Raw genomic sequence first — 57,671 nt, forward strand, 5'->3', positions numbered from 1 at the left:
GAAAATTTTTAAACACCCAATTTTGCAATGTAATGAGTTTGCAAAATGGGCACTTATAGGCACTTTCAAATGATTTGGATCATCTTAATCAAAAAGCGAGAAATCAACAAACTTTCCGCGTCGTCTGCGATCTTCAATCAATCGATGCAATTCTTGCTTTCTTGAGAATGCAATCCATCGTCGCGCAAATATATTAGGGATAGCAACTCCAATTGAAAGGCACAACACTATCAACGCTGCATTCAAGAGATTACTAAAAGCTCCCATGAACTCTTGCACATCGTTTCCTAGATGAACAAAACCAAAAATACCGCGATACATCAGAATACCAGGAACCATCGGTATTACGCCCGGTATAGAGATGACGTGGTTAGGAGTTCTAGTATGATGTACCAGACGAACAGCCACCAAAGAAATAAGTGATGCTCCAGCGAGAGATCCTAATATTAAGCCCACGTTTAAGTCAAAAGCTAGTACATTTCGAAGCAACATCCCTAAAATCCCCAAAATAGCGACAGCAGGAAGAGAGTGACGAGGCACATTGAAGTTCATACCAAAACCCATTGCAGAAATTGCAGTTACGATAGCAGCCTCTCCATAGGATATATTGGGAGCCATCGACAAATCCTTAAGGAAGTTATCCACACTACAAACGCTTACTGCAAGGATAATTCCAAAAGCCATGGATGCAATCTGAAGCACCCCATTAGCAAAACGGGCTAACCCAACATGCAGATAATTATCGAGCATATCATCCAAGAAGTTGATCAATGCAACCCCTGGCACAAGATAAAGACAGCAACACAAAAATGAATGATAAGGATAGTCAGTAAAATTCGTTGGTAAGGCGAGGAATAACAACCAAGCCGTCAACGTGGCCACAAAAGAAGTCATGGCAGTAACCATGTAGAAGTTGAAGCCACGTTTCAGCATAAAGAATCTCACCACATAAGCTACTGCTCCCGCAATCGTGGCAGGTACAAAGGAAGCCCAATCCCCACCAAAGAGAACCGAGAATCCTCCACAACCAAGTGAAGTGCCCAAGGTCACTGCCCAAGCAGGATACTGAGGTTTCATTTTACGAATCTTGTTGAGTTCTCGCTCAAACTGCTTTATACTATAATCTTCTCTAATCGCTCTCCAAGAAAGTCTGCTCACTGCAGAGAGTACATTCATGTTAATCGTGTACTTATCTGAGTGCATAAAGCGACTAAAGGAATGCGTTTCATCACTATAATTTACCTTAATAGTACCATATAAGACATCAATATGGAGATAGCGCTCTTCTAACCCAAGAAAAGCTGCAACACGCTGCATATTACGGACTATACGGTTAGTATCTGCAGCACTCTCCATCAAAACCATACCTGTACGAAGAAGTATGTTTAGTTTGCGATGTAAACTCTTAGTGTTTTTAGTAACTATGTCGTTGTTCATTTAGATAAAGTCAATGAAAAGATTAAACCAACCTATATCATAAGCACTTCCTAACTCAGATATACTGCAAAGATACAAATAAGGCATAATACTATACCTTCTTACATAAAGAAAAATAGCACTCAACAAAACAGTCACAGTAAAAAGTATTTCATTTGCTGGTCAACAAACAAAGCTCATATACTATCACTAAAATACACGAAAGCACCACACAAATATTCTGCGCAGTGCTTTCTACAAAGAGACTCAAACTAACGTTTATTTTCTCTTCTTTATTTTTTTATAAGCGTCATAGCGCCGATTAAGTGAGTCTCTTTGCTCAAAAGTAGAGATTGGTGCCTCCAAGCGTTCAGAATCTGTGAGGATAAGACACCATTTTCCACTATAAAACACTGGAGTAAAAAACATTTTAGTTGTTGCATCTGGCATACCTTGTTCGCCTTTACGCAAGATGACAGTACAACTTACTTCGTTTTCAGTTTCAGTAAGAAACTTCACATAGTCTAAGGTATAGCCTTCGAAAGGAAGTTGACGCTGAACATTTACAAACTTGTCCATCTCCTCGTTGGAGAGTTGTCGAATCTCAGCATTCTTCACCTTGCGCGTGTAGAGCATTGCAGCAGCATCATAGTATTTCTTATCCTTGATATTGCCGTAAAACTGAGCTACCACCTTTTCTACATCAGCCGTATCCTTAGAGGTAAGTGACTGTTCAAACTCCGTCATTTGATTAGCTGAGTCCTTGTCAGACTTACATCCTGTGCAGGCTACGAAAGCTGTAGAAATTGCAATCAATAGGAAAGGAAGAAAGCGTTTAATCATCATAGTTATAAAAGAAAAAAGGAAGAGCAGGCAGGAGTCTGCCTGCTCTTCGCAGTGGATGTATTTACTTGTCAGTAAGAAAGAAATAATTACTTACGACGAGCGTTACCTTGGTTCAAAGTCTTACCAACCTTAACGTCGATGTGAGACTTGATTTCACCCCAGTAGTACTTCACGTAAACAGGAATACGGATGGTGAACTGCTTGAGGTTAGCAGTGTTTGTTGTGTATTGGAGCTTAGGATAAGTTCCAAACGCATACTCCTTGTAGCCTGCGAAATCTGCAACAGTTGAAGGAGTACCTGCAGGAGTAGCAGCAACGCTTACACCAAAGTTATTGTTGAATGTAGCAATAAGCTTTTGAGTGTTGATGTCACCATTATTAAGGTCTGTTGTCCATTCAGCTTCAGGTGCGAAACCTACAGAAAGAGCACCATAAGCAGCAGTAAGTTGACCCATGTTGCTAACATTACGCCAGTCAGAAGTAGCGTTGTCAAACTTGATTTCTGCTTCTTGATATGCTTGGTTAGCATCACCGAATACAACGTTGCCAGTGTAGTTAACATTGAGAGGACGGAGGAACTTCACGTCAAACTCAGCGTACTTCTTAGTAGCATCAGTAACCTTAAGCATCTTCTTACCACCGCAAGTTGTAGTAACATAACCTACACGAGCAGTGAGAGTTTGGCCATCCTTAAGCTCATTGTAACCAGCGTGGTTGAGGAGCTTCTTAGATACAGGATTATTCTCATAAGTGATAACGCCAGCAGCGGTGATAGATGCAATATCAGCTACAGGAGCACCTGCAAGCACCTTACCATCCTTCATTTCCTGAGCCTGGAACTTCATACCATCATTAGAGACAGAAAGCATGTAAGTCTTACCATCAGTACCTTCAGCTTGCTTAACGCGAGGTGCAACAAACTTCCATCCAGAATTAAGGTTCTTAATGTCTGTAGGATACTTAGTAGCATCGAGAGTAGGAGCTGTAACTACACCTCCAACGAAGGCCTGAAGCAAATCATGGGTAAAGGTATTGTGCCCATCGATGGAAACGTGCATGCGTTGTTCTTGCTCATCAGCCTTGTTTTGGTTATCGAACCAAAGATTAGAGATTGGTTTAGCAGAGAAAGCAACTTCAGGCATCGTTTGAACACTCTTAGGCTTCCACTCTACAGTAAAGTAGAGAACAACCTTAGGATCATCCTTCTTGATAACTTGAAGCACAGTAGAAAGAACTTGACCTTCCTTACGGAGGTTAGCTACATTCTTTTCCTTCAGTTCACTCCAAGTTACAATGTTCTTAGTACCGTTAACAGAACGCATCAACTTACCCACACGATTAGCATAAGGTGCAGCTGTTGCAACATTGTCCTTAATCGTAAATTGATCGTGAGCACCAGCAGGTGTCTTAATAGTGAAGTTGTTAGTAAGAACGTGATTCCAAACGTTAGCTTCTGTCATACCAAAGTTCTTAGCCAAGTACTTGGTAACAGGCTCAAGATCGAATACTACGTCAGGTTGTGCGCTATTGTCATCGCAAGCCAACTTCACTTCGTTATCTGCAGTTACAGTTGCAAATGACTTAGCAGGAGTAGCAACACGAACATAATAATAACCTACAGCTGCAACATCTCCCTTATCGCTAACCAAAGTTACACGAACAGCAGCAGTCTTGCTAAGATGTTGGTAGGGTTTATCTGCATCAAAAGCCACCTTTACAGCACCAGTCTCAGCATTGATAGTGAAGACATCTGTAGACTTGTCAGCAGCATTCTCCTTAACTAGAGCATACTCATAGTGGAAGCCTGCATCCTTCAAGAGACTTTCAGCAGCTGCATTATCATCAAGTTCTTGCTCAGCACCGGGAGTTGAAGCATCGTAAGTGCGAACAAGTTCAGACAACAGAGTTTCAGTACCATCGTTCAAGACAGTAAACTCTTGAGCATCTCTCGCAGCACCAGCCAAGTTCTTCAAAGCAACAATACCACCATCATTGGTCTTGAAACGAGTGGTAGCAAGATCAACAGTAGAAATAGCCTTACCAATGCGAAGACCCTCAAAATGATCCTTGGCAACGCGTGCGTAGTCAGAAACTACCATACGAACAGTCTCGCCTTCCTTTTGAGCATAGTTCAACGCAACAACGTTAATTTCACCAGCAACTTCTGCAGGAAGGTTATCATGGAAGTCTACAGAAAGAACGCCTGTCTTTTCGTCAAACTCAACGTTTTCTACAGTTACCTTCTCTTCACCTGCACGAGTTTGAGAACGAAGATCTACGAACTTAAAGTTCTTAACATCAGTATCAACCTTAGCATTGCTAGGATTAACGTGATAGTTAGCAGTTGCGAAGTTAAGAGATTTAACTCCTGCACCTGCATCTGTGCCTTCTTCAGCAAAAGTTACAACACCTTGCTCATTTGCCTTACCGAGCTTACCAATAGGTTTGAAGTTATATTGAGCACTGAAAATACTCTCCACACCCTGAACGTAATAACCAGGGATAAAGTTCAGAGAAGTAACCTTTGCTATCTTAAGTTGGTTAAGAGCTGTTTGAAGCTCATCAACTTTTTTAGATACAGGTGCAATCTTTGCGTCTACTTGTGCTTCTGTCTGATAACCAGCATCTTGAAGAGCCTTAACATCCTTCTTCAAAGCTGCGACTTCATCTGCAACTGTTTTCTTAAGAGCATCGAGTTGCTTTTGAACCTCAACATCCTTAGACTCAAGAGCAGCAATCTTTTGATTGTACTTATCAAGAGTCTTTTGCTGATTTTCAACTTTTTCGTTTAAAGCAGCCAAAGTTTTCTCCAAAGAGTTAGCCTTTTCAGTTGCAAGCTTCACGCCAGATTCAGCAGCGGTCAAACGAGCTTCAATCTCAGCAACCTTCTTATCATAAGCAGCTTGATCAACCTTAGCATTCACCAAAGCAGTCAATTCAGCCTTAGCTTTCTCAAGAGCTTCAATACGAGTTTCAAGTTTTGCTACTTCAGCAATCTTAGCATTAAGATTAGCTACTGCAGCATCAAGGGCAGTTTTATCAGCCTTTTCAGCAAGCTTAGCTTCAAGAGCAGTAGCTTTCTCGTTCGCCTTTTGCAATTCAGACTTCAAAGAAGTGATTTCAGTATTGATTTGGTTCTTTGCAGCTTCCAAACCATCAAGGCGGTTGTTCACCTTGTTGAAATCATCATCGTAGTCTTTGCAAGAAACGAATGTGCACGCAGGGGCTGCAACAACCAGCAGACCGAGCAATGCGGCATTAATCAAATTCTTTTTCATTACGTAATGAATTAGTTTATAATAGTTGATATCTTTATCAATGAAACCAGAGACTAGCACTGGTGTTTGATTGAGTGACTGAGAGATGAACCACAAAATATAGTTACGAAACCTTTTGAGATACGCATACTACAGTTGAAAGCTCGGTGCAAATTTAATAAGAAAAGTCGACCCACCAAACTTTTTTGCAAAAAAAATAGGCAGATTAGACCTTAGCCATTAGACTTTAGACACGAAAACAGTTTTTTCCTTCATATTTAATCGCACTGGGCCAAATAAAGGCTTAGACTATAAGCTACAATAACTATTCAAACAGAAGAGTCAGAAAAATAAGCTACGAAAGAAATACCAGGAAACAACTAAGAATAAATTATTGCTACTCTAATCAGTATTTATAGCTTACATTTATAAGTCCCTCTACTTAAACAATTTTAATCTTAACTATTCTGCAAATACTTACGAAATATTCAAATTAAAGAAAGTGGAAATCTCACAGACGAACTAAGGAGAAAAGCTGCTAAAATTCTAAAAAAAACGAGACAAGACTTTGAAGTAGCCTCCTAAACTTGGGAGATTCCTGCTAAAAATTTATGGACTACGACTCTCTATTCTACATTTTCTGAACCCAATTATGAAAAGAGTGGGCTTTTTTTCTGTCTTCCCTATTTGCATTAGTCTTTGTATTTCTAGAAAACAAAAGAGTTTCAAGAATAACTTTTGCCTTGCTTATGGCCGCTTTTCTCCCTTGAACATTGGCTTACGGCCAAAATACCAACCGAAGAAGAGCTGGATATAATGAATCGTATTATTTAGCGAAAATCCAGGATGCCGGTAATCATAAAGATAATTGACAGTAGAAATGCCCAAATAGCGGCGGCCATTGGTGTGAACTAAAGCACCACGGAAGATGAAGTCCATGTGGAAGTTCTCGATATTCTTCCACAACACACTAGCCGTAAGGCTTTCTCCTTGCTGATATTTATATCCAACGGAAGGAGCAAGACTGGCTGAAAGCAACCAGCCTCGTGCAGGCACCCAGTTGTAAGCGTAACCAAAAGACACCCCCCATTGACGATAGGCAATGCTACTCACGCGTAATGCATCATTGATTTTTGCATTAGGAGCAATAATACGCAAGAAAGACTCGGTGCGTTCTGCATCGAAAGTCATGAATTGTCGATCAAATCGCACCCCCATGAGCCACGAACCAGCACTGCGCAACTGCACAGTGCTCATGGCGAAAGCAGCTGGATAGGAGAAGTGGCGGTAATTAAAAACGTAGTATAGGTTTAACGCAAGCGTATTGGTACGCATGGCTGGAAATCTCTGCTGAGAGATATTGTAAATCTGCAGAGAGTCAAAACCAGAAATATCAATCAGATTGAAATTGCCACGGCTATATATATAATTGAGATCAAAACCAAGTTTGGAATTGTAAGAAGCGATATTAAACTCCGAAGCCCTGCTACCGTAGCGATCAGGGACAACTCCAAATGAATAACCAAAGCTCAATGCTTTCCATGCTAAGAAAGGGCCTATTTTGACTTCATGAGCAGGAGCAAAAGTAAGACTTTGTACTTTCCCATTAGCATCTGCACCAGAAAGTCGAATAAGCTGGAGAAAGTGCGTATTGTAGAGTTTAACTTGAAAATCGTAGCGAGTGCGCTCTATATAAGTGGTATCAAAGGTATTAAAAAAGGTGGCAATGTCATTCCCCAGGTCGATTATAAAATTCTTGCGATGGCGACGCCAATCAATACGACAATCCGGGGGGATATTGCGCCAACGATCCTCTGTTTTTCTCTTGTTAGGGAAGAGGATAGGCAGTAAACCATAGGATTGATGGGAAAGCGCGCGAAAGTCGAGGTGAAGGATATCGGTGGCAATGGGAGGCAAATACTTTCTACTGAGAGAATCTAGTCCCATCCAAGTCTGAGAGAGAGGTATTCTACCCTCATTGTTGGGCTGATTCACTAAAAAATCAAGAGAGCGCAATGTAGTAGGAATAGCAGGTAGCCTCAAAGTGTCTAATTTGGTAGGTAGGATAACATAAGGCATACGTTGCAAAGTGTCGCCTGTCTCGCGAGCAAAAGCCACGAGACAGGCGAAAAATAGACATATAATAAGGAGCGATGAGCGGAATAATGGCTGCATGCGACTAATTTATGTTGGGAAGCGTGCGAAGATAAGCTATGAAAGCATCAGTGGAAGCAGGCACATTCACCTTGATTTCCGCTGTTGCAGGGAATTGGCTAGGAAGATAGCCATCACCTCCTGTAGTCATGTATTCATCGGCAACAACCACCAACTGAGTATTGGAGCGAATAGGCACTATCTTTCCACTAGGAAGAGTGAGGGTTAGAGATTTCACATGACCTTTAGCATCGAGCGTTGGATTGACTCCTGAAGTTTGGAGGTGTCCCAATTGGCAGACATTAAACCCATGCTCCACAAGGTCCAGTAATTGTTTACCCGTGTAACGATATACACGCAAAGGATTAGCAAAGGGAAGAGCTTCTCCAACGGAAAGAATCGTAACCTCACCTTGGGGAAAACCTGCACGTATGCTACCGAAGTGACTGACACCTACGATGAGGGCATTATCATCGAGCTTTGCAGCCTTACGATAGGCTTCTGCATAACTTTGGCACACGAGAGACCCCAACTTCGTTTGACGTTTGCTTTGCGTGCGATCATGCTCGATAGCCTGACTGGCATAAGTCAACTTTTGACTGAGGGGGACACCTCGGAAAAGCATATTATGGTATTGCTCTTCCACCTGTGCTTGCAAGCGTGCGGCTTTATAATCTAACTTCGCATCGGGATTCACTCGAACTAGTTCAGGCGTTATATTGAGAAGTTGGCCAGAGATGGTGTCTACTTCACATTTGAGCATGGACACATAGCGACCATGCCAACGACCTTGGACAATGGGCACAGACTTCTTACTATCTGACATGCCAATGACACGGGTATGAGAGTGCCCAGAAAGGACAGCCTGAACGTCTGGTGAGTCTATCTTCTTCAAGTTTTCCTCATCACGATCAGACCATAGCACTTTATCCCCACGCATTTCGGCACCTATGTGACAGAGAAGCAAACGCACATTGGCATTGTGCACAGCTTCGTAGCCAGGAAGATGAGAGATACTATCGAGAACGGCAGGATAGTTGCCATCGAAAGTCAGTCCTTTCAAGCGTTTAGCCGCAGCCTGCCATGGGGTGTTGCTGGTGAGCAAACCAATAAATGAGACATGGAGCGTCTTAGTTGGAGACACTTTTACAGGCACTACTGCCCACGGTTGCACATATTCTGGCAACTTTCCTTCAGCATTGCGCACATTAGCTCCGAGATACGTGATTTCCCATGATTTAGGTTTGCAATCTACATCACTCCACTTACGAGAGAGCGCTTCTTGTCCTTCATCAAACTCATGGTTACCTAATACACTAATGTCTACCCCCATATCCTTAAACATCTGTGGCATGAGGCTATGCGAACGCGTGGCATTGTAGAAAAAGCTCCCTCCAAAATTGTCGCCTGCAGCCACAGTGACGTGGTAAGGATAAACCTTTTTGAGAGAATCTAAAGTTTGCACCACATAAGCTGCCCCAGGCGTGCCTTGGCTTCGATCAGGAAGTAGCCCGGCATGAAAGTCATTGAGCGAGAACACAGCAACAGTGACCGCATGTTTGTTTTGAGCAGTAGAGGTTTGATGCGCTGCTTTTGCAGCATCTGTAGCTACGACAAAGGCACTAGCCATGAGCGCAGCAGAAAGGAGTGAGTGTTTCATTGTAGATGATGTATGGTTTAAGCTGTAGCTAATTTAATCCAAATAGCGTTTGGTAAGAGGAGCAAACTCTTCGATGCGACGATCGCGAAGGAAGGGCCACCATCGACGCACGTTCTCACTGCGTTCGAGGTTGATATCGACTATTGCCACTACTTCTTCGTCTGTGTCAGCACGGAACAGGAATTCACCTTGTGGCCCTGCAACAAATGAACTACCCCAAAACTGGATGCCTCGTGTTTGTCCGCTAGGATCGGGTTCATGACCAGTCCGATTCACCGCTATGACAGGCAAGCCATTAGCCACTGCATGGCCACGCTGCACCGTGATCCAAGCCTCACGCTGGCGCGCTTGTTCTTCGGGTGCATCACTGCTTTCGTAACCAATAGCTGTGGGGTAAATGAGAAGGTCGGCTCCACGGAGTGCCATGAGACGTGCGCCTTCGGGATACCACTGATCCCAGCATACTTGCACACCTAAGCGCCCCACGCTCGTGTCGATGGGTTCAAAACCTAAATCACCAGGAGTGAAATAAAACTTCTCGTAATAAGCAGGATCATCAGGAATGTGCATCTTACGATATTTTCCTGCGATTGACCCATCTTTCTCTATCACCACCGCTGTGTTATGATAAAGCCCCGCAGCGCGACGCTCAAACAGACTTGTGACAATCACGACTCCAAACTGACGAGCAAGTGTGCCGAAGAAGTCAGTAGAAGGACCTGGGATAGGCTCTGCCAAGTCGAAGATATCAGTGTTCTCCGTCTGGCAGAAATAAGGCGTATTGTGGAGTTCTTGCAACACCACGAGTTCTGCTCCACGCTGGGCAGCTTGTGCTATCCCTTTGGCAAGTTTCTGAAGATTAAACTCTACATTGGGAGTGCAAGACATTTGAATGAGGGCAACTTTCATGAGAAATGAATGGTATTTGGGAGTATCAACTGGAAAAGACCAAGCCTTATTCTATGAAATGATAGCAGGCCTGCTCCATAGGAAAATATTTATTTAATCAGTGCACGAAACACTTCGCGTGGAAATTGCATGGTAGCACAGTGCAGCGAACCATGTTGGCGAATCAAAGCCCGACAATCTACACCAACAATTTCATGTTCAGGGAAAGCTGTTTGGATGGTTTTGAGAGCCAAGGCGTCTTTCTCGGACTGAGCATAAATAGGGACAAGTACCGCCTTGTTCATAATCAAGAAATTAGCATAAGTAGCAGGCAAACGCTCCCCTTCATCATAGCACGCATCGGGTAGCGGCACTGGCACCAAGCGATAAGGCTTATCCTCAAGAGTTCGAAAGGCTTGAAGTTCACGCTCCATAGCTGCGAGTGCTTCGTAATGCTCATCTTCAGTATCCGTGCATTGCACATAAACAATGGTGTCATTGGGACACAAACGAGCAAGGGTGTCGATGTGCGAATCGGTGTCATCACCCGCCAAATAGCCATGGTGCAACCAAAGCACACGCTCCACGCCTAAGCGTTCTTTGAGCAAGTCTTCCACTTGCGCCTTATTTGGCGTTGGCACTGCATCGCCTTGACGGCGTCGATTGGAGTTGAGCAAACATTCTGCCGTTGTGAGCAACGTGTCACGACCATCACTCTCTATGCCACCGCCTTCGAGTTCAAAATCTAGCGCATCTACATAGTGTCCGCGCATGAGATTCGTGGCAAACAACAGCTTATTCGCAGCATTATCATGGTCTGCGTGGAACTTTCCGCCCCATCCATTGAAACGGAAATCCATCAATTCAGCCCCTCCCGTACTTTGCACGGTAAGAAAACCATAATCACGCACCCACGTATCATTGGTAGTAGGTACAATGACAAAGTGGATATTCTGCATCACAGCTTGCGGAAGTTGCTTCGAGAGATAAGCTTCAAGTTCCAATCCTTCGACTGTGAGGATAACGAGTGGCTGTCGCACAGCAATCTCATAAGCAAGCCTCACATAGCATTCAGTCACTTCATCGAGGATGTCTGCCCAGTCCGTGGCAGCGTGTGGCCACGCGATGAGAATCGCGCTCTGTGGTGCCCACTCCGCTGGAAGTGTGCGCAATGGACGTGGCTCTTGTTGCTCCACATCAATGGATTGGTGGAGATTCTCTAAATTAAACTCTGCGGTCATTCCGTGACCAGGACGGGGGGGAAGGGCTTCGAGAGGCATTGAAACTTTGATGTTTATAGAAATTCTTCCTAATATCTAGTGAGGCTTATAAATACCACACTGCACATATATCAGACTAGTACAGAGAAAGGTGTACGACAAAAGAGGGACATCGTTACACTACTCCACTCGGAGCTCACTATCGGGACGATAACCACGGAGAAAATCCGTAATAGCCATGCGCTTTTTTCCTGCAAGCTGGAGCATAGTGAGACACAGATAGCCATCCGAGAGTGCAATCTTCAAGTAGGTCTTACCATCGCTTACCACACAACCTAAAGGTTCTGCAGGAGTGCAACATTCTTTCTCGGTAGCGAACAGCTTAACTACAGTACGCTTTCCTGCCCCATCTACAAACTCAGTCCACGCAGCGGGATAAGGCGACATGCCACGCACAAAATCATAAGCAGCTTTCACTCCTTTATCGAAAGGTAAACGGCAGGTGTCTTTGAAAATCTTAGGTGCGTGATGTATTTCCGCATCGGGAGCAAGTTCAATCTGAGGAATAGGACGGACGTTGCCTTGCATGATGTCGTCTACCGTGCGGCAAACGAGGGGTGCACCCAAATTCATCAATTTGTCGTGAACATCTTCAGCATTATCGGTGTCGAGAATCTCCACTTCTTCGCGATGTAACACTAACCCAGTGTCGATTTCATGATCCAACAAGAAGGTGGTCACCCCTGTTTTCGTCTCTCCGTTGATAATCGCCCAGTTGATGGGGGCCGCACCTCGATACTGTGGCAGGAGAGAAGCATGGAGATTGAAGGTGCCATGCGGCGGCATATTCCACACCACCTCAGGAAGCATGCGGAAAGCCACTACCACTTGCACGTCGGCACGAAAATTGCTGAGCTGTTGCAAGAACGTTTCGTCTTTCAACTTCTCGGGTTGGAGCACAGGAAGACCCTGACTCACGGCATATTGCTTGACAGCACTTTGGGAAAGTTCCGTTTGATGACGCCCCATAGGCTTATCGGGCATTGTCACCACAGCCACCACATTATACCCGCCTTCGACAAGAGCGCGCAAAGAAGCCACAGCAAAGTCGGGAGTGCCCATAAAGACGATTCTAAAATCGGATTTCTGCATAAGAAACACTATATTTTTCTGCGAAGTTACGGCTTTTTCGGGAAAAAAGCACTAACTTTGCTCCGCTAAATGTATAGCTTCATCGCTAAATCTCATCAAAATCCCTGACTAGACTAGGGATTTGTTGTTGATTTCACCCTACATTTCAGCGTGCGGCAACACCGCAACAATTCAGAATCATCAACTAAAAAAATAAAGTTACTCCCACCATGAACATTACTCTCGAACAAAATGGTGTAAGTGCCCTCGTAACGGTTAAGTTGGAACAGGGCGACTACCAGGATGCAGTAAAGAAAGAACTCAAGAATATCTCAGCGAAAGCTGAAATGCCTGGTTTCCGTCCTGGCAAGGTTCCTGCTGGTTTGATCAACAAACGCTTCGGTGCTCAGGTGAAAGCTGACACTATCAACCGTGTGTTGGGCGAAGGTTTGATGAACTACATCAATGAGAACAAGGTGAACATCCTTGGCGAGCCTATGATGTCTGAAAAGCAACAGCCACAAGACATTGAGAACCAAAACGAATTTGAGTTCCTCTTCGACATCGCTCTCGCTCCTGAATTCTCTTATGAGCTTTCTAACGCTGACAAACTCCCTTACTACGACATCGAAGTAAGCGACGAGCAAATCGATGCGCAAGTGAAGAACTTCGCTCAACAAGCTGGTCACCCTGAAAGTGTAGAAGAATATGCTGATCGCGACATTCTCCGTGGTGCACTCGCACAACAAGACGAGAAGGGCAACGTGCTCGAAGGTGGTCTCGCCCTCGACAAGGCTAGCTTGATGCCTGCCTACTTCGTAAACGACGACCAAAAGAAAATTTTTGAAGGTGCTAAGGTGGGTGATGTCATCACTTTCAACCCCTCTGTTGCTCACAGCCAAAACGAACTCGCTGCTCTCCTCAAGGTGAGCAAGGAAGAGGCTGCACAATACAACAGCAACTTCACATTCCAAGTAGAAGAAATCAGCCGCTTCGTACCTGCTACTCTCGATCAAGAGCTCTTCGATCGCGTGTTTGAACCTGGTACTGTGAAGTCTGAAGAAGAGATGCGCGCTAAGATTAAGGAGCTCATCCAAAACCAATACAACGAAGACGCTGACTACAAGTTCCTCCTCGACGTGCGCAAGTACGCTGATGAGAAGGTGGGCAAGCTCGAATTCCCCGAAGAGCTCCTCAAGCGTTTCATGAAGGAACAGAATGCTGAAAAGGGCGAAGAGTTTGTTGAAAACAACTTCGCACAGAGCCTTGAAGAACTCAAGTGGCACCTCATCAAGGAAAAGCTCGTTGCTAAGGCAGAAATCAAGATTGACGATGCTGATGTGCGCGCTGCTGCAGTTAAGACAGCTCGCTTCCAGTTTGCTCAATACGGCATGAACAATGTGCCCGAGGAATATCTCGAGAACTATGCTGCTGAACTCCTCAAGGATCGCAACCAAGTGAACGGATTCGTAGAGCGTAGCATTAACGAGAAGTTGGCCAAGGCTCTCAAGGAAGTGGTAACTCTCGAGCATAAGGCTGTGAGCGTGGAAGACTTCCAGAAGCTTTTCCAAGACGAAACTGCTGAGTAATCAGTTCCGCTGCTTCCCCGAAACCTAAAAGGTTCTACGGTGTCTACTTAGGTTGGTAGCAGTGTCTTATGATTCCATCTCGACAACGGGGAATGACGATGCGCGCTGGCGCAGTGTCACTCTCCGTTGTTTTCATTTGTCTCCCTAATATAGAGAGAAGAATGGTTCTGTTACACATTTCCTGTTTGGCAACCTTTTGAGTAGTTTGGTCATTTTATTCGATAGATACCTCCCCCTACTCTTTCCTTGTTCAAGCTTTTGTCAAGCATGAATGGAAATGTTGCTAAAAAGTATTTTGCCCCATTACTTCCCTCTCAATCTTTAGAGATTATGCACCAAGATTTTCGCAAGTTTGCCACCAAACACATGGGCATTAACTCCCTCGTCCTCGACGATGTAGTGGCAGCACAAAACCAATATCTCAACCCTTACATCCTCGAAGAACGTCAACTCAATGTTACTCAGATGGATGTATTTAGCCGTTTGATGATGGATCGCATCATCTTCCTAGGCACAGCCATTGACGACTATACCGCCAATACGCTCCAAGCTCAATTGCTCTATCTCGACTCAGCCGATCCTGGAAAAGATATCTCCATCTACATCAATTCTCCTGGGGGTAGCGTCTATGCTGGACTTGGCATCTACGACACCATGCAATTCGTGCAAAGCGATGTTGCCACCACCTGCACTGGCATGGCAGCCTCTATGGCAGCCGTTCTTCTCGTGGCAGGACAAGAAGGCAAGCGCGCTGCCCTCCCCCATAGCCGTGTGATGATTCACCAACCTTTGGGTGGTGCGCAAGGTCAAGCCTCTGACATAGAAATCACTGCACGCGAAATCATGAAGCTCAAAAAGGAACTTTACACCATCATCTCTGAGCACAGCCACACCGAGTTTGACAAGGTATGGGCCGATAGCGACCGCGACTACTGGATGACCGCCAGCGAAGCCAAGGACTATGGTATGGTAGACAGAATTCTTTCGCGCAAAGGCTGAGTATCTCCCACTCGCTGATTGTTTCTAGCACTCCTGATTGGCTTTCAGTCTGATTTTGTTTTTACAAGCTGGTTATTTATCTTAGCAAGCATGAAAAAAGACTGTTAGAGCAGACGATGAGGGAAGAATCAACAAACTCTCATAACTCAAGGACTATCCCTAGATTTAAGCTACATACTCCTTTCAGCGAGCAATATCACACCAGAAAAAATGGCAAAAAAAGACAATAACCAAAGACACTGTTCCTTTTGCGGTCGTGGCGAAGATGAAGTAGAATTGTTGCTCACCGGCATCGACGGACACATCTGCAACGATTGTGCACAACGCGCTAAAGAGATGGTGGACATCGCCATCCCCACGCACACTTCTTCTGAGCACATTGCAGAGGAATTTGGAGCACTTCCCACTCCCAAGGAGATCAAGACGTATCTCGATGAGTATATCATCGGACAAGACGCTGCTAAGAAATATCTCTCAGTGGCTGTGTACAACCACTACAAGCGCATTCTCAACAAAAACAAGGCTTCTGACGATGACCAGGTGGAGATTGAGAAGAGCAACATTGTGATGGTGGGCTCCACGGGTACGGGTAAAACTCTACTCGCACGCACCATTGCCAAGCTCCTCAAGGTTCCTTTCACCATCGTTGATGCTACGGTCTTCACCGAAGCTGGTTATGTAGGTGAAGACGTAGAGAGCATCCTCTCTCGTTTGCTCCAAGTGGCAGACTTCGATGTGGAGAAAGCAGAACGCGGCATCGTGTTTATCGATGAGATCGACAAGATAGCCCGCAAGAGCGACAACCCTTCGATTACTCGAGATGTGAGTGGCGAAGGTGTGCAACAAGGCATGCTTAAGCTCTTGGAAGGCAGCATTGTAAACGTCCCCCCCAAGGGTGGTCGTAAACATCCTGACCAAGACTACATCCACGTAGACACCCACAACATTCTTTTCATCTGTGGTGGAGCTTTTGACGGCATTGAGAAAAAAATTGCTCAACGTCTCAACACGCACACAGTGGGCTACGATTCTGTGCAAAACCTCAAGAAGATCGATGCCTCCGATCTCATGCAGTATGTAGAGCCTCAAGATTTGAAATCCTTTGGTCTCATTCCCGAAATCATTGGTCGTCTGCCTGTGCTCACCTACTTGAAACCGCTGGATCGCACGGCATTGCGCAATATCCTCACCGAACCGAAGAACTCGATCATCAAACAATACATCAAGCTCTTTGCACTCGACGACATTGCGCTGACCTTTGAAGATGCCGTTCTCGACTACATCGTCGACCAAGCAGTAGAATACAAGCTCGGTGCACGTGGACTTCGCTCCATTGTAGAAACCATCATGATGGACGCTATGTACGAAGCACCTTCGAGCGACACGAAGTCACTCACCATCACTTTGGACTACGCTCGTCAGCAGTTTGAGAAGACCAACATCCCCGCCATGTAATTGGCTATAACTGCTCACATCTTCCCGTAGCTCCTCTTCAACAAGGAACCTATACTCAGCAAAGCTAGCGAAAGTTTCCCACTTTCTTCGCTAGCTTTGTTTTGTTTTTGCCCTTCACTTAGCAGTGCCATTTTAACCTTAGAACGAAGGGGGATGATTTCTATCACAAACCATCAGCAGGTGTCCAGAATAGAGAAAGAGTTTCATCACGTACGCGCGTACGCGTGCACGCGCACCCTGAGTTTTACACTTTTTACTTTCACAACCTTCACAGAAAACAACATAACAAACAGAATTTCAAAGAGATACATACTACAAACTCCCTATTTTTTAATCAAGACCTACCACAAGAGTACAAGAAGCCAGGAAAGCCCATGGAGTTCTCTACTGAAATGTCAGAGTTTTCTCAAAAGAAGTCGGACTTTCTCCACAAAAATATCGGAGATTTTCCGAACAATGTCGGAGGTTTTCTGAGAAATATCGGAGAGAATTACGGAAGACTCTGAACCCCGTTCCTAATACACCGATAACCTATATGAAATTCAAGAAGATACAAAGAAAACTGTGAAGGTTGTGAAAGCAAAAAACACCAAATTACTGTAACGCGCACACACGTGCGCGCGCGACAGTTGGCTATCAACCAACAATAACTCGCGCCAAAGGCAAAAAACACAACACAATAAATGAGACATGAAAAAGGCTACATCAGAATAAGAATTCCAATGTAGCCTAAATCGCTATAATCTACTTAAGTCTAGGGAAGCACTTCCATTTGTGCAGGGAAGCCTTGAACTCGGAGTGCAAGCCCCGTAATTTTCTTGGCAGCAAGATCGTAAGCATAGAAACCGTTGTCGTCAGCATTGCTGACTCCGAAATAGATTTTGCCATTAGCTTCTGAAACCGCGACAGCATGACCATTGGAAGGTTTAACCCCAGAAATATAAGCCACAGAACGGTTTTCTAAATCAATACACACAGGCACCATCACTTTAGCTAGGTAAGGATTTCCTGAGGCATCGAGTTCGTAGGAAGCAGCCATAGCATATACCTTGCCATCAGAAGCAAGTCGCACAGTACCGAGATAGTTGAGAGCGTGATTGAAGTTAGGCACTTTAGCTTGAGAGATATTTAGTACGTAGTCTCCATCAAACTCAGTTTCTCCTTTTTTGATGCGTAGGATACCACTATCAAATCCAGGCTTAAAACCAAAGGATCCCATACAATTCAGATAGATAGCACCGTCTTTGGGATTCACAAAGATGGAATGTGCATCAATGGGGCGAGTAGCAAAAGACAGTTCATGCTTGGTATCCACAATACGCTTGAGGAATTTATTAGCTTTTGTGTCTATGATAGCTACTTCAGCTTGCTTCAAATGGGGCATCCACTGACTATCAAATTGATTGAGTCCGACAAAGAGCAAACCATCGCGCAGCACCATCGCACCAGGAGCTACACGCACCTCTGGCTGTGCCAAGGAATTGAGATCAAAATCCCGCACTTTTTGCATGGTCGTGGGGTTAAACTCCATGACTATGCCAAGATTCTGCATACTCAAATAGGCTTTTTCTTCCGTGGCTAGTACAATATTGCTTGCCCCAGAGTTGGTAGGAATGGCAAGTGTGCCACGCTCAACGATGTTACCTTGTTGATCTTTGACATAGTGAGTTATCACAGACTTAGTGCTACCCATGTAGTCAGGAAGCACAAATATATGTTTACCAATGACAAGGGGAGGAACTCCCATGCCAGCAGGACGCGCTTGAGAGTTGTCGATAGAGCCTTCCATTTTTGCCACAGATTGGAAATAACTCACGCCACTAGCTCCATCTGCATTGACTACATTGGTGGTGATGAGAAAACTACCAGCAGCAGAAGGAGTAGGATTGTTGGGAGTGTCATTGTCACAGCTAGACATTGCCACGAGAGCGAGGGCCAATGTCAGCCCAGAAAATAAGTGTTTGAACATAGGATACTATATTATTTAGAGAAATGATTATTCACTGACTTACAAGCACTACCGAAAGAGATAGCGCAATTTTATAGAGAAGTTTCGCCCTGGAAGAGGTCTATTGAACTCAGAAACGACCTCGCGGTTTGTCAAGTTTTTAACTTTGAGCGTAAGCGTCCAACGACGATTAGCAAAACTGTGTTCGATAGCAGCATCACACGTGAGGGAAGTTGGGATTCTACGATCTTGATACCTACTCAACTCAAAGTCATAGAAGTATTGATGGATATAAGAGGCATCAACGAGCACACGCGTGTTTTGCCCTTTGCCACCTAGCCAGTTTTGACCATGCAGTTCCAGCCCACAATTAGCCATAAGATAAGGCACATTGGGAATACGCTTATTGAAGGACGGATTGTCAACAGACGTTTCAGGGATAAACTTACGAACATCGCGAAGATCCTGCCAGGTGGCATTGACATAAGCATACAACCACTGAGTTAAATCACCCTTCACCTCTCCTTCTATACCACGCGAGTTTACCGCACCAAAGTTGGCGTAATGGGCTGTAGAAGGAATCATGCCTGGAGTGAAACGAATCATATCAGTAAGCTGACTGGCGAATACATTTAATTCAGCTTCCAACATACCTCCTCTCTCCAAGTTCTTGTGATAGAGCATCCCTAGATTGATGCTGTTATTACGCTCAGGCTTAAGATCTGGTGAAGGCATAATGGTGTAGCCATTACCAATGAGTTCTTCGCTGGATGGAATGCGCACCTCAGAACTTACGGCTGCTTTGAAGAGCCATTCTGGAAGGGGACGATATGCTAGAGCAAAGTTAGCTCCCCACTCCATCCTATCTATGTAGATGGGTTTAAGTACATTAAGAAAATAGTTTTCTAATCGTGTGCCTCGCGAATTGATGTAGAAGTTTTTAAGGGTTAAGGCTGTTTGCAAACGGCGATTAAACAAAAACGCATCGTAGGAAAGCCCTGTAGTAATACTATTGAGATGAGAATCATAGCCCACTCTATACCCCATGGCCTTATCCATCAAGTCATTTTTAGGATTCAGGGCCGTACCTGCTCCATAGAGATTGAGATTGATAAGGTGATTTTCTCTGAGTGCATAGTTTAGATTGAGTTTTGACACCCAACCTAAAGAGGTATTTTTAGAATCGGAGGGGAAATTCATGGTTTCTCCTCCATAAGGCGATTGCGAGCGACGTGTAGTTCCATCCCAATTATGCACCACATGCGCAGTGTCTACTTGGCCATAGTTGCCCACATTAATGGCTGCTGATAGGTCGAAATCCAAGCCTTTGACCAAGAAGTTCTCCCGTTTGGCCGTGATTGACCCAAGAAGTGAACGTGCATGATTGAAGGCGTGCTGATAGTTCAACTCGATGCCCTGCATTTCTTGCCGTGTGAGCGTGGCAATGGCTTCAAGCTTGAGTTCATCAAACCACCATTTTGTAGCTTTCAACGAACCTCCTGCTACAGCCTTGCTAAAAGCATCGTGACTGCGACGTACACGAATGTCCCCCTGATGGTGAAGGGTCATTTCATAGTCATTATCGGAATGTATGTAAAGACCGCCCATTCCCCACTCTATGCCAGATTTTTCATGGTGTCGTTTGAAGACCGTGTTAAATCGGTGGGTATTGAAAGAGCCATATTCATAGGAGGCATCTAGATAACGTGGAGGATAATCCTTTACCACAACATTGACTGCCCCACCTAAAGCATCTCCTCCCAGACGATAAGGTACGATGCCTTTATAAATTTCCACACGCTCTATCATATCCGTTGGCACATCGTCAAGGTTCACAAAGTTGCTGAACTGACCTATGGCAGCCTCATCTATAAACAGTCCCATGCGCTTCCCTTCCAATCCTCGCACAGAAATGCGCGAAGGGCTTCCTACTCCGCCTGTAGTTCTAATGGTGACACCCGCCACACGATTAAGCACCTCATTAAGAGAAGATGCAGTGCCTTGCAACTGACGTTCTCCCACTAAACTGACAATCTGAGGAGCATATTTCAACTGATGGACAACAGAATGCCCCACCACATGGGCTGTGCCTAAATGATGCTTACGTGAGGAAGTAGAAGCCGAAGAAGACTCTTTAGAAGTGTAATTTTCTTTTTTCTGAATATTCACTGTATCAGCCACACCATTATCTCGAAATGTGCTAGAGATATAAGGAGATAAGCTAGCAGAATCGCTAGCAGCCATAGCGGGTAAAAAAGGAGGAAAAGTAGCAAAAACTAAAGCTACTAAATTTGCATTTCGCATAACAAACTTTTTGATTGCAAAATTGAGGAGAAAATACAAACTGCACAATACTCAAACCTAGGTAAATAAAACAGAATATATCATGCATATTTAGAGATATTATACCTAAAAATGATGACACCATACATAGTATTCCCAGGTAAAGACATTCGATGGTAAAGAAAAGCTGAAGGTTGCTTCATAGGTAAAAAAGGAAAGAAAAGGCTAAAGCAAAAGAGGAATCAAAAGATGAGAGTAATATGAACATAATAAAAACATTGTTTTTCGCCAAAAGGGGCGAAAAAAGTGGGACAAGCTATCGAAAATATCAAAAGTTCTTTCTAACTTTGCGAGAGCAAGTCATCTCAATCTTACTCTTGTATCCATGACGAACGACACCAACCTACTCGAACCTCTCAAATTGTATTTTGGCTTCGAGACGTTTCGTAACAATCAGGAAGCTATTATTCGCAGCCTGATGGCGGGACATGATGTCTTTGTACTCATGCCCACGGGCGGAGGAAAATCTATATGCTACCAACTTCCAGCATTACTCATGGAAGGTGTCGCCATCGTTGTGTCTCCCCTCATCGCATTGATGAAGAATCAAGTGGATGCGGTGAGACAAACAAGAGCAGACAATAGTGTGGCGCACTACATCTATGCGGCACTAACCAAACACGAGATACTCGACATCATGAACGATGTGACAACGGGCAAGACTAAACTTCTCTACGTCTCGCCCGAATTGTTCAACAAAGACAGCTTTGTCGATTTTCTCAAAACGGTTCGTGTGTCGTTTATTGCTGTGGACGAAGCGCACTGCATCTCGGAGTGGGGACACGATTTCCGCCCTGAATATCGCAAACTTCGCCCTATCATCAATGAGATCGGACAAGTGCCCATCATCGCACTCACAGCCACTGCCACTGATAAAGTGCGCATGGACATCAAAAAGAATTTGGGTATTCCTGAAGCTCTTGAGTTTAAGAGCTCGTTTAATCGTCCCAACCTCTACTACGAAGTGCGCCAGAAGACTGCAAAAGTGGATTATGACGTCATCCGTTTCATTAAAAACCACCCTCATGTGAGTGGCATCATCTACTGCCTATCACGCAAACGCGTGGAAGAACTCACAGAGGTGCTTCGCACTAACGACATCAATGCGTGTGCCTATCATGCAGGACTTGATGCGCAAGTGCGTAGCAATACGCAAGATGCCTTCCTCAAAGAAGACATTGACGTGATAGTGGCAACCATTGCCTTTGGCATGGGAATCGATAAACCCGACGTACGCTTTGTCATCCACTATGACATCCCCAAAAGCCTTGAAGGATATTACCAAGAAACAGGACGCGCTGGCCGTGATGGCGGCGAGGGCCTCTGCATCGCCTTCTATTCTCACAAAGATCTCCAGAAACTGGAGAAATTCATGGAAGGCAAACCCATTAGCGAACAAGACATTGGTCGTCAGCTCCTCAAAGAGACGGCCGCTTATGCCGAGTCTGCGGTATGCCGACGTAAGTTGCTCCTTCATTATTTTGGAGAACAATATGAAAGCCCCGATGGCTGTGGCAATTGTGACAATTGTAAACACCCTCATAAACAAGTGGAAGGAAAAGATTACTTATGTAGGGTCATCGAGACTGTTCTTGATTGCAAAGAGAACTTCCGCGATGACTATATTAAAAACATATTGATGGGCAATGCCACTGAAGAGATTGTGGCACACCATCACGATGATTTGGACAACTTTGGTTGCTCTGAGAATGATGAGGACGAACAACTGTGGAATGCAGTGATTCGCCAAGCTCTTTTAGCCGATTTCCTCAAAAAGGACATCGACAATTATGGTATCCTCAAGGTTACCCCAGCGGGAAAAAAGTTTCTAAAGAAACCGACGAGCTTCAAAATTGTAGAAGACAATGATTTTGAAGAAGAACCCTCTGACCCACCGGCACAAAGTGGTGCGGGTAGTGCCCTAGACCCACAACTCTATCAAATGCTCAAGGACTTGCGCAAGCGCATGTCGAAAGAGCTAGAAGTGCCCCCTTATGTGATATTCCAAGATGCTTCTCTCGAAGCAATGTCTACGGTATATCCGCAGACCATCAATGACCTTCAGAATATTCCAGGAGTTGGTGCCGGAAAGGCTAAACGATATGGCGAGAAATTCTGTACACTGATCCGACAACATTGCGAAGAGAATAATATCCCTCACCCTGAGGAGTTCCGCATTCGTACCATTGCCAAGAAGTCCCAACTCAAAGTGGACATCATTCAAAACATCGACCGAAAGGTGCCACTCGATGAAATAGCAAAAGCAAAAGGCATTGGTTTCGACGAGCTTCTTGACGAACTGGATGCCATCGTGTATAGCGGCACGAAAATCAACCTCGATTATTTCATCAAAGAGGAAATTGATGAGGATTCAGTAGAAGATATCTACGATTATTTCCATGAATCAGAAACTGACGACCTCGAAGAAGCCTACAACGAACTCAGTAATGACTATTCCGAAGAGGAGATTAGACTTGTACGCATCAAGTTTATCTCTGAAATGGCCAACTAATCTCCCCTCTTCTCCTAACTCTCACGCCTCCACGCAGAGTTACTAACTACTCACTAACATGTCTACCACTCCTGAACTCTCTAACGAGAAAAAAGAATCGCTCAACTTTATTGAGCAAATCGTGAAAGATGACCTCGCCGCTGGTAAAAACGGCGGACGACTCCAAACGCGTTTCCCACCTGAACCCAACGGCTATCTACACATCGGGCACGCTAAAGCTATAGCTTTGGACTTTGGCATCGCCGAACGCTTTGGAGGAGTGTGCAACCTCCGCATGGACGACACCAACCCTCAAAAGGAAGACCACGAATATGTGGAGGCTATCAAGCGTGACATTGAGTGGTTAGGATACAAGTGGGACAATATCTACTATGCTTCTGACTATTTTCAAGATTTATGGGACTTTGCCGTGGCTCTCATTAAGCAGGGTCGCGCTTATGTCGATGAGCAAAGTAGTGAAGAGATAGCTTCTCAAAAAGGAACTCCCACGCGCCCTGGTACAGAAAGCCCTTATCGTAATCGCCCAGTGGAAGAATCCCTTCGTCTCTTTGAAGAGATGAATAGCGGTAACGTTGAGCCGGGTAAAATGGTGCTTCGTGCCAAGATAGACATGGCGAGCGACAATATGCACTTCCGTGATCCAATCATGTATCGCGTGCTCAATATGCCTCACATCCGTACGGGAAATCACTGGAATGCATACCCCATGTATGACTTCACTCACGGACAAAGCGACTATCTAGAGGGAGTTACACACTCTATCTGCACGCTTGAGTTTGTGCCCCACCGTCCTCTCTACGATTTGTTTGTAGACTGGTACAAAGAGGTACGCGGTGAAGACCTCTCCGACAATCGCCCACGCCAGTTTGAGTTCAACAAGCTCAACCTCAACTATACGCTCATGTCGAAGCGTAATCTCTTGCTTCTCACGAAAGAAGGCGTGGTAAATGGTTGGGACGACCCTCGTATGCCAACGCTTTGTGGTATCCGCCGTCGTGGCTACAGCCCCGAAAGCATCCGCATGTTCATCGACAAGATTGGTTACACCACCTTCGATGCGCTCAATGACATCAAGCTCTTGGAGAGTGCTGCTCGCACAGACCTCAACGAACGCGCCACACGTGTATCGGCCGTTCTCGATCCTGTGAAGCTCATCATCACCAACTATCCCGAAGGTCAAAGCGAACTGCTCGAAGTGCAAAACAACCCCGAACGTCCTGAAGATGGCACGCACACCATCGAATTCAGCCGCGAACTGTGGATTGAACGCGCTGACTTCAAGGAAGTAGCCGACAAGAAATTCTTCCGCATGGCTGTGGGCAAGGAAACTCGCCTCAAGAGTGCCTATATTGTAGACTGCACTGGCTGCAAAAAGAACGAGGAAACTGGTGAAATAGAGGAAATCTACTGCACTTATGATCCGACTTCTAAGGCGGGTACAGAAGGTGCTAACCGCAAAGTTAAGGGCACCATTCACTGGTTGAGCTGCGACCACTGCTTGCCCGCTGAGGTACGTAACTATGCGTGCCTTTGGACATGCGAAAATCCTCGTGATGCCATCAAGCAATACGAAGAAGAAAATGGTGTTCGCGGTATCGAAGCCATGCGCCCCTTCCTCAATCCTGATAGCATCCGCGTGAACAAGCAAGCCTTTGTAGAGAAATTCGTACAAACGCTTCCAGCACTCTCCTACTTGCAGTTCACTCGCACAGGCTATTACAACATTGACCCAGAGTCTACGCCAGAACATCTTGTCTTCAACAGCACCGTTTCGCTCAAAGAAGACAAACATAAATAAAGCGTAGTCCCCCATGAGAGGAAGAATCTTCTCATGGGGACTACGTTTTCTCAATGCTCACTCTCAACTACTTTCGCCACCATGAAGCGTTCGCCCGAAGAAATGCAAACCTTAGTGCGTGAGTATCAGAAGAATTTGTCGGAAGCCTCTATCCCCTTTTGGATGGATGTTCCCGACATTTTAGATATTCTCGACCATTTTGAGCAAACTCAGCAGACGATAGAAGCTGAGCTTTGTCTTCGTATTGCTCTCCGCATGCATCCCAACGATGCAGATATCCTTATGCGAAAGGTGTATCGCCTGAAAAACGACGGAAGATGGCATGATGCCGAAACCTTAGCGAAGCAACTCCCTGACCAAGACCACATCGACGTGCAATTCTTTTTTGCCGAAAAAGCTCTCAGCGAAGTTCGCTTTTTCGATGCTGATGCGATTTACGAAAATATTCTTTCTCGGGAACAACAAGCTATTGAGGAGGAGCTTTTGGAGAATCCTGAACAAACTGCCAGCCTCGACGACTTGCGCATGGAGATAGCCGAACTCTTTCTTGACTATGGAAGCGAGGTCTTTGCAAAGAAATACCTCTTGCTCATCGATAAGAATTCACCTCTTCAGCGTCGAGTGAGCTTGCTACAAGGCGAGATTCTAATGCGTTATGGTGCACCAGAGCAAGCAGAAGAGGAAGTGGAACGAGTGATAGATGAAGATCCTTACAACATAGATGCCTGGATATTCCGTGCCGAACTTGCCAATGAGCGCAAGGACTTCGACAAATGCTCTGAAGCAGCCGAATATGCACTAGCCATCGAGCCCAATCATCAGAAAGCACTGCGCATGAAAGCCATTTCGGCCTTAGGAAAAGAAGACTGGGACACTGTCATCGATACCTACGATCTCTACCACACACTCGAACCTAACGACTACACCATGTCGCTCTCCGTGGGAGAGATTTATCTCAATCGTCAGAATATCGCCAAAGGTAGAGAGGCACTGCAACACGCTATACAAAATTGCAACAACGAGAACCCCGATAAGCAGCGTATCACTCATGACCTCGCGGTCTCCTTTGCTATGGAAGGCGACATCCGACAAGCCTATGTTTGTATGGCTACGCTCAGTTCTTTAGGTGTTCCTCACGATGAAATGATATTCCAAACAGCACGCATCGCCTTTAACTACGGTTTTATTCCTTTCGGTATTGAGATGATGCGCCACCGCTTCAGTCTTGTCCCAGGCAGTGATGAACGGAATGTCCAAGTAGCACAACTCTTATATGAATGCAAACTCTATAAAGAGGTACAAGATCTTTGGGAATATCTCTTCAAAGCAGGTTTCTCAAGTGAGAGCGAAGCACAAGTCTATCTAGCTTATGCCGCTGTTCAGCTACGCAATAAAGAAGTTTTTTCCACCACTTCCGCAGCTGCTTTGCAGCATCAACCGAGTTTAATGCAACAAGTCCTTGGTCAGTTGTATAAAGACGTGCCCTTGCATGAAATTCCAACACGCATTCTAACCGACTACTTCAGCAACACCCCCTAATAAAAGCAATGAATAAGACTCTAATAGCGAGCCTATTCGCTGGAGCACTCTGCGTAGTGTCACCAGCTATGGCACAAAATCCTCGCCCCTTCGTTGTTCCCGAACTCACTTCATGGCAAGGCGGTAAGGGCAACTTCGTACCTTCTGGCAGAATCGTGGTGCAAGATAGTCAGTTTCTCCCTGCCGCACGAGCTTTCGCCCAAGACTATTATACGATGTTGGGCAAAAATCTCATCATCAACAGCGGAAAACCACAGAAAGGTGACTTCGTCTTCGCCAAAGCGGGTTTTGCTGCGCTGTCTAAAGCTGACACTCTCGGCACTGAAGGCTATCACCTCAACATTGCTGACCACGTTACCCTCACTGCTTCCCAACCTACGGGTGCATTTTGGGGCACACGCACCCTTCTCCAACTGAGCGAACAAACTCAATCTCACGCCATTCCGCAAGGTGTCACCACCGATCGTCCACAATATGCCCTTCGTGGCTTCATGATCGATGCTGGTCGTAAATACATCCCCATGGACTATTTACGCCAACTTGTCAAGGTGATGGCTTATTATAAGATGAATACGCTCCAAGTGCACCTCAATGACAATGGCTTCAAGCAGTATTTTGGCAACGACTGGGCAAAGACTCCCGCTGCTTTCCGTTTGGAGAGCGACTATTTTCCTGGACTCACTGCCAAAGATGGTCACTACACCAAGAAGGAGTTCATTGATTTCCAACGCGAAGCCGCAACTCAAGGCGTAGATATCATCCCTGAGATTGATGTCCCCGCACACTCTCTGGCCTTTACCCACTATCGTCCCTCACTCGGCAGCGAAGAATTTGGAGCAGACCATCTCGATTTGCGCAATCCCGCTGTAGTACCTTTCCTAGATAGTCTCTTCACCGAGTACTGTAGTGGTAAGAACCCCGTCTTTGTAGGCAAGCGCGTGCACATTGGTACCGACGAATACAGCAACAAAGACAAGGAAGTGGTAGAATTATTCCGCTCCCTCACCGACCATCTCATCAAGCACGTTGAACGCTATGGCAAGCAAGCCGTGGCTTGGGGTGCACTCACCCACGCCGATGGTAAGACTCCTGTGAAATCTAAGGATGTATTGCTACAAATGTGGTACAATGGATATGCCGACCCCAAGAAGATGAAGGAGCAAGGCTTCCAAATGGTGTCCATCCCCGATGGCTATGTCTACATAGTCCCTGCAGCTGGTTATTATTACGACTACCTCAATTGCCCCTTCCTCTACGAGCATTGGACACCTGCTCAAATCGGCAACCAGAAGTTTGAAGAGGGAGATCCTTCTATCCAAGGTGGTATGTTTGCCGTATGGAACGACCATGCAGGAAATGGCATCACCGTGCGCGACATTCACCACCGTGTAATGCCAGCCCTTCAAACTATTGCTACCAAGACTTGGACAGCAGCAAAGACTTCTTTACCTTATGCCGACTTCGCTCGCCTAAGCCCCATCCTCAGCGAGGCACCTGGTGTCAACCTCCTCGGACGTACGCTTGGCAAGACCGGGCGTACCACAGTAGAATATGCGCACCTGCCTTTGCAACCTAACACCTCGCTCGACTGGTTTGGTCGCGAAATCGGTTACAACTACACCGTAGACGTCACCATCAAAGCCGACGAAGTAACGAAAGGTGCTGTGCTTTTCCAATCTCCCGATGCAACAGTCTATCTGGCATCTCCACAAAACGGAAAATTGGCCTTTGAGCGTGAGGGTTACCTCAATGAGTTCGACTACGTTTTGCCCAAAGACCGCACTGTACGCCTCACCTTCATCGGCACCAACAAGGAAACAACGCTGCTTATAGACGGAAAATTCCGCCAAGCACTCTACCCTCTCACCGTAGGCAGCGCACAAGTTAACGCAGGTGCAGCCGGAGCCACCTCCGATCCCTACGCAGCTTCTAAGATGTACTACCAGCGCACGCTGGTCTTCCCCTTGGAACGCACGGGAAACTTCAAAGGACAAATCTTGAAACTCGCTGTTTCTAACTTTGCACAAGAGTAATGTCGGTGAAACAAACACTAAGACTTTTATAAACTCTTCCGCTTCGTCCCATTTGTGGCAAGCCTAAAAACATCATCCCCCATCGTTCTACGTGAACGCTGGGGGATGTTTTGTATAATAGTCCAACAAGTGGAAATATCTATACAATGAAGTATATTTAGCTCACCACATTCTGTGGTTTTCCAGCGAGGAAAGCCTCAAGATTGTCCGCCATGATGCTAATGATACGGCCACGCGCAGCAGCACCTGCCCAGGCGATGTGAGGGGTCACATAACTATTGGGAGCATTCAGTATGGGATTATCGGCAGCAGGTGGCTCTTGTGCCAACACATCACAAGCATACGCCGCAAGATGTCCATTGTGCAAAGCTTCGGCTACAGCCTTCTCGTCTATCAAGCCACCGCGTGCCGTGTTGATGAGCACTAATCCTTTGCGTGCCTTCGACAAGAGTTCTGCATTCACAAAAGCCTTGTTGTCTGGCTTCAAGGGGCAATGCAAGGAAACGACAGCCGATGTAGCAAATGCCTCATCCATAGAGATTTTTTTCACACCTTTAGGGAGAGACTCCGCAGATTGGCTTGTCACCACACATACTTCGGCTTCAAGCACACGGAGCAATTCGGCCACCTTTCGGCCAATATTCCCCCATCCTACGATGGTGATGCGTTGCTGTGCGAGTTCTTCCACAGCTTCATCCCAAAGACTGAAATCGCGACTGCGCGCCCAGTAGCCGTCACGGTTGAGTTGAGCATAATGTCCCACACGATTGGTATGCTCCAACAAGAGTGCAAGCGTGTGTTGCGCCACAGCCAGCGTGCTATAAGCCGGAACATTGCACACCGTCACGCCATGTCGGCGCGCAGATTCGAGGTCTATGACATCATAGCCAGTAGCACAAACTAAAATCAAGCGCAGTTTCGGCAATTGTGCAAAGATTTCTTCAGTCATCCGCTTTTTATTGAGGATGATCACCTCAGCATCTTTAGCCCGCTCTACGATTTGATCTGAAGGAGTGCGATCATATACAGTGAATTGCCCCAATTCAGCCAAACGTCCCCATTGGAGATCACCAGGATTGAGCACAAAACTATCGAGAAATACGATATTCATTAGTCTAATCTTTTATATGTTGTGTCAAGAATAATTACCGATATCGTTAGCCTAGCAGCAACAAAGATGGGAAAAGGCAGCCTCTATTGCTACGGAGTTGGAAAGGCTAGTTACTACTTTATGGACGAAAACGAGGAATCTCCACAGGCATTCCACCTTGTTCAGCTGAAACTCGCGTTAGTTCCACGAGACACGACCATTCCGCAGCATCATACACATCTATATCAAGTGGCAAACCTGCCTGCAGACACGCTACGAAGCGGACATCCATGGCATAGTTCATTGGGTTCTCCACCCCACGCGCCTTACCTTCCTGCCACGCTTTCATCTGTGGTGTCAGAGGTGCTTCCCACAACAGGGCTTCAGCTTCCTCATTGATCCAAACTCCTGGATCTTTTTGTACAGTAACATTAGGATATTTCTGTGCAAATGCTTTCGTACCACAAAGCGTTTGCAAACGACTATATGGACGTGGTGTAGTACAATCAAATTGAAGCAAAACTGTTACGCCCTTTTCTGTAGTGATTAAGGTAGAATTAGCATGCCCCAAACTACTATCCTGCCCCATGGCTCGGCCAGTCATCGAAACGAGTTGCACCATACGGTCGTTATTGTCGCGCAACAGCTGACCTATTGGGGCTATACCATGCGTGGGGTAAGGATTACCACCATGAAAAGCTCCTTGTTCGTAGCTCTGTGTCTGAACATCGGCAAAAAACTTCCGCCAATCATGAAGATAACCTCCTTCGGCATGAGTCAATGTACCGAAAAACCCGCTATTATATAAAGAGCGTGCGGCCAGCGAAAACCAGTCGTAGCAACAATTCTCCGTCATGAAGCAATGTCGCTGCGTTTCTTCTGCCGTGCGCACCAACATCCAGCATTCCTCCACGGAGGTGGCAGCAGGTACTTCCACAGCCACGTGCTTTCCTGCTCGCATCGCTTCCACAGCTAAGGGGGTGTGCGAATCCCAATCCGTACAAAGATACACCACATCCACCTCTCCTGAATGCATAAGTTGGGTGGCAGCATCTTCCCCCACGTAACACAGGAGCTTCTCTTCAGAGACATGAGCCAAACTTTCAGATGCTTCTTTCACTCCTTCACACTTTTCCCAACCTTGCAACACAGACTTTGCTGCAGCCACACAATCTTCCGACAAATCTGCCAAAGCGGTCACCTCCACACCCTTTATATATTGGTAACGGCGCAGAGTGGCGAGTCCCCTTCGTCCTAGACCTACAAAACCAATGCGGACAAGGGGAAGGGGGGCACAACGGAGTGCAAGTGCAGAAGTGCGAGAATGAATCATGAGCAATGCGGTTTTCTAACAAAAGAATTAGCAGATTTATACTAGGCAAAGATACGAATTTTCGACCAATCAGAATAAGAATATATAGCATAAAGCAAATAAAGCAAACAAGACCTGTCGAAGCATACGTTAGATATCTTGTATCCTCCACCAGAAAAAAGCCACATTCACGCTCATCAAAAAGGAACCTTCAAAATAGAATTCTATTGAAAATCGCATTTTCTCCAAATATTTTCATCTAAACTCTTGGTAGTTTCGAAAAAAGTGCCTACTTTTGCACTGCGTTTGACAAACAAATGCACCCAAGGAAGGTTGGGTGAGTGGCTGAAACCACCAGTTTGCTAAACTGACGTACGGGCAACCGTACCGGGGGTTCGAATCCCCCACCTTCCGCACCTTATGGTGCCTTCATCTAATGGTTAGGATACATGCCTCTCACGCATGACATACGGGTTCGATTCCCGTAGGCACTACCACTAATGGCACAAAAGACTAGGCGAGTTTCTTCATCGAAACTCGCTTTTTTTCTTAATAGCCTTTATACCCTACTGGGCTGTTGGGCTACAAACACACCAGTCCACTGAGCACCACATGGTCATTTATAGATGATACATCCCATGAACACTTACAACATCGCCTTTGCCGGCACTGGATATGTCGGCATGAGCATTGCCACCCTCCTAGCTCAACACCATCACGTCACAGCTGTAGACATCGTCCCCGAACGTGTCGAAGCTGTCAATGCGAGACGCTCACCCATCCAAGACACTTACATTGAAAAATATCTGGCAGAAAAGGAACTAAATCTGACTGCCACACTCGATGCAGCTAGTGCCTATCGCAACGCCGACTTCGTGGTGATTGCCGCTCCCACCAACTATGATGTACAACGCAACTTCTTTGACACCTCTGCCGTAGAAGCTGTGATAGAAGCTGTGATGGCAGTAAATGACAAAGCCATTATGGTAATCAAGAGCACTATTCCCGTGGGATACACCATGCAGATTCGCCAGCGCATGGGGAGCGACAACATCATCTTTTCCCCTGAATTTCTCCGCGAAAGCAAAGCTCTCTACGACAATCTCTATCCTTCACGCATCATCGTAGGACGTCCTGAAGGCGATGCTCGACTAGATGAAGCCGCTCACACCTTTGCAGCCCTACTCCAACAAGGAGCTTTGAAACCCGACATCGACACCCTCTTCATGGGACTCACCGAAGCCGAGGCTGTAAAGCTCTTTGCCAACACTTATCTCGCACTGCGCGTGAGCTACTTCAATGAACTCGACACCTATGCAGAACTCAAAGGGCTCAACACCGAGCAAATCATTCACGGAGTCTGCCTAGACCCTCGCATTGGCAACGACTATAACAATCCCTCCTTCGGATATGGCGGCTATTGCTTGCCCAAAGACTCCAAACAGCTCTTGGCCAACTACCAGGATGTTCCCCAAAACTTAGTGCGCGCCATTGTGGAATCCAACGTAACGCGCAAAGACTTCATCGCCGAACGCGTGTTGCGCGCTGCAGGCTACTATGGAGAAAACCCAGCTTTCAATCCTGCCAATGAAAAAGACTGTGTGATTGGAGTGTATCGACTGACAATGAAAGCCAATTCCGACAATTTTCGCCAAAGCTCTATCCAAGGAGTGATGAAGCGCATCAAAGCCAAGGGAGCCACCGTCGTCGTTTATGAACCCACCCTCCAAGATGGTAGCACCTTCTTTGGAAGTTTAGTAGTCAACGATTTGGAGAAATTCAAATCCATATCGCAAGCCATCATTGCCAATCGCTACGACACACAACTCGACGATGTCAAAAACAAGGTCTACACACGCGATCTTTTCTCTCGAGACTAGCGCGCAATCTTTGTACTAAAACACCTTTTTCTCGCTTCACTCTGCGTTATTCATAGAGAAAAAAGTGTTTTTTGAGAGTTTCAAGCAAAAAAACTGCTGAAACATTTGGACGTTTCAGATTTGCACCCGAAACAAGGAAACAATGCTACTAAGCACTGCACTCTTAGCTCAGTTGGTAGAGCAACTGACTCTTAATCAGTGGGTCCAGGGTTCGAATCCCTGAGAGTGTACCAACCTCCTTTGGAGGATTTAGTAGCAACGATTCCACTGTTGCACTCTTAGCTCAGTTGGTAGAGCAACTGACTCTTAATCAGTGGGTCCAGGGTTCGAATCCCTGAGAGTGTACTCCAAAAGCTTCATCTCAATGAGATGGAGCTTTTTTTGCACTGAAGCCATCCGCCATCACCACTCTCCCACAGCCTCTTATTCATCTCCGACCCAACGGAGAAATCTATATAAAACTGCGATAAATGCTTAGAGTATCTTTCTGAACCACTCTTTGCATTTATCGCGGTCATAACGAGTTTGTGAGCCACCATAAGCGACCATTTCATAAGTAAGGTCTAAGCCTTACTTAATCAAATCTGACCATTTCATAAACATCTTGGCCACATCTGCACTGCGAAAACCATATTTTATCGACAACAAAAATATCTTCGCGTTTGATACCACTTTTCTAAATAGCACGCCCCACCCCTTTTTCGTTTTGATAGACTTGCGCAGTATCAATTATACGATAGCCTACACTCAAAGCATCAGCTACGCAACACTCCGCCTATCTGGCAACACTTGAAATACGCCATAACCTATTTGTGGCATTTCTATGCCATTGTTCAATGTGATAGTTCTTATGACTTCTTGATTTTAGTTTTACATTCAGCTAAATATGCAGAGCAAATATAGTTATTTATTGGATACTCTCGTTGACAACACAGATTTTCCCCAACTCATTCCATGTTTTGTGTAATCTTCTCGGAGCAGTAAAAAAACAGCTCTAATTTCTTATGGCTACAACCTGAGAATTATCAGTTAGGAGTGAAAGAAGAAGTTTCAAAAGAGGCTTTTAACCCAATCTACAGAAGTAAGACCAATGAGGAAACCTCCTACTACAACTAAGAATAGTCCAAGGAAAATACGTTTAAGTTCCCACTTCGTCTTACTTTCTCCCAAAATATAGATACTACCAAGAGTAGCTAGCACTACATTCATCTGAGCCATAGAAGCAGCAATGGACACTCCATTAAACTCTATCGATATAAGATAAAGCAGAACTGCGATGGCAAAGATAAAACCACCTAGCAAGTTTTGTGCACTCTTTTTAGAAAATGGACGCTGACGCAGAAAGAAAAGAGAAAGCAACAGAGACATAACCACCATTCCAAGAGCTTGTGGGAAAAATGCAACTTGACCGGGCACATGAAATTTTGCAGGAATAAACGAAAAGCCCACATAGCCTACGGTTGCAATGGTGAGTGTGACGAATCCACCTCGCATATCTCTTTGAGGAGCTTTCGATTCATCATGAGAGACCCCACTCACCTCTTGCAAGAGTTCCACACGAACATTGGACGCAGACTCTTTTTTCTCTTGCAACGTGGTGAGATAAATACCAGCAACAATGATGGCAATGGCACCAAATCCCACGAAGCGTTCACCCCAAGTCGGCCAATCTCCAAGAAACAGAGTACCCACTACGGCATTTGCTGTTAATTGCATACCCACAGAAATGGGAATACCATTGGAAACTCCAATTTGCTCAAAAGAACGATACTGTAGCATTTGAGCAAATGCCCAAAAAGCACCCGATAGGGCACACCAGCCAAAAATACTCTGCCCAATTTCAGGACGTTGTACAAGGAAGACCAACGAAGCCACAAGAAAAGTGCCGACCGTTGTTCCTATAATTTGTTGAATGGGACGTCCGCCAACTTTAGCAACTGCTAGAGGTAATAGCCCCCAGAACAAAGCTGGCAGCAAAGAAAATAGTATATACATCATCGTAAAGTTTGTTGATTATAAATTCTGTCAATAATACTTCACAAGCCATAGCCGAGAAATTAGAGAGGGTACAAAGGTAACATTTAATCAACAACTACATTGTAATACTAGAAAAAAAGATTATTTTGTGGCTTACGTACTATCGATTTTGGAAATCTCATGTGACACTTCGTAAAAAGTGTGTCAAATTACGCTTCATTTTGGGGACTTTACTCAGAAAACAAAAGGCTATTCCTCTAGAATTCCGTATTTTTGCAAGGAATAGTTTGTTGACAACGGCAACAAAGCATCACAAACATAGAAACAAATATGACAATTCCCACAACTACGACAACAAATACAAGCCCATCCTCGACAAAGCCCCACGCAACAGTGGACGCAAAACCTTCACTTTTGGGACTTTCGCTCGAAGAACTCACAACTGTGGCACTCGATTTGGGCTTACCCAAGTTTGTGGGAAAACAAATTTGTGGTTGGCTATACGACAAACATGCGCGCTCTTTTGACGAGATGACTAATCTCTCCAAGGTTGCGCGACAAAAACTCGCAGAAAACTACAAGATTGGCATCTCAACTCCCGTGGAAAGCGTGGAGTCTAAAGATGGTACTATCAAATATCTCTACAAAACAGAGCGTGGACATTACATCGAAACAGTCTACATCCCCGATGGAAAACGTGCTACGCTCTGTGTATCCTCGCAAGTGGGCTGCAAGATGGCATGTGAGTTTTGCATGACCGGCCGACAAGGTTTCATGGCAAATCTCACAGCTGCCGACATTCTCAACCAGATTTATTCTCTGCCTCAGCGCGAACAGCTCACCAACATCGTATTTATGGGACAAGGTGAACCGATGGACAACATCGAAAATGTGCTCCGCGCCACAAAAGCGATGACTGCCGAATGGGGATATGCTTGGAGTCCGAAGCGCATCACGGTGTCTACCGTAGGAGTCGCTAAAGGTTTGATTCGATTCCTCAACGAAAGCAACTGTTCGCTTGCGGTTTCCCTCCACCATCCTTTGCCAGATGAGCGCAAAGCCATGATGCCTGCCGAACGCGCCTTTGGCGTTGAAGATATGGTACAGTTGCTGAGTCAATATGATTTCTGCCGCAAGACCAACGAGGACTACGCAGAAGGCGCCAAACAACGCCGACTCACGTTTGAATACATCGTCTTCAAAGGCATCAATGATTCGATAGATCATGCCAAAGCCTTGATTAAACTCTTGGCTCCCTTGGATTGTCGCATCAATATGATTCGATTCCACACGATTCCCGACACGCGTTTTGACGGCACAGACGAAGTGGCGATGGAACGTATGCGAGACTATCTCAACAATCACGGCATCACCACCACCATTCGTGCTTCGCGCGGACAAGACATCTACGCAGCCTGTGGTATGCTCACCACCAAGCGCATGGAAGAAGAACGTGCATAAGTGCTCTTCCTACTCGATGAGCAGTCCTGCTTCTCCATGATTTTCTTCAACGACCTCTCAGCATCAACAACATGACACATAAGATACGCGTGGGCATCACCCACGGAGACATGAACGGCATCGGCTATGAGACGATTCTCAAAGCCTTTTCCCAACCTACTCTCTTTGAACTTTGCACTCCCATTGTCTATGGTAGCGATCAAGCAGCCCAAGCACATCGCCAGCAACTTGGACTCGAGACCACATGGAAGGTGGTAGCCTCAGCTGAAGCAGCCAAAGAAGGACAGCTTAACTTGGTGGATGTGACAGAAGGTGCTGAGGTGAAAGTAAACTTTGGCCAACCTTCTGCTGAAGCAGGCCGTTGGGCACACCAAGCTCTCGAACGCGCAGCCGAAGATGTCAAAGCTGGCAAGATTGATGTGGTGGTGACCTGCCCCATCAACAAGGCAAGTATTCAAAGCGAGTCTTTCCAATTCCCAGGACATACGGAGTTTTTTGAGGCACGCAGCGAAGGTAGTGCCTTGATGATCTTAATGAATGAGTTGCTTCGCGTAGCTTTAGCCACCGTGCACGTGCCTATCAAGGAAGTGCCTGAGCAGATTACCATAGAACGCGTGGAAACCTGTATACGTCAAATCCTAGCAAGCCTAAAACGCGACTTTGATTGTTCATCACCTCGCCTAGCAGTGCTCAGTCTCAACCCACACAACGGCGATGAAGGCCTGTTGGGCAAGGAGGAGCAAGACGTGCTCCAGCCCCTTATCGCGCAGTTACAAGCCGAAGGTCTCCCCGTATTTGGCACATACAGCCCTGATGGCTTCTTCGGTGCGGGAGCTTACCGCCATTTTGACGCAGTTCTCGCGATGTATCACGACCAAGGGCTTGCACCTTTCAAGGCTCTCTCCATGGACGACGGAGTAAACTTCACGGCAGGGCTGAATATTGTGCGCACATCCCCAGATCATGGCACGGCTTTCGATATAGCGGGCAAAGGTGTGGCTTCGGAACTCTCACTCCTCCAAGCTATTTATGCGGCTATCGACATTTATCGTCACCGCCTAAGCTACGATGAGGCCAATGCTAACCCTCTTCCATTCACTCCTCGCCATCATCGTGATGATCGTCGCCAACGTCAGAGCTAAACAATCTCGTTGTTTCTCCACTTAATTTGATTATTGCTTACAATTTCTCCCTATATGAAGAGATTTCTCCTCTTGTTACCGCTTCTCATCCTAGGCTGTTTGTCAGCCAGTGCCCAACGCCTAGTGGGGCGCGTGCTTGATGCTAAGACTGGAGAGGCTACGCCTTTCGTCAATGTCTTCTACGATGGCGCGAAGGGTGCGGTACAAACCGATGCCGATGGCCGTTTTTCTATCCCTTTCCGCAAAGGGGGCAAACTGATTGTCTCAAGTATTGGCTATCAAACCCAGAGCTTACATCCCAAATCTACTGCGGATTCGCTTATCGTTAAGCTGCGCACCATCGACATGAGCCTTGGTACAGCAGTGGTACAAGCGAAGCGCGAGAAGTATTCTCGTAAGAACAACCCTGCGGTCATCTTGATGGAAAAGGTGATTGCCGCAAAAAAGGCAAGCAATCTCCGCCAGCGCGACTACTATAGTGTAGAGAAGTATGACAAACTCGCCTTTGCACTGAGTGATATCACCCCAAAAGTCTTTGAAGAAGGCACCTTTAAGGCAATGCCTTTCTTGAAGGAACACGTGGAAACCTCGCCCGAAACAGGTAAACTCATCCTTCCTCTCTCAGTGGATGAGACCGTGTCTCAAGAGATTTACCGCAAGAAGCAAGACGAGAAAAAGAGTATCATCAAAGGACAACGCACGACGGGCATGAATGAACTCATCGACACGGGCGATATTCTTGCTTCCATGCTCCAAGATGTCTTTACCGAGGTGAATATCTACGAAGACGACATCCGTTTTGTCCAATCGCAGTTCTTGAGTCCCATAGCCACGAACGGAGCCATCGCATTTTATCGCTACTTCATCGAAGACACCACCTATGTTGATGGCAACAAGTGCATCCAAGTGTCCTTTGGCCCTAACAACTCTCGCGACTTCGGCTTCACTGGGTCCCTCTATATCATGGCCGACTCCACCTTTCGCATTGCGAAAGCCGATATAAGCATCCCCATCAAGTCAACGGTCAACTACGTAAAGCGCATCAACATCGCCCAACAGTTCACACAATTGCCCAGCGGTGAGCAAGTACTGGCCAAAAACGACATGTTTGTCTTGTTGGAAGCGGCGAAGTTTTTGAAAACCTTGGAGGTGAAACGCTATACGGAGTACACTAACTACTCTTTTGAGCCACTTTCTGACCGTCTTTTCCGATTCCGTGGCAATACCAAGATAGAACCCGATGCTATGATGCAGGAAGACAAGTTCTGGGCTCAGCATCGCACAGAGCAACTCACCAAGTCGGAAGACAAAACTTCCCTCTTTGTGAAGCGCATCATGAACATTCCTGGCATCAAGCCATTTATTTGGGTAGGTAAATCCCTAATTGAAAACTTCGTTCCAACCTCTATTGACGACGAACATCCCTCAAAATTGGACGTAGGTCCAGTGAACACGATGGTAACCACCAACCCTGTAGATGGACTTCGCCTTCGTGCTTCAGCGCAAACCACAGCTAATTTCAATCCCCACTTCTTTTGGCGTGGATACTTGGCCTATGGTTTCCGCGACCAACGCTGGAAAGGCATGGGAGAAATGACCTATTCTTTCAAGAAGAAAGCGTATCTCCCCATGGAATTTCCTACTGCCAACCTCACTTTCAACTACTCTTATGACGTAGGTGTGCCTTCCGACCAATATCTCAACACAGATAAGGACAATGTGTTCCGTGCATTGACGTGGTCTTCCGTGAAGCACATGATGTACGATCGTAGTTTCAAGTTGATTTTCGACCGAGAATGGGAAGATGGTCTCCAATGGAAGACGCAACTTCGTTATAGCCAGACAGAGCCAACCTACCATCTCTTCTATCAACCTGTGGCTCACGCTCACCAATCCGACCCAGGTCTGCCCTATACTATCACACCTTGGGGCCCCGAAAGTGGGAAAAACCTGGCCAATCTCAATCGAAACTTCCTCAACACAACGGATCTTTCGATGACACTCAAGTATCAACCCGGTGTCGCCTACATCAATACGAAGCAAAGACGTATCTTGGTGAACAAGGAAGCTCCGATTTATCGCATCTCCCACACCACGGGATTTAAAGGCTTCGGCAGCGACTACACCTACAACCTCACAGAGATTGGCGTGCGCAAGCGTGTTTGGCTCCACTCTTGGGGACGTATGGACTTCGACTTTGCAGCTGGTGCCCAGTGGAACAAGGTGCCTTTCCCACTTCTCATCATGCCTAAGGCCAACTTGTCCTATGTCTATGAAGACGACATGTATTATCTCGTCAACAACATGGAATTCTTCAACGACAGATATGCGCAGTTGATGTTCAACTGGAACCTTCATGGCAAGATTTTCAACCGCATTCCGCTCATCAATCGCTTGAAGATTCGCGAGCACATCGGATTTAATGTGCTGTGGGGCAAGCTCACTGACAAGAATAATCCGAATCTAGAGCAAAACCGCCACCGTACAGACCTCTTCATCTTCCCAGGTGAATTCAAGAATGGCGTGTTTAAGCCCACAGGTTATGCCATGGATCCTAAAGTGCCCTACGTAGAAGCCGCCTTCGGTATCCACAATCTCTTCAAATTAGTCCATGTGGACTATGTGCGCCGCTTCACTTACATCGACGATCCTTCGATTGCGCGCTGGGGTATCCGCTTCATGGTGCGCGTCATCTTCTAATTTTCTCCTTATTATAATAGGATAACGCAGCACCCTTTCTCCTAAGAAAGTGGTGCTGCTTTGCTTATTCTCCCTTTGTATCTCTCGTTAGGGGTTGGAAATGCTCCGTGTCTTCATGACATCGCTCGGAGATTCTTTCCAACTCTCAATAGATAATCCCACACCTCTTCCATGAAATTTGCCATCATTGCCGCAGGCGAAGGCAGTCGTCTCGCCACAGAAGGTGTCACTCAGCCGAAACCTCTGATTCCGCTCTGCAGAGTTCCCATGATCGAAAGGCTCATTAGCATCTTTCATCGCTGTGGAGCAGAAGAAATCATCGTAGCCGTCAACAGCGCGCGCCCAGAAACCCACCAGTATTTGTTGGAGTTTTCGGAAGCCAATCCCACTATTCCACTGCGCATCGTGGTGGCAGATACCCCTTCGTCCATGCACACCTTCGCGGCACTCGCACCCTACTTGCAAGAAGCTCCCTTCTGCTTGACCACGGTAGACACCATTTTTCAAGAAGAAGCCTTTCGCGCTTACCTGCATGCCACAGAACAATATCTACTTGACGGATATGACGGTTGCATGGCGGTAACAGATTTCGTAGACGACGAAAGTCCGCTCTATGTCACTGCAACCTCTCAGCTCGACATCACTGGTTTTCACGACAAGATTACGGATACCGCCAACAAAACAAGAGATGTTTCCGACAAAATCACGGATTTTTCTGATAAGAAGGCTGACTTCTCAGACAAGAATGCTGACTTTTCCGAGGAGAGTTCAGACAGGGACAAGAATCATCATATAGACTCAATCTTCATCTCTGGAGGTATTTACACCCTTTCTCCCAAGGCACTCACCACCCTCTCGCGCTGCATGGCAGAAGGTCAGCATCGTTTGCGCAATTTTCAACGAGGGCTCATCGCCGACGGTCTGAAGTTGAAAGCCCATCTCTTCGACAAAATCCTAGACATCGACCACGCCAGCGACATTGCTAAGGCGGAATGCTTCTTGCAAGAAGGGATATAACTTTCTATTCTAGCCACGCTTATCCTGGAGCCCCCAACAGCTCCGCGCCCTCTAACGTCTAACGTCTAATTTCTAACGTCTAACCTTCCAATACCCGAGCCACGCTTCTCGTGGCGAGCAAGAAGGGTCTGCGCTCTCTAACGTCTAATATGGTCACACTCATCTCACGTCACTCCAAATACTCCCCCAATTCCGAAGCACGCGATGAAGCACTCTTCCGTTCTCTCGTCATGAACTTCGCGCTCCAAGGCGTGTGTGTCGCCACATTCGACGAAGCAGTGTTTGAACATCGCCCACCGCAGTTAGAAAAGTCCACACTCATCCTCTCCATGGCTCGTAGTGAAGCAGCTCTCCAAGCACTTACTGCTGCAGAAGAACGCGGAGTGATAGTTCTCAATAGCCCACGCGCGCTGCAAAAAGCCCAACGCACCGACTTCCAACAGTGGTTTGCCGAGAGTGGACATGCCGCAAAGCATTGGCACACTTCCGAACTTACTGCAGACCGCAAAGCCACTCTCCTCTTCCCTCTTTGGTGGAAGCGCAACAACACTGCCACAACCTCCGCCAACGATGTGCAATTTGTGGAGCATCTCGCCCAACTTGACGCCATTCTCTCCGAGTACACAAACGAAGATGCACTAGTCATGGAGCATATCGACGGACAACTGGTGAAATTCTACGGAGTGGTGGGCACGAATTTCTTTCATGCCGAGCCGCACTCTCCGAAGGGATTCTCTAAATTTGGGCATGAACAGCACAACCACCACAAGGATTTGGCTCTATCCTCCCCAATGTGGAAGCAAATACTCCGCGCCATGCACACCTCTGCCACACAAGTGGCACAACAATCAGGCTTTTCCATCTATGGAGGTGACGCCATCCTTCGCCAAGATGGCACCTTTGTCTTCATCGACTTCAACGATTTCCCCTCCTTCTCCGCTTGTTTGCCCGAAGCCTCCGCAGCCATCGTGCAACATAGCCTTTCTCTCCTTGCTAAATAACCGCTAGAAATTGCCCTTCAATGGCTTTTCTTTCTTAGCATTCTCAGAATAGTCCTTCCGGCTTATCCTTCTTTTTCGATCCCCTCTCCAATAAATTCCATATCTTCTCATGAGCGACCAACCTTTTTCTCTGCAAGCCACGCTAAAAAGTAGCGACACCGAAGAAAACATCGACGTTTATTTCACTCGCCCCATCGGACTTCTTTGGGCGCGCTTCTTTCGTGCACTCCACATTCATCCCAATGTGGTCACCATTCTTAGCATCTTTCTGGGCATCGGTGCGGCCTATTTCATGTACCTTGGGGAGGGCAACTTGCTTTTCACCCTCATAAGCATTGCACTGCTCATATGGGCAAACTTTTATGACTCAGCGGATGGCCAACTAGCCCGAATGACGGGACAGAAAACCCTTTGGGGGCGCATCTTAGATGGCTTTGCCGGCAACATTTGGTTCATTTGCATCTATCTTGCTGTGGGACTTCGCCTCTACAATCAGCCCATGGTTCCTGGGTGGTCGGAGAGTCCCAACTGGAACTTGAGCATCTTTGTGCTGCTCCTCCTCATTGGCACTCAGATTCACGGAGCGCAGAGCAGACTAGCCGACTATTACCGCAACATCCATCTCTATTTCATTCGAGGTAAAGCCCAAAGCGAACTCGATAATTCTCAACAACTGCGCCAAGATTTCGCAGAAGTTTCCGCACGTCAGCAACCTGCGTGGAAAATCTTCCTCTGGTTCTACATCAACTATACACAAGCGCAAGAACAAGCTACGCCACAGTTCCAACAATTCAAGCGCACGCTCGATGAGCACTATCCCACGGAGCTTCCCGAAGCTTTGGTAAAAACGTTCCGCGCTGGCAGTCTTCCGCTGATGAAATGGGCAAACGCGCTCACTTTCAACTGGCGCGCCTTTGTGCTTTATGCTAGTTTGCTCCTTGCCGTGTGGCATCCTTGGGCAGTCATCTTGTTTCCGCTCGCCGACATCACCGTGTTTTTAGTCATCTACATCCACATGCACCGCCAGCACGAAGCACTGTGTCAACGACTTCGCCTGCAAATCGAATCAGAAACTACGGAAGAATAAGAGCTGAGCTATCACTTTTTATCCCAAATCGGTCATTAGATCCTGAACAGTTTTTATTTGATTGTTGAGCAGATGGTTGGTTGTGAGTTCGAAGGCGTAGCGGGCTACGTCGAGAACGAACAAGAAACAAGATGCCAACAAGAAAATGAAAGATGGCAGGAAGTTATCTTCTCTATAACGAATTGCACTATAACGGTCTAATGACCGATTTGGGTTTATCCTTCTTCTCTCACACCTTCTCTCATTCCTCTGCAACTCCTTGCATGAAACCTCTCTATCGCAATCTGTTCTTCGCCTTTGGACTGCTTGCCATCGGGCTTCTCATCTGGCGTTTCCCCGATGGGTGGCAAATCATTCGCCACAATCTTGACCGCGTAGTCCGTTATCTTCCCCTCGTCGTGGGCAGCTGGATTCCAGTCTATGCCCTCAACGCCTATGCTTTTCAGCTCTTGGTCAATACGGGGCACGCTGATCATCACATTTCTCTCGCACGCGCTGGCCAACTCACCGTGTCGGGCTTCGCCTTTTCCTACACCACTCCCTTCGGGTCTGGCGGAGCTCCCTATCGCGTGCTCGAACTCTCGCACCTCGTAGGCACACAGCGCGCGCTAGCTTCTGTGACACTCTATTCACTCCTTCACGTCTTTAGCCACTTCTTCTTGTGGACCACCGCCTTGATTGTCTTTGTGGTCTGCCACTTCTCTAGGATTACGCCATGGCTTGCTGGCTTGTTCAGCCTCTACCTCTTGTTGTTTGTGGCTGCCATTCTCTTTTTTCAACAATGCTACAAACGCGGAGTTGCCCTACGTTTCTTCCAGATTCTTGGACTTCTCCCCCTCATAGGAGGCTGGGCAAAGCGATTTCGCGAAGCGCATCAAAACGATTTGCTCACTATCGACAGCCATATCCGCACACTCTACGCTCATCCGCGCGTATTTCTCCGCGCCCTCTTGGCAGAATATGTGGGGCGGCTTTTCAATAGTCTTGAATTTTACGGCATCCTCCTTGCCTTCGGACTCACCAATGCCACGCTAGCCGATGGACTCATCATCTTAGGTTTCTCTTCGCTCATGGGCAATCTCCTCTTCTTCCTTCCCATGCAACTGGGTGCACGAGAGGGAAGTTTAGCAGTCATCGTCGCCCTACTCTTTCCCACGGCTGGTGCTTCCATGGGCATCTATGCCTCATTCTTCACCCGCATCCGCGAAATCTTTTGGATAGTAGTCGGAGTTGCTTTGGTGAAAATCAAACCTGCACACCGACACTAGCCCCCCTCTCCCCAATAACCTCCTTTTTTTCTCGACATTCTTTCATGCCTACCCTCCTTTTCGACTATGGCGGAACGCTCGATTCCGATGCACGCCACTGGAACTACGTGCTCCGCGATGGATTCACCAAAGCTGCGATCGAACACCCCGCACTTGCGCAACTCGACACCGACACTTGGCGTGCAGCTTATGTACACGGTGAGCGAGCACTAGCCCAACATCCCATCATTCTCCCGGAAGATGACTTCGCTACTCTCCTACATAAGAAAGTGACCCTCGAAGTGGAGCATCTTTGCACTGAAGGAGGTTTTCAGTTCTCAGCCGAAGAGCGCGAGAGCATCGTAGACATTGTGGCCACCTATTGCGACACTCAAGCACGCCACACCACACTTCGTGCGCGCAAAGTCCTTGATATATTAGTGACACGCGGATATGACTTCGTGTTGGTCACCAATTTTTATGGCAACATCCGTGCAGTCCTGCAAGGCTACGGACTGCTCGACCTCTTCCCTCGCATTGTGGAGAGTGCCACGGTTGGAGTGCGCAAACCCGATCCTGCGATATGGCAACTCGGCATCGACCTTGCCCAGCGCGCCCCGCAAGATTGCATTGCCATCGGTGATGCTTTCGGCAAAGACATCGCACCAGCCCACGCTTTAGGGTGCAAAACCATTTGGTTTCGTGGAGAAGAATGGACGCCAAAGTCCGTAGATGAATCTATCCCTACGCACATTATCGAAGACCTCTCGGAGCTACTCACACTCCTGCCGTAGTCTTCCCTTCACCCACACTGACATTTGCCACACACAAAGGGTCGTCTCTCGCAAACCTTGCCAGAGACGACCCTTTTTCTCATTTTATCTTTTTACCACAACCGCAGCACTCTGGCTACGTTCTCCATGTCATGTGTTAGAACTTCACCCTGTTGCAGTGGCTATTAGCCTATGGCTTCAATATAGCACTCTCAATTTTCTTATCAACTTCTTGACTTCCAGCCTGATGCTTACGTCCAAATCCAAAATTGTAAGCCACAGTTAGATTCAAACATCTACCTTGTGCTTCAAAGGCTCGGACAACCTCGCGCTGATACTGGCCATAATCCATGTGAATTTGATTTTCAAAATAGCGCTTAAACACATTCTGCGCAGCAAAAGTCAGACTCCAATCCTGATGTGTCCATTGTACACTGAAACTATAACGAGGGTCAATGCGCACAAAGAAGGGTTCACGAATGTCAAGAGCGTGATATCCACTAGTGAAACGAGCATTTATACGAAAATCTCCCACAAGATAAGTGGCATTGCCCCCATAGCGCAATATAGACTTCGAGAGGTGATAATCATCGCCACGGAGATAATTCAACTCTTGTTGGACAGTCGTTGTAAGCAATAAGTGGTTTTGGAAGAAATTATGCGAAAGCTCCAATGTAAAATGGTTGCCACAGAAGAAAGAGTTGTTTACCCTCATACGATAAATGCGCGATTCATCTAATGAAAATCTGTCAAGTTCATTATCAAAATAGCACAAACTCAAATAAGTTCCAGAGAGTTTTAGCCCTTTCACGCTCGTATTGTAAGAAAGCCTGTTGGTCATCACTTTAATGGGCTTAATATTCGGGTTACCGACCACAGATTCAAAAAAAGAAACTGGCACGACTACCGAGTTTTTGTTGGAGGGTGTGAACTCTGTATGGGTGAACTCTCCATTCAAACTCACACTACTCTTCTCGTTCAACAAATAATTGCCCCCATAATATAGTACAGGATGCAAATAGTGTTGGCGGTCGCCATTGAGATTGACCCCAATATTTGAAATACCAGCAGACAGATAGCCATAATATTTCTCAGTATATCGCGAAATGCTCAAAGCTCCATAAGAATTTTGCGTGGTGAGTGACTGGCTGCTAGGAGACGTGCCGAGATATTCATCATCATAATGTTTCCACCCATGAGAAAGCTGGACATCTCCAGACCACCCTCCTTCCCAATATTTGGAATATTGGGAAACAGCCAACACACTATGCGTGTGTTCCGACGCATCTGTCCACAAATCTGATTGATTATCCTCGTGGTTAAATAAAGAGGTTTTCTCCCTGCCTAGGCCAGCATTTAAAATGATTCGCCAACGTTGATTGTGCGGCAAAGAACGCTGATAGTCAATGTACAAAGTAGGCGTCCATGCTCTACCATGATAACGATCATACTTTTGAGTTTTTCCTATATATTTCCCAGCATAAGTGGCTTCATTCACTGTTTCGTGGCTGGGACTTGCAGAATACACAAAATTGAGATAGGAGTTAAAAGTGGATTCTGGTGTAGTGTGGGTGTACTTCAACCTTCCCCCCAAACTATTATCGGAGTTGAGATTACCTTTGTTGGACATGATGCGCGACATCTCATCACCATTGGTAAATTTATAGTGCTCTTTTCCTTCTGTATAGTCATGATTGCGCGACCAATTTTGGAAGATGAGTGTAGAGAAGTAGGATTTACCTCGCGTATAATCCGCAAAAGCTAGATAATCTCCCTTTTTATATGCCATTCCTTGTTCAGCCGAGAGGTAGATATTTCCACCACCTTCTGCCAAATCTGTGACAAAATTCAGTAAACCTGCTTTTCCTACATATTTACCAGAGGGCGTTCGGGTGTACTCCACTCGTTTAATTCGCTTGGCACGCAACGTTCTTACCTCTTCCATCGTGGCTTCTCGCCCATCGATACACACAACCAGTTCGCCTCCTCCTTTAAGGGAAATGGCATAGTCCAAGAGGGACACTTCAAGTTGGGGGATTTGGAGTAAATCTAAGAGTTGGAATCCATTGGTACTATGTTTTTTCTGGAGCTTTGTAGGTAGGAACAAAGAGGCAACTGGGGTTTCCACTTGTGTTTTAGCGGTGACTTTCACTTCATCTAACTGGCGAGTCTGGACACTGTCAGTAGGTTGCTGCGCCATAACCCCTAAAGGGAAAGCTAGAAAAACGAAAAGACAAGAAAAGTTAGCACGGTTCATGGTCGTTATGCACTTAAAAGTAGAGTTGAATAGACGAAGTCCTCACAAGAAAGAAGGTGAGAGATTATGTAATTCTTCCATTCATACAATAGCCAAAGGCTGAATGCAAGAAAAATGATAGTTACAAAAGTAGGAATTATCTAGCTATTGTCCCAAAGAATCGCGTGTTTATTTCAAAATAAGGAGACCAAAATCCACGATATTCCTAGAAGAAACAGGATTCTTCGGAGGAACGCAAAAAAATGTCGGAGAGTTTAGAAAATATCTCGGAGATTTTCTGAAAACTCTCGGAGATTTTTTGGAAAAAGTCGGAGATAATTTTAGAAATATCGGAGTTTTTTATCTGATAGCTCGGAGAAGGATGAAGAAAGGAGGGAGAAGAAGCAAAAGAAGAAAGAGAAGAAGCAAAATAAAAAGGAACTTCCCCACCATCGTGTGGGGAAGTTCCAAGCAGAAAATAGTAGATTACCGAACAGAATATAGTAATCAATAGGTGCAACGCTTTAATAGCGCAACCAGCGGAGCATATCTCTCAGCGAAGGTTTCTTGCCATACATCAAGATGCCTACGCGATAAATCTTAGCAGCGACAAAGACCATGGCAAGTGATGTGCCGTAAAGCAAAACAAGGCTGAGGAGTTCTTGCCACAAAGGTACGCCAAATGGGATGCGAATCATCATGACAATGGGAGAAGTGAGGGGGAAAAGTGAGCCCCAAAAGGCGAGAGGCCCATCTGTGTTGGAGGCACTGCCCATGGCAGCGTACATGCTGAAGAGCAACAACAAGATGATGGGCGACATGAACTGACTAGAATCTTCCTGACTATTGATAGCTGCGCCTATCGCTGCGAAGATGGAGGCGAAGAAGAGGTAACCTCCGAGGAAATAAAGCACGAAGAGGAGGAGCATTTCGCCTAAAGGAAGACTGAAGATGGCAGAGAAGATCGCTGTTTCTCCTGATAACAAAGAAGCTGCATTGGCGGAGTTGGCCGGGATTTCAGTACCCACGATGCCACTAGCCGCTGAGAGAATGATGCCACCTAAGACACCCCAAAGCAACAACTGGGTGATGCCCACCAGTGCAACGCCGATAATCTTGCCCATCATAAGTTCAAAAGGACGAACGCTTGATACCATGATTTCCATGATGCGATTGGTTTTCTCTTCCATCACACCTTGCATGACCATTCCTCCGTAGGTGAGGATGAAGATATAGATGATGAGGGTGAAAAAGAAACCAGCTGCTTGTGCCACATCGGCGGAAGAAGTGGTAGTTTCTCCCTTATCGTTCCACTTTGCAGTAGAGATTTCTACGTTGCTTCCCATGTCACTAACGATGGAATCCAGTCCAGCGATGCCATAGCGTTCGATTTTCTGTTCGCGCACCGCACTATCCAGGAGGTCGCCTACGTGATTGCTCAAATCGCTCTGCACTTCTTTATGGCTCAACACTTCAAGGGCATTAGGATTGAGGCTGAGATCGGACTTGATGTGCACCACGGCTTCTACATCTTCTGGGAGATCTGTCACCTTGGGAACGGCTTTCTCGTGCACAAAGTGGAACTGCGGAGTGGATCGAAACAAAGAGTCGTAAAGATGACTCTCATCGACCACCATGACGGTGCGATTTTCTCCGCTCGAAATGCGGCCTAACCAGATGGGAACAAATACAAGGGCTACCATCAAAACGGGCATGAGGAGCGTGAGCAGTAGGAATGATTTGCGACGAACACGAGTGAGATATTCGCGCTGTATGATAAGAAATATCTTGTTCATGAGCAAATGAAGCTTGAAAATGGGAATGAAAATACCTAAATTATGCCCTTAACGATCAGGAAAGGGGGGAAGGTTAGGCTTGCTGTGTTTGATTGCCAGTGAGGGCAGCCACGTCATCGCCTACCGTGCGTAGGAAGATGTCGTTCATCGTGGGGAGGATTTCCGAGAAACTACGGATTTCCACCTCACTCGCTAGGCTTTGCACCAGGGCGGAATTGGAGAGGCCTTCTTGTTTTTTCAAGCGATAGGTGGTGAGTCCATGGTGTTCCACTTGCTCCAAAATGGAAAAAAGTTCGGGATGCTCGGAGAGTTGCCCTGCTGTGGTGGTGAGGGAAAACTCGCCCGTGCGATGTTGCTCGCGAATCTCTCGCACATTGCCCTGCAAACGTACTTGTGAGCGGTGGATGAGTGCGATGTCGTCGCAAACTTCTTCGACACTTGCCATATTGTGCGTGGAGAAAATGATGGTGGCTCCTCGATCGCGCAACTGCAACATTTCGTGTTTCAACAACTCTGCATTGAGGGGATCGAAGCCCGAAAAGGGTTCGTCGAAGATCAACAACTTAGGTTCGTGCAAGACAGTGATGATAAACTGTATCTTTTGTTGCATACCCTTGGAGAGTTCTTCGAGCTTCTTGTTCCACCAAGGCATGATTTGGAATTTCTCAAACCACATTTCCAACCGCTGTTTGGCTTCTGCATGAGAAAGTCCCTTGAGTTGCGCAAGATACAAGGCTTGTTCACCCACTTTCATCTTACGATAGAGGCCGCGCTCTTCGGGAAGATAACCAATATAAGCCACATCTTCTTGGGAGAGTGGCTTTCCGTCGAACAACACCTCGCCCGTGTCGGGGAGAGTGATGTGGTTGATGATGCGAATGAGGGTGGTTTTTCCGGCACCATTGGGACCTAAGAGCCCAAAGATGCGACCGCGTGGCACTTCGATGCTGACATTGTCCAACGCGGTGTGCGCTGCAAATCGCTTAGAAACCCCACGAACAGAGAGGAGATTAAACATATTAGAGATTAAATATTATACGTTAGAAAGTAGACCTTAGAACATAGAGGTTAGAAGGTAGGAATTAGAAGATAGAGATTAGACACAAGGGGATAGATGTACATCTAATGTCTAACATCTAATCTCTACCGTCCATATCATGGTTCTGTCTCACCTTCGATGTAATCTTCCAAGAAAAGGTTTTCACCATCGAAGACAGCGTAGGTGAAAAGGCTAATCCAGTCGCCAAGAATCACGACACGCGAGGACTTCGACAGCATGAGATCGTAGTCTATGTGGCGATGTCCAAAGAGGAAGAAGTTGATGTCAGGATGATCTTTCAGATATTGCTTAGCAAAAAGTATAAGATGCTCCTTGTCCTCTCCCATAAATGGCGGTTCTTTGCCGTCTTCACGCTTCAAACGACTGTGTTTCGCCCAATTAAGTCCGAAACTCATGCCCCAACGTGGGTGAATCGCAGCAAAAAGTGCCTGCGCAATGGGATTATGAAAGAGAGCGCGCAAGAAACGGAAGCCACGACTGTCGTCGCCTATGCCGTCGCCATGGGCTAGATAAAAGATTTTACCATATAACTCTACGGTGCACGCGGTCTTATGCAGCACTACTCCGCACTCTTCTACGAGATAATCCTTCATCCAAAGGTCGTGATTGCCCGTAAAATAGTGTACTTCTACGCCAAGGTCGGTGAGTTCGGAGATTTTGCCCAAGAATCGGGTGTAGCCCTTGGGAACTACCGTCTTATATTCATGCCAAAAGTCAAACATATCGCCAAGCAGATACACCGCACCTGCCTTATGTTTGATGCTATCGAGGAAGCGTACGAGACGACGTTCCTGCATGCGACGGCTTTGAATGGCGAGACTGCCAAGATGTGCATCGGAGAGGAAATAAATGGGTTTCATATAGACGTTGGACGTTAGACATTAGAAGCTAGACATTAGACGTTAGAGGCTAGACTGTAAAAGTTGGATTTTAGTCTCTAGCCACTAGTCATTGGACGTTGAGCTCTTGTTATTCTCCGAAGAGGAGGGAGTGTTAGGGCGATACGCCCTCAGTTTGTTAGGATTAAAGACGGCGGTGACATCGGGAATACCGAGTTCCTCGGCAGAAAGTCGGCCCGTGTGGTACTGTCCTGCCGCACAGAGGGTGAGGAATCTCAGGTGAGCATCACTCACCGCTGCGATGGTGCGCGCAATACTGCTGAGAGTGGCTCCCACCGTGAGGACATCGTCGAGGATGATCCAGCACTTGCCTTGCAGACGTTCGGGATGCTGCACCACAAAGATGCCTTCCACATTGGCTTTTCGTTCGGTAGGCGCAAGCGTGGTCTGGGAGGGATTGTCCACCTTACGCACCAGAATGTCTGTCACAATGGGAAGTCCCGTAATGGCGGACACACCCCGCGCGAGGAGTTCACTCTGATTATAGCCCCGCTTAGCCATTCTTTGTCGAGACAATGGCACTGGAATGATGCCGGCTACGCCCTCAAAGAAGTCTGTGTCACGGAGTTCCGTGGCCATGGCTCTGCCAAAACTTTGTGCGAGTGCCGTGCGCCCTTGATATTTGAAGCCATGCACGGCTTGCGCCACGGCATATTCGGGCTTATACCACACGAAGGCACTCACGCGCTCTACATTTGGGTCGCCCCAAAACACGCGTTCTAGCACATTGCCCTTGCGACCTTTGAGATGGGTGTAGGGAAGTTTGAACCAACATTGTGGGCAAAGTCCGTTGCCATAAAGGGTTTTACCACAAATGGCGCAGCAGGAACCCGTGAGCTGTGCCCATGCGATTTGAAGAACCTCGCGAAAGGGCTGCCATACGTTGGTGTTTTTCTGCTGCGCCATTGTGTGTCAATGATTAGTATTCTCCCAACATCTCAAAGAACATTGCCTTATATGCTCATAGTCTGTAGGCTATGAAATACTACAATGTCCCGTGATGTGGAAAAGAAAAGGGAGCGGACTAGAGGAAACCGAGGTCGAGCTTGGCTTCTTCACTCATCATTTCGCGATCCCACTCGGGTTCAAACACGAGATTCACACGAACATCTTTCACGCCTGGCACACCAGCGGTCTTGATGCGCACGTCTTCCATGATAAAATCTGCGGCAGGACAGTTGGGAGCTGTGAGTGTCATCTCTATCTCTAGGAGACCATCTTCGGCAAGATCGATATTGTAGATCAAACCAAGGTTATAAATATCTACAGGAATCTCAGGGTCGTAGACGGTCTTGAGGACTTCCACGATTTGTTCTTCGATTTTCAATTTTTCTTCTGGGGTCATGTTTGTTGTTTGTTGCGTTGTTAGAAAGAATAGTTCAAAAGGAGTTGTGCCAAATCATAAACGATTCTGGTCGGCATAACTATAATATTGCGTGTCGGCTAGGATGATGTGGTCGATAAACCGCAAGTCCACTTCCCGACAAGCGCGTTTGAGCTGCTGAGTTATTACATCATCCGCTGCAGAAGGTTCGGGATAACCCGAAGGATGATTGTGACACAGGGCGATGTGTACGGCATTGCTCACCAAAGCCTCGCGGAGAATCACACGGATGTCAATCGTGGTGCCATCAATGCCGCCACGTGCCACCATGACACTGCGGATGAAGCGGAGATTATGATTGAGCAAAAGCACGTGCGCTTCCTCGATGGGGAGATCATGTAGCTTTTCGTAGAAAAAACGATAGAGCTTTTCGGAACAATTGAACTGCTCATCTTGCAGTCCCTCGGCACCTCTACGCGCCCCCAACTCACAAGCGGCCAAAATGGTCACTGCTTTGGCTGGCCCAATGCCGTGATAGGCGCAGAGTTCTTCGATGCTTCGTTTGCCCAATGTGGTGAGCTGTCCATTGCAGTCGGAGAGGATGCGTTGCATCAAGGTGACTGCGTTCTCCTTGTCATTGCCACTTCCCACGAGAATCGCCAAGAGTTCTGCTGCGCTGAGGGAACTTCCGCCAGAAGTCATGAACTTCTCTCGAGGGCGGTCGTTGATGTCCAACTCAGTGATGGACTTCTTCTGAGGTTGCAGCGTAGATGCAGAAGGTTCAAGGAGTTTCATAGTGAGACAGATCGGAAGGAAATGCTGGGCATCTTGGTGCGCTACGTGTTGCGCTGGGATGGCCCTGCTGGGACATTGCGACGATGGTCTGGTTTTCAGCGAAAGTGCTGGGTGCTTCTACTGATAGAAGGTTTGAGAGAAGGCCTCAAACTCGCCCTCCCCTCGCACATTGCATCGCCACCATGCGGAGAGATAGCCCGTGCCGTAGCCCGTGAGCTGCACGAAAGCCGCAGCGATGGCAGTAACTCCCACAGCGAGCGAACGAGATTGCCGAGTGGCATCAACACCAATCAGAAGGGCGAAGAGCAACAAGGGACTGAGGCTCACGAGTGTCCCTATTTCGCAGCCAAAACACAGAGATAAGAGCGCGAGCACAAGAAGAAAGGCTACGCCTAAAGTGAAGACGGCTGGCAAAAGATGGACAAGTTTGTGAGTGCCTGGGTGGCGATGGGAAAGATGTATGCGAGCGATGCCACTATTGTGCACTTGTTTGAAAAACTTCTTCAAGTCAGTGCGACGTTTATGATAGACCCACGCTTCGGGAAATAGGCGACAACGATAGCCACTCTTGAAGATGCGGGTGGAGAAATCAATGTCTTCGCCAAAACGCATGGCTGAAAATCCCTCCAAGGCTTGGTAAACTTCGCGGCGCACTCCCATGTTGAAGGAGCGTGGATAGAACTTATCCAACTTAGCTTTGCCTCCTCTGATGCCTCCCGTGGTGAAAAAAGAAGTCATGGCGTAGTTAATCGCCTTCTGCGTAGTAGAGAACGACTCGTGTGCTCGGTCAGGCCCACCAAAGGCATCGCAAGGATTTGCCGCTAGTTCGGCATCAATAGCTGCAAAATAGCCTTCGGGCAACACAACATCACTATCTAGAATAATGACATATTCGCCGTTGGCGCGCTCCACTCCGTAGTTTCGGGTCTGTCCTGGCCCACTATTGGGCTTGTCGTAGTATTGCACGGCAAGTTTGTCGGCATATCGCTCCACAACCTCGCGACAAGGCACGCTACTTCCGTCTTCAACAATGATGACTTCAAAGTCGCGCTGAGTCTGATGCGTGAGACTTTCCAAGAGTTCTTCGCACTCATTGGGGCGATTATAGACAGGAACGATGACAGAATACTTCATTTTTGGGAGTACTTATTTGTGCAAATGTACAAAAAACTCGGGATAAAGCCAAGAGAATTTAAAAGGACACTATAAAATATCCGCTCTCCTCCCAATATACGTAGGAGAAGAGCGGTATTCCTTGAAACCTTAGCCGTAAACACTCGGCAGTAGCCAATGCTTCTGTGGCTTTGAGGCATAACACATTGCTCTAAGATGGCAACGGCAATAGGTGGATACTGACTATTACTTGAGGCAGTACAACAAGATATTATGCCCCCTTAGGTTAGTCCTTATAGATTTCTTTCTTCGCGGCTGCGAGAGTATTTTGCATCAACATGCAGATGGTCATCGGACCTACGCCACCGGGCACTGGGGTAATGGCAGATGCAACTTCTGAAACTGCTTCAAAATCAACGTCACCTGAGAGACGATAGCCATTCTTGCGCGAAGCATCGGGCACACGTGTCGTACCGACATCGATGACCACAGCACCAGGCTTCACCATGTCGGCAGTGACAAAGCCAGGTTGTCCGAGAGCGGCGATGAGAATGTCGGCTGAGCGGCACTCCTCTGCGATGTTTTGCGTGCGCGAATGCACACAAGTCACTGTGCTGTCGGCACCTTCCTTCTGAAGCATCAGTTGCACCATAGGTTTTCCTACGATGTTGCTTCGTCCCATTACCACACACTTCTTGCCTTTCGTGGCGATATTGTAGCGGCGCAACAAGGTGAGGATACCTAAAGGCGTAGCACTGATGAAAGCAGGCAGACCTATTGCCATGCGCCCTACGTTGATGGGGTGGAAACCATCGACATCTTTGCGTGGGTCTACGGCTTCGATGACGCGCTGTTCGTTGATGTGACGAGGAAGTGGGAGTTGCACGATAAAGCCGTCAATGCTGTCATCTTGATTGAGCTGATGGATGCGCTGGAGCAATTCGGCTTCTGTGACATCATCTTCGTAGCGAATGAGGGTGGAATCAAAACCACAAGCCTCACAAGCCAAGACTTTGTTGCGAACATACGTTTCACTTCCGCCATCATGTCCCACAAGTATGGCGGCAAGATGGGGAGCGCGGTAGCCTTCTGAGGTGAGTTGGTTCACTTCTTGGGCTATTTCAGCTTTGATTTGTGAGGCAAGTGCTTTACCGTCTATGAGAGTGGCTGGCATAACGAACTTATATTATAAGGTAAAAAAAGAGAACTGGTTGAACAATCAGAGAATTTCGTCGAACCTATCTGAGGAAAAAGGAAAGACGTGGGAGATTTCTCAAAAAATGTCGGAGATATTCCTGAAGATGTCAGAGATTGTTTTCTAAAACGTGGGAATTCTGTTCAGATAAGTAAAATAGGCCCCACGAAATCTAGAGAGCAAGGACGAAAAATAACGAGAAAGGACTAGTCCCAGCGACACTAGCTATGGTGCTACTCGGACTAGTCCTTTGAATATTAATTAGAATTTGGGCATGCCTGGCAAACCTTTGGGCATACGACTCATCATTTGGCGCATGCCTCCTCCGCTCACCATCTTCATCATCTTGCGAGTTTGGTCAAACTGCTTGATAAGACGGTTGACATCTTGCACGGTTTTACCAGAACCCTTGGCAATGCGCTCTTTGCGACTGCCGTTGAGCACTTCGGGATGTTGGCGTTCGTAGGGGGTCATCGACAAGATAATCGCCTCTACTCCGAGAATGGCACGATCGTCCACTTCAACATCTTTGATTGCTTTGCCCACACCTGGAATCATTGCAGCCAAGTCTTTGATGTTACCCATCTTCTTGATTTGCTGCAACTGTGCGAGGAAGTCGTTGAAGTCGAACTGGTTCTTCTGGATCTTTCTCTGAAGTTTGCGAGCTTCTTCTTCGTCATACTGCTCTTGCGCACGCTCTACCAAGGAGACAATGTCGCCCATGCCGAGGATGCGGTCCGCCATACGTGAGGGGTGGAACACGTCGAGTGCTTCCATCTTCTCGCCTGTTCCGACGAACTTGATGGGCTTATTCACTACAGAACGGATAGAAAGTGCAGCACCACCGCGAGTGTCACCATCGAGCTTGGTGAGCACCACGCCATCAAAGTCCAAACGGCTGTTGAACTCCTTGGCAGTGTTCACTGCATCTTGTCCCGTCATAGCATCGACCACGAACAAGGTTTCATCGGGATTCGTGGCTTCTTTCACCGCCGCAATCTCATTCATCAAGGTTTCGTCTATCGCCAAACGACCAGCGGTGTCCACGATGACCGTGTCATAGCTCTTAGCTTTGGCCTCTTGAATGGCTGCAAGCGCAATTTTCACGGGATCTTTTTCCTCTAAATTGAGGTAGATGGGCACATCTATCTGCTCTGCCAAAACACGCAATTGCTCGATTGCAGCAGGACGATACGTGTCGCAGGCTGCCAACAACGGACGGCGGTTCTTCTTTGTCTTCAAGAAAAGGGCGAGCTTACCAGAAAGTGTGGTTTTACCTGCCCCATTCAAACCTGCCATAAGGATGACACTGGGGCGATTTTCCAACTTCAGGTCGGTGCTTTCGCCACCCATGAGCGTGGCCAACTCGTCATGGACAATCTTAACCATGAGCTGCGAGGGCTTCACAGCGGTGAGCACGTTCTGACCAAGGGCTTTTTGCTTCACCGTGTCGGTGAATGTCTTAGCCACCTTGTAGTTGACGTCGGCATCAAGGAGAGCGCGGCGCACATCCTTGAGAGTTTCGGCTACGTTAATTTCGGTGATTTTGCCTTCACCTTTGAGTATTTTGAAGGATCGTTCGAGTCTTTCGCTGAGATTGTCAAACATGTATGTGGAGTCTTATGAAGATATTTCTATATATAATGCGTTGTCGCATAGATTATTTCGTGCAAATATACGAAAAGTTTTTGAGAAACTGGCTGATTCTTCGCGACAGATTGCACGACTATTGGGGAATGCTCGCAAAACCTCCAAAGTTGTAGCGATAAGATGCCAAG

The 57,671-nt window shown here is 46.7% G+C and carries 39 protein-coding genes, 4 tRNA genes and 1 pseudogene; 20 read left to right on the top strand and 24 right to left on the bottom strand.

Annotation, left to right across the window (positions count from 1 at the left end):
- Window positions 1-84 precede the first annotated feature (84 nt).
- From HMPREF9999_RS00485 to fmt, 8 genes are all read right to left on the bottom strand, one after another.
- Window positions 85-1,437, bottom strand: a complete 1,353-nt coding sequence (locus tag HMPREF9999_RS00485) for a threonine/serine exporter ThrE family protein (RefSeq protein WP_009436280.1) — start codon at window positions 1,435-1,437, stop codon at window positions 85-87.
- A gap of 258 nt (window positions 1,438-1,695) precedes the next feature.
- Window positions 1,696-2,262, bottom strand: coding sequence for a hypothetical protein (locus tag HMPREF9999_RS00490; RefSeq protein ID WP_009436282.1), 567 nt, complete (start codon window positions 2,260-2,262; stop codon window positions 1,696-1,698).
- An 86-nt stretch (window positions 2,263-2,348) separates the two neighbouring features.
- Entirely contained in the window at window positions 2,349-5,540 is a 3,192-nt protein-coding gene (locus HMPREF9999_RS00495; protein WP_157049568.1) for a hypothetical protein, read from the bottom strand.
- Window positions 5,541-6,266: 726 nt separating this feature from the next.
- Window positions 6,267-7,694 carry a DUF4421 domain-containing protein gene (locus tag HMPREF9999_RS00500; protein WP_009436284.1) on the bottom strand — a complete coding sequence of 476 codons (1,428 nt, stop codon included), beginning with the start codon at window positions 7,692-7,694 and terminating at the stop codon, window positions 6,267-6,269.
- Between the two features lie 4 nt (window positions 7,695-7,698).
- Window positions 7,699-9,333: a bifunctional metallophosphatase/5'-nucleotidase gene (locus tag HMPREF9999_RS00505; protein ID WP_009436285.1), complete on the bottom strand. Its 1,635-nt coding sequence runs from the start codon at window positions 9,331-9,333 to the stop codon at window positions 7,699-7,701.
- 33 nt (window positions 9,334-9,366) lie between these two features.
- Window positions 9,367-10,242 (bottom strand): carbon-nitrogen hydrolase, encoded by an 876-nt coding sequence (locus HMPREF9999_RS00510; protein ID WP_009436286.1) that lies wholly within the window; start codon window positions 10,240-10,242, stop codon window positions 9,367-9,369.
- Window positions 10,243-10,331: 89 nt separating this feature from the next.
- Window positions 10,332-11,501: an agmatine deiminase family protein gene (locus HMPREF9999_RS00515; protein WP_009436287.1), complete on the bottom strand. Its 1,170-nt coding sequence runs from the start codon at window positions 11,499-11,501 to the stop codon at window positions 10,332-10,334.
- A 120-nt stretch (window positions 11,502-11,621) separates the two neighbouring features.
- The gene (gene fmt / locus HMPREF9999_RS00520) at window positions 11,622-12,593 is read right to left on the bottom strand and encodes a methionyl-tRNA formyltransferase (protein WP_009436289.1); all 972 of its coding nucleotides are present in this window, start codon (window positions 12,591-12,593) and stop codon (window positions 11,622-11,624) included.
- A gap of 209 nt (window positions 12,594-12,802) precedes the next feature.
- Between fmt and tig the strand changes: the two genes are divergently transcribed.
- The 3 genes from tig (at window position 12,803) to clpX (ending at window position 16,615) form a co-directional block, all read left to right on the top strand.
- A complete protein-coding gene (gene tig, locus HMPREF9999_RS00525; RefSeq protein ID WP_009436290.1) occupies window positions 12,803-14,161 on the top strand; it encodes a trigger factor in 1,359 nt (452 codons plus the stop codon).
- Window positions 14,162-14,491: 330 nt separating this feature from the next.
- On the top strand, window positions 14,492-15,160 hold the full coding sequence (gene clpP, locus HMPREF9999_RS00530) for an ATP-dependent Clp endopeptidase proteolytic subunit ClpP (protein WP_044062820.1): 669 nt from the start codon (window positions 14,492-14,494) through the stop codon (window positions 15,158-15,160).
- A gap of 210 nt (window positions 15,161-15,370) precedes the next feature.
- Window positions 15,371-16,615, top strand: coding sequence for an ATP-dependent Clp protease ATP-binding subunit ClpX (gene clpX, locus HMPREF9999_RS00535; RefSeq protein ID WP_009436292.1), 1,245 nt, complete (start codon window positions 15,371-15,373; stop codon window positions 16,613-16,615).
- 754 nt (window positions 16,616-17,369) lie between these two features.
- Here clpX and HMPREF9999_RS00545 read toward each other — a convergent pair.
- Window positions 17,370-18,584, bottom strand: a complete 1,215-nt coding sequence (locus tag HMPREF9999_RS00545) for a hypothetical protein (RefSeq protein WP_009436295.1) — start codon at window positions 18,582-18,584, stop codon at window positions 17,370-17,372.
- Window positions 18,585-18,632: 48 nt separating this feature from the next.
- The gene (locus HMPREF9999_RS00550) at window positions 18,633-20,867 is read right to left on the bottom strand and encodes a TonB-dependent receptor domain-containing protein (protein WP_157049569.1); all 2,235 of its coding nucleotides are present in this window, start codon (window positions 20,865-20,867) and stop codon (window positions 18,633-18,635) included.
- A gap of 364 nt (window positions 20,868-21,231) precedes the next feature.
- On the opposite strand from HMPREF9999_RS00550, the gene recQ reads away from it, so the two are divergent.
- Genes recQ through HMPREF9999_RS00570 form a run of 4 tightly spaced genes read left to right on the top strand, consistent with a single transcriptional unit; the run spans window position 21,232 to window position 28,788 of the window.
- Window positions 21,232-23,418: a DNA helicase RecQ gene (gene recQ / locus HMPREF9999_RS00555; protein WP_009436297.1), complete on the top strand. Its 2,187-nt coding sequence runs from the start codon at window positions 21,232-21,234 to the stop codon at window positions 23,416-23,418.
- A gap of 58 nt (window positions 23,419-23,476) precedes the next feature.
- The gene (locus HMPREF9999_RS00560) at window positions 23,477-25,216 is read left to right on the top strand and encodes a glutamine--tRNA ligase/YqeY domain fusion protein (protein ID WP_009436298.1); all 1,740 of its coding nucleotides are present in this window, start codon (window positions 23,477-23,479) and stop codon (window positions 25,214-25,216) included.
- A 33-nt stretch (window positions 25,217-25,249) separates the two neighbouring features.
- On the top strand, window positions 25,250-26,755 hold the full coding sequence (locus tag HMPREF9999_RS00565) for a tetratricopeptide repeat protein (RefSeq protein WP_157049570.1): 1,506 nt from the start codon (window positions 25,250-25,252) through the stop codon (window positions 26,753-26,755).
- Between the two features lie 8 nt (window positions 26,756-26,763).
- A complete protein-coding gene (locus HMPREF9999_RS00570) occupies window positions 26,764-28,788 on the top strand; it encodes a family 20 glycosylhydrolase (protein WP_009436300.1) in 2,025 nt (674 codons plus the stop codon).
- Window positions 28,789-28,945: 157 nt separating this feature from the next.
- Here HMPREF9999_RS00570 and HMPREF9999_RS00575 read toward each other — a convergent pair whose 3' ends face one another.
- On the bottom strand, window positions 28,946-29,899 hold the full coding sequence (locus HMPREF9999_RS00575) for a D-2-hydroxyacid dehydrogenase (protein ID WP_009436301.1): 954 nt from the start codon (window positions 29,897-29,899) through the stop codon (window positions 28,946-28,948).
- A 118-nt stretch (window positions 29,900-30,017) separates the two neighbouring features.
- Entirely contained in the window at window positions 30,018-31,211 is a 1,194-nt protein-coding gene (locus tag HMPREF9999_RS00580) for a Gfo/Idh/MocA family protein (protein ID WP_009436302.1), read from the bottom strand.
- Between the two features lie 306 nt (window positions 31,212-31,517).
- Between HMPREF9999_RS00580 and HMPREF9999_RS00585 the strand changes: the two genes are divergently transcribed.
- From HMPREF9999_RS00585 to HMPREF9999_RS00605, 5 genes are all read left to right on the top strand, one after another.
- Window positions 31,518-31,604: transfer RNA gene (locus tag HMPREF9999_RS00585), tRNA-Ser, on the top strand.
- A gap of 8 nt (window positions 31,605-31,612) precedes the next feature.
- Window positions 31,613-31,687, top strand: a tRNA-Glu gene (locus HMPREF9999_RS00590).
- 141 nt (window positions 31,688-31,828) lie between these two features.
- Window positions 31,829-33,070, top strand: coding sequence for a nucleotide sugar dehydrogenase (locus HMPREF9999_RS00595; RefSeq protein ID WP_044062799.1), 1,242 nt, complete (start codon window positions 31,829-31,831; stop codon window positions 33,068-33,070).
- 157 nt (window positions 33,071-33,227) lie between these two features.
- A tRNA-Lys gene (locus HMPREF9999_RS00600) sits at window positions 33,228-33,303 on the top strand.
- A 39-nt stretch (window positions 33,304-33,342) separates the two neighbouring features.
- Window positions 33,343-33,415: transfer RNA gene (locus HMPREF9999_RS00605), tRNA-Lys, on the top strand.
- Between the two features lie 334 nt (window positions 33,416-33,749).
- On the opposite strand, the pseudogene HMPREF9999_RS10645 reads toward HMPREF9999_RS00605, so the two are convergent.
- Window positions 33,750-33,922: pseudogene (locus HMPREF9999_RS10645) on the bottom strand (aldo/keto reductase); the annotation flags it as partial.
- A gap of 198 nt (window positions 33,923-34,120) precedes the next feature.
- A complete protein-coding gene (locus HMPREF9999_RS00610; RefSeq protein WP_009436306.1) occupies window positions 34,121-35,068 on the bottom strand; it encodes a GRP family sugar transporter in 948 nt (315 codons plus the stop codon).
- 372 nt (window positions 35,069-35,440) lie between these two features.
- On the opposite strand from HMPREF9999_RS00610, the gene rlmN reads away from it, so the two are divergent.
- The 8 genes from rlmN (at window position 35,441) to HMPREF9999_RS00650 (ending at window position 45,496) form a co-directional block, all read left to right on the top strand.
- Entirely contained in the window at window positions 35,441-36,508 is a 1,068-nt protein-coding gene (rlmN, locus tag HMPREF9999_RS00615) for a 23S rRNA (adenine(2503)-C(2))-methyltransferase RlmN (RefSeq protein WP_009436307.1), read from the top strand.
- Between the two features lie 71 nt (window positions 36,509-36,579).
- Window positions 36,580-37,650, top strand: coding sequence for a 4-hydroxythreonine-4-phosphate dehydrogenase PdxA (gene pdxA, locus HMPREF9999_RS00620; protein ID WP_009436308.1), 1,071 nt, complete (start codon window positions 36,580-36,582; stop codon window positions 37,648-37,650).
- 54 nt (window positions 37,651-37,704) lie between these two features.
- Window positions 37,705-40,350: a DUF5686 family protein gene (locus HMPREF9999_RS00625; RefSeq protein ID WP_009436309.1), complete on the top strand. Its 2,646-nt coding sequence runs from the start codon at window positions 37,705-37,707 to the stop codon at window positions 40,348-40,350.
- Between the two features lie 171 nt (window positions 40,351-40,521).
- Entirely contained in the window at window positions 40,522-41,367 is an 846-nt protein-coding gene (locus HMPREF9999_RS00630) for an NDP-sugar synthase (protein WP_009436310.1), read from the top strand.
- Window positions 41,368-41,516: 149 nt separating this feature from the next.
- A complete protein-coding gene (locus HMPREF9999_RS00635; protein WP_044062804.1) occupies window positions 41,517-42,368 on the top strand; it encodes a hypothetical protein in 852 nt (283 codons plus the stop codon).
- Window positions 42,369-42,477: 109 nt separating this feature from the next.
- Window positions 42,478-43,455, top strand: coding sequence for a CDP-alcohol phosphatidyltransferase family protein (locus HMPREF9999_RS00640; protein ID WP_009436312.1), 978 nt, complete (start codon window positions 42,478-42,480; stop codon window positions 43,453-43,455).
- A gap of 152 nt (window positions 43,456-43,607) precedes the next feature.
- Window positions 43,608-44,723 (top strand): lysylphosphatidylglycerol synthase transmembrane domain-containing protein, encoded by a 1,116-nt coding sequence (locus HMPREF9999_RS00645; protein WP_083475797.1) that lies wholly within the window; start codon window positions 43,608-43,610, stop codon window positions 44,721-44,723.
- Between the two features lie 44 nt (window positions 44,724-44,767).
- Window positions 44,768-45,496, top strand: coding sequence for an HAD family hydrolase (locus tag HMPREF9999_RS00650; protein WP_009436316.1), 729 nt, complete (start codon window positions 44,768-44,770; stop codon window positions 45,494-45,496).
- Window positions 45,497-45,665: 169 nt separating this feature from the next.
- Here HMPREF9999_RS00650 and HMPREF9999_RS00655 read toward each other — a convergent pair whose 3' ends face one another.
- The 10 genes from HMPREF9999_RS00655 to ffh form a co-directional block, all read right to left on the bottom strand.
- On the bottom strand, window positions 45,666-47,675 hold the full coding sequence (locus HMPREF9999_RS00655; protein ID WP_052316443.1) for a hypothetical protein: 2,010 nt from the start codon (window positions 47,673-47,675) through the stop codon (window positions 45,666-45,668).
- 560 nt (window positions 47,676-48,235) lie between these two features.
- Entirely contained in the window at window positions 48,236-49,507 is a 1,272-nt protein-coding gene (locus tag HMPREF9999_RS00660; protein ID WP_009436319.1) for an ABC transporter permease, read from the bottom strand.
- 73 nt (window positions 49,508-49,580) lie between these two features.
- Window positions 49,581-50,525: an ABC transporter ATP-binding protein gene (locus HMPREF9999_RS00665; protein WP_009436320.1), complete on the bottom strand. Its 945-nt coding sequence runs from the start codon at window positions 50,523-50,525 to the stop codon at window positions 49,581-49,583.
- A gap of 137 nt (window positions 50,526-50,662) precedes the next feature.
- Window positions 50,663-51,427, bottom strand: coding sequence for a UDP-2,3-diacylglucosamine diphosphatase (locus HMPREF9999_RS00670; protein ID WP_009436321.1), 765 nt, complete (start codon window positions 51,425-51,427; stop codon window positions 50,663-50,665).
- A gap of 84 nt (window positions 51,428-51,511) precedes the next feature.
- Window positions 51,512-52,372, bottom strand: coding sequence for a ComF family protein (locus HMPREF9999_RS00675; RefSeq protein WP_009436322.1), 861 nt, complete (start codon window positions 52,370-52,372; stop codon window positions 51,512-51,514).
- A 118-nt stretch (window positions 52,373-52,490) separates the two neighbouring features.
- Window positions 52,491-52,811, bottom strand: a complete 321-nt coding sequence (locus HMPREF9999_RS00680; protein ID WP_009436323.1) for a metal-sulfur cluster assembly factor — start codon at window positions 52,809-52,811, stop codon at window positions 52,491-52,493.
- 54 nt (window positions 52,812-52,865) lie between these two features.
- Window positions 52,866-53,585, bottom strand: a complete 720-nt coding sequence (radC, locus tag HMPREF9999_RS00685) for a RadC family protein (RefSeq protein ID WP_009436324.1) — start codon at window positions 53,583-53,585, stop codon at window positions 52,866-52,868.
- Between the two features lie 117 nt (window positions 53,586-53,702).
- On the bottom strand, window positions 53,703-54,719 hold the full coding sequence (locus tag HMPREF9999_RS00690) for a glycosyltransferase (protein WP_009436325.1): 1,017 nt from the start codon (window positions 54,717-54,719) through the stop codon (window positions 53,703-53,705).
- Between the two features lie 265 nt (window positions 54,720-54,984).
- Entirely contained in the window at window positions 54,985-55,872 is an 888-nt protein-coding gene (folD, locus tag HMPREF9999_RS00695; RefSeq protein WP_009436327.1) for a bifunctional methylenetetrahydrofolate dehydrogenase/methenyltetrahydrofolate cyclohydrolase FolD, read from the bottom strand.
- 282 nt (window positions 55,873-56,154) lie between these two features.
- Entirely contained in the window at window positions 56,155-57,501 is a 1,347-nt protein-coding gene (ffh, locus tag HMPREF9999_RS00700) for a signal recognition particle protein (protein WP_009436329.1), read from the bottom strand.
- Window positions 57,502-57,671: the final 170 nt, after the last annotated feature.

The sequence above is a fragment of the Alloprevotella sp. oral taxon 473 str. F0040 genome (assembly GCF_000318095.2).
GTDB lineage: Bacteria > Bacteroidota > Bacteroidia > Bacteroidales > Bacteroidaceae > Alloprevotella.

Bases quoted from the DNA above. Each gene is read 5' to 3' on its own strand.
- HMPREF9999_RS00675 (WP_009436322.1), bottom strand. From the start codon at position 52,372: ATGGCGCAGCAGAAAAACACCAACGTATGGCAGCCCTTTCGCGAGGTT.
- HMPREF9999_RS00645 (WP_083475797.1), top strand. From the start codon at position 43,608: ATGGCAGGAAGTTATCTTCTCTATAACGAATTGCACTATAACGGTCTA.
- HMPREF9999_RS00510 (WP_009436286.1), bottom strand. From the start codon at position 10,242: ATGAAAGTTGCCCTCATTCAAATGTCTTGCACTCCCAATGTAGAGTTT.
- HMPREF9999_RS00650 (WP_009436316.1), top strand. From the start codon at position 44,768: ATGCCTACCCTCCTTTTCGACTATGGCGGAACGCTCGATTCCGATGCA.
- pdxA (WP_009436308.1), top strand. From the start codon at position 36,580: ATGACACATAAGATACGCGTGGGCATCACCCACGGAGACATGAACGGC.
- HMPREF9999_RS00570 (WP_009436300.1), top strand. From the start codon at position 26,764: ATGAATAAGACTCTAATAGCGAGCCTATTCGCTGGAGCACTCTGCGTA.
- HMPREF9999_RS00550 (WP_157049569.1), bottom strand. From the start codon at position 20,867: ATGCGAAATGCAAATTTAGTAGCTTTAGTTTTTGCTACTTTTCCTCCT.
- HMPREF9999_RS00690 (WP_009436325.1), bottom strand. From the start codon at position 54,719: ATGAAGTATTCTGTCATCGTTCCTGTCTATAATCGCCCCAATGAGTGC.
- HMPREF9999_RS00595 (WP_044062799.1), top strand. From the start codon at position 31,829: ATGAACACTTACAACATCGCCTTTGCCGGCACTGGATATGTCGGCATG.
- HMPREF9999_RS00560 (WP_009436298.1), top strand. From the start codon at position 23,477: ATGTCTACCACTCCTGAACTCTCTAACGAGAAAAAAGAATCGCTCAAC.
- HMPREF9999_RS00500 (WP_009436284.1), bottom strand. From the start codon at position 7,694: ATGCAGCCATTATTCCGCTCATCGCTCCTTATTATATGTCTATTTTTC.
- HMPREF9999_RS00545 (WP_009436295.1), bottom strand. From the start codon at position 18,584: ATGTTCAAACACTTATTTTCTGGGCTGACATTGGCCCTCGCTCTCGTG.
- recQ (WP_009436297.1), top strand. From the start codon at position 21,232: ATGACGAACGACACCAACCTACTCGAACCTCTCAAATTGTATTTTGGC.
- HMPREF9999_RS00515 (WP_009436287.1), bottom strand. From the start codon at position 11,501: ATGCCTCTCGAAGCCCTTCCCCCCCGTCCTGGTCACGGAATGACCGCA.
- radC (WP_009436324.1), bottom strand. From the start codon at position 53,585: ATGAAACTCCTTGAACCTTCTGCATCTACGCTGCAACCTCAGAAGAAG.
- HMPREF9999_RS00495 (WP_157049568.1), bottom strand. From the start codon at position 5,540: ATGAAAAAGAATTTGATTAATGCCGCATTGCTCGGTCTGCTGGTTGTT.
- HMPREF9999_RS00505 (WP_009436285.1), bottom strand. From the start codon at position 9,333: ATGAAACACTCACTCCTTTCTGCTGCGCTCATGGCTAGTGCCTTTGTC.
- HMPREF9999_RS00485 (WP_009436280.1), bottom strand. From the start codon at position 1,437: ATGAACAACGACATAGTTACTAAAAACACTAAGAGTTTACATCGCAAA.
- clpX (WP_009436292.1), top strand. From the start codon at position 15,371: ATGGCAAAAAAAGACAATAACCAAAGACACTGTTCCTTTTGCGGTCGT.
- HMPREF9999_RS00665 (WP_009436320.1), bottom strand. From the start codon at position 50,525: ATGTTTAATCTCCTCTCTGTTCGTGGGGTTTCTAAGCGATTTGCAGCG.
- HMPREF9999_RS00660 (WP_009436319.1), bottom strand. From the start codon at position 49,507: ATGAACAAGATATTTCTTATCATACAGCGCGAATATCTCACTCGTGTT.
- HMPREF9999_RS00490 (WP_009436282.1), bottom strand. From the start codon at position 2,262: ATGATGATTAAACGCTTTCTTCCTTTCCTATTGATTGCAATTTCTACA.
- HMPREF9999_RS00670 (WP_009436321.1), bottom strand. From the start codon at position 51,427: ATGAAACCCATTTATTTCCTCTCCGATGCACATCTTGGCAGTCTCGCC.
- HMPREF9999_RS00610 (WP_009436306.1), bottom strand. From the start codon at position 35,068: ATGATGTATATACTATTTTCTTTGCTGCCAGCTTTGTTCTGGGGGCTA.
- HMPREF9999_RS00635 (WP_044062804.1), top strand. From the start codon at position 41,517: ATGGTCACACTCATCTCACGTCACTCCAAATACTCCCCCAATTCCGAA.
- HMPREF9999_RS00625 (WP_009436309.1), top strand. From the start codon at position 37,705: ATGAAGAGATTTCTCCTCTTGTTACCGCTTCTCATCCTAGGCTGTTTG.
- HMPREF9999_RS00680 (WP_009436323.1), bottom strand. From the start codon at position 52,811: ATGACCCCAGAAGAAAAATTGAAAATCGAAGAACAAATCGTGGAAGTC.
- HMPREF9999_RS00575 (WP_009436301.1), bottom strand. From the start codon at position 29,899: ATGAATATCGTATTTCTCGATAGTTTTGTGCTCAATCCTGGTGATCTC.
- folD (WP_009436327.1), bottom strand. From the start codon at position 55,872: ATGCCAGCCACTCTCATAGACGGTAAAGCACTTGCCTCACAAATCAAA.
- tig (WP_009436290.1), top strand. From the start codon at position 12,803: ATGAACATTACTCTCGAACAAAATGGTGTAAGTGCCCTCGTAACGGTT.
- clpP (WP_044062820.1), top strand. From the start codon at position 14,492: ATGCACCAAGATTTTCGCAAGTTTGCCACCAAACACATGGGCATTAAC.
- HMPREF9999_RS00640 (WP_009436312.1), top strand. From the start codon at position 42,478: ATGAGCGACCAACCTTTTTCTCTGCAAGCCACGCTAAAAAGTAGCGAC.
- HMPREF9999_RS00655 (WP_052316443.1), bottom strand. From the start codon at position 47,675: ATGGCGCAGCAACCTACTGACAGTGTCCAGACTCGCCAGTTAGATGAA.
- HMPREF9999_RS00630 (WP_009436310.1), top strand. From the start codon at position 40,522: ATGAAATTTGCCATCATTGCCGCAGGCGAAGGCAGTCGTCTCGCCACA.
- HMPREF9999_RS00565 (WP_157049570.1), top strand. From the start codon at position 25,250: ATGGGGACTACGTTTTCTCAATGCTCACTCTCAACTACTTTCGCCACC.
- HMPREF9999_RS00580 (WP_009436302.1), bottom strand. From the start codon at position 31,211: ATGATTCATTCTCGCACTTCTGCACTTGCACTCCGTTGTGCCCCCCTT.
- fmt (WP_009436289.1), bottom strand. From the start codon at position 12,593: ATGCAGAAATCCGATTTTAGAATCGTCTTTATGGGCACTCCCGACTTT.
- ffh (WP_009436329.1), bottom strand. From the start codon at position 57,501: ATGTTTGACAATCTCAGCGAAAGACTCGAACGATCCTTCAAAATACTC.